The organism is Actinomyces sp. (assembly GCF_030530635.1).
Taxonomy (GTDB): domain Bacteria; phylum Actinomycetota; class Actinomycetes; order Actinomycetales; family Actinomycetaceae; genus Actinomyces.
This window is the reverse complement of sequence record NZ_JAUMUL010000005.1, coordinates 1-57,671: the sequence shown is the minus strand read 5'-3', so window position 1 is coordinate 57,671 and position 57,671 is coordinate 1. Positions and strand designations below refer to the sequence as shown.

At 68.6% G+C, this 57,671-nt stretch carries 46 protein-coding genes and 1 pseudogene (1 of these 47 running past the window's edge); 26 read left to right on the top strand and 21 right to left on the bottom strand.

The features are described from left to right. From murA to Q4A20_RS02685, 3 genes are all read left to right on the top strand, one after another. Positions 1-260, top strand: partial view of a UDP-N-acetylglucosamine 1-carboxyvinyltransferase gene (murA, locus tag Q4A20_RS02695; protein ID WP_303119973.1) — the 3' end only. 1,063 nt of this gene lie to the left of the window's left edge; 260 of the gene's 1,323 nt are visible here — the last part of the coding sequence; its start codon lies beyond the left edge, outside the window; its stop codon occupies positions 258-260. A 93-nt stretch (positions 261-353) separates the two neighbouring features. Next, positions 354-1,190: a 1-acyl-sn-glycerol-3-phosphate acyltransferase gene (locus Q4A20_RS02690; RefSeq protein WP_303120028.1), complete on the top strand. Its 837-nt coding sequence runs from the start codon at positions 354-356 to the stop codon at positions 1,188-1,190. Then, positions 1,187-2,251 carry an NAD(P)H-dependent glycerol-3-phosphate dehydrogenase gene (locus Q4A20_RS02685; RefSeq protein WP_303119970.1) on the top strand — a complete coding sequence of 355 codons (1,065 nt, stop codon included), beginning with the start codon at positions 1,187-1,189 and terminating at the stop codon, positions 2,249-2,251. Before Q4A20_RS02690 ends, Q4A20_RS02685 begins: the two co-directional genes overlap by 4 nt. Positions 2,252-2,739: 488 nt before the next feature. On the opposite strand, the gene Q4A20_RS02680 is transcribed toward Q4A20_RS02685, so the two are convergent. Further along, positions 2,740-3,471, bottom strand: coding sequence for a hypothetical protein (locus Q4A20_RS02680; RefSeq protein WP_303119968.1), 732 nt, complete (start codon positions 3,469-3,471; stop codon positions 2,740-2,742). A 150-nt stretch (positions 3,472-3,621) separates the two neighbouring features. Between Q4A20_RS02680 and Q4A20_RS02675 the strand changes: the two genes are divergently transcribed. Further along, positions 3,622-4,833 carry a D-alanine--D-alanine ligase family protein gene (locus Q4A20_RS02675; protein WP_303119966.1) on the top strand — a complete coding sequence of 404 codons (1,212 nt, stop codon included), beginning with the start codon at positions 3,622-3,624 and terminating at the stop codon, positions 4,831-4,833. Beyond that, positions 4,820-5,917: a thiamine-phosphate kinase gene (gene thiL, locus Q4A20_RS02670; protein ID WP_303119964.1), complete on the top strand. Its 1,098-nt coding sequence runs from the start codon at positions 4,820-4,822 to the stop codon at positions 5,915-5,917. The genes Q4A20_RS02675 and thiL overlap by 14 nt, the downstream gene beginning before the upstream one ends. A gap of 170 nt (positions 5,918-6,087) precedes the next feature. Here thiL and rpmB read toward each other — a convergent pair whose 3' ends face one another. After that, on the bottom strand, positions 6,088-6,279 hold the full coding sequence (rpmB, locus tag Q4A20_RS02665; RefSeq protein ID WP_073327266.1) for a 50S ribosomal protein L28: 192 nt from the start codon (positions 6,277-6,279) through the stop codon (positions 6,088-6,090). Positions 6,280-6,568: 289 nt separating this feature from the next. Between rpmB and Q4A20_RS02660 the strand changes: the two genes are divergently transcribed. Together Q4A20_RS02660 and Q4A20_RS02655 are read left to right on the top strand one after the other, a co-directional pair. Then, positions 6,569-8,401: a DAK2 domain-containing protein gene (locus Q4A20_RS02660; protein ID WP_303119955.1), complete on the top strand. Its 1,833-nt coding sequence runs from the start codon at positions 6,569-6,571 to the stop codon at positions 8,399-8,401. Positions 8,402-8,475: 74 nt separating this feature from the next. Further along, positions 8,476-10,725: an ATP-dependent DNA helicase RecG gene (locus tag Q4A20_RS02655; RefSeq protein WP_303120025.1), complete on the top strand. Its 2,250-nt coding sequence runs from the start codon at positions 8,476-8,478 to the stop codon at positions 10,723-10,725. 22 nt (positions 10,726-10,747) lie between these two features. Here Q4A20_RS02655 and rsmD read toward each other — a convergent pair whose 3' ends face one another. After that, the gene (gene rsmD / locus Q4A20_RS02650) at positions 10,748-11,350 is read right to left on the bottom strand and encodes a 16S rRNA (guanine(966)-N(2))-methyltransferase RsmD (protein WP_303119953.1); all 603 of its coding nucleotides are present in this window, start codon (positions 11,348-11,350) and stop codon (positions 10,748-10,750) included. Positions 11,351-11,515: 165 nt separating this feature from the next. Then, a pseudogene (locus Q4A20_RS02645) lies at positions 11,516-11,755 on the bottom strand (S-ribosylhomocysteine lyase); the annotation flags it as partial. Between the two features lie 387 nt (positions 11,756-12,142). On the opposite strand from Q4A20_RS02645, the gene Q4A20_RS02640 reads away from it, so the two are divergent. The 7 genes from Q4A20_RS02640 to Q4A20_RS02610 all read left to right on the top strand — a co-directional run bounded on the left by Q4A20_RS02640 (position 12,143) and on the right by Q4A20_RS02610 (position 20,056). Further along, positions 12,143-15,511, top strand: a complete 3,369-nt coding sequence (locus Q4A20_RS02640) for a glycoside hydrolase family 2 TIM barrel-domain containing protein (protein WP_303119951.1) — start codon at positions 12,143-12,145, stop codon at positions 15,509-15,511. Between the two features lie 131 nt (positions 15,512-15,642). After that, positions 15,643-16,212, top strand: coding sequence for a pantetheine-phosphate adenylyltransferase (gene coaD, locus Q4A20_RS02635; protein WP_303119948.1), 570 nt, complete (start codon positions 15,643-15,645; stop codon positions 16,210-16,212). Further along, a complete protein-coding gene (locus tag Q4A20_RS02630; protein WP_303119946.1) occupies positions 16,209-16,799 on the top strand; it encodes an ATPase in 591 nt (196 codons plus the stop codon). Before coaD ends, Q4A20_RS02630 begins: the two co-directional genes overlap by 4 nt. Before the next feature lie 61 nt (positions 16,800-16,860). After that, positions 16,861-17,463, top strand: coding sequence for a DUF177 domain-containing protein (locus Q4A20_RS02625; protein ID WP_303119943.1), 603 nt, complete (start codon positions 16,861-16,863; stop codon positions 17,461-17,463). Further along, positions 17,463-18,293, top strand: a complete 831-nt coding sequence (gene rnc / locus Q4A20_RS02620; RefSeq protein WP_303119942.1) for a ribonuclease III — start codon at positions 17,463-17,465, stop codon at positions 18,291-18,293. Before Q4A20_RS02625 ends, rnc begins: the two co-directional genes overlap by 1 nt. A gap of 6 nt (positions 18,294-18,299) precedes the next feature. Then, positions 18,300-19,349 carry a bifunctional DNA-formamidopyrimidine glycosylase/DNA-(apurinic or apyrimidinic site) lyase gene (gene mutM / locus Q4A20_RS02615; protein ID WP_303119940.1) on the top strand — a complete coding sequence of 350 codons (1,050 nt, stop codon included), beginning with the start codon at positions 18,300-18,302 and terminating at the stop codon, positions 19,347-19,349. A 53-nt stretch (positions 19,350-19,402) separates the two neighbouring features. Next, positions 19,403-20,056 carry a response regulator transcription factor gene (locus Q4A20_RS02610; RefSeq protein WP_303119939.1) on the top strand — a complete coding sequence of 218 codons (654 nt, stop codon included), beginning with the start codon at positions 19,403-19,405 and terminating at the stop codon, positions 20,054-20,056. 88 nt (positions 20,057-20,144) lie between these two features. Here the strand turns inward: Q4A20_RS02610 and Q4A20_RS02605 are convergent, their stop codons facing one another. The 5 genes from Q4A20_RS02605 to Q4A20_RS02585 form a co-directional block, all read right to left on the bottom strand. Continuing rightward, positions 20,145-21,965, bottom strand: coding sequence for a GAF domain-containing protein (locus Q4A20_RS02605; RefSeq protein ID WP_303119938.1), 1,821 nt, complete (start codon positions 21,963-21,965; stop codon positions 20,145-20,147). After that, the gene (gene cydC / locus Q4A20_RS02600) at positions 21,958-23,769 is read right to left on the bottom strand and encodes a thiol reductant ABC exporter subunit CydC (protein WP_303119935.1); all 1,812 of its coding nucleotides are present in this window, start codon (positions 23,767-23,769) and stop codon (positions 21,958-21,960) included. The genes Q4A20_RS02605 and cydC overlap by 8 nt, the downstream gene beginning before the upstream one ends. Then, positions 23,766-25,514, bottom strand: coding sequence for a thiol reductant ABC exporter subunit CydD (cydD, locus tag Q4A20_RS02595; RefSeq protein ID WP_303119933.1), 1,749 nt, complete (start codon positions 25,512-25,514; stop codon positions 23,766-23,768). The genes cydC and cydD overlap by 4 nt, the downstream gene beginning before the upstream one ends. A gap of 65 nt (positions 25,515-25,579) precedes the next feature. Next, positions 25,580-26,707, bottom strand: a complete 1,128-nt coding sequence (gene cydB, locus Q4A20_RS02590) for a cytochrome d ubiquinol oxidase subunit II (RefSeq protein ID WP_303119931.1) — start codon at positions 26,705-26,707, stop codon at positions 25,580-25,582. A gap of 95 nt (positions 26,708-26,802) precedes the next feature. Continuing rightward, on the bottom strand, positions 26,803-28,308 hold the full coding sequence (locus Q4A20_RS02585) for a cytochrome ubiquinol oxidase subunit I (protein WP_303119928.1): 1,506 nt from the start codon (positions 28,306-28,308) through the stop codon (positions 26,803-26,805). Positions 28,309-28,790: 482 nt separating this feature from the next. On the opposite strand from Q4A20_RS02585, the gene Q4A20_RS02580 reads away from it, so the two are divergent. The 5 genes from Q4A20_RS02580 (at position 28,791) to proB (ending at position 35,200) form a co-directional block, all read left to right on the top strand. After that, positions 28,791-31,505: an Rne/Rng family ribonuclease gene (locus tag Q4A20_RS02580; RefSeq protein ID WP_303119926.1), complete on the top strand. Its 2,715-nt coding sequence runs from the start codon at positions 28,791-28,793 to the stop codon at positions 31,503-31,505. Positions 31,506-31,692: 187 nt separating this feature from the next. Next, positions 31,693-32,013, top strand: coding sequence for a 50S ribosomal protein L21 (gene rplU / locus Q4A20_RS02575; protein ID WP_303119923.1), 321 nt, complete (start codon positions 31,693-31,695; stop codon positions 32,011-32,013). A gap of 58 nt (positions 32,014-32,071) precedes the next feature. Continuing rightward, positions 32,072-32,329, top strand: coding sequence for a 50S ribosomal protein L27 (gene rpmA / locus Q4A20_RS02570; RefSeq protein ID WP_303119920.1), 258 nt, complete (start codon positions 32,072-32,074; stop codon positions 32,327-32,329). 112 nt (positions 32,330-32,441) lie between these two features. After that, the gene (gene obgE, locus Q4A20_RS02565) at positions 32,442-34,013 is read left to right on the top strand and encodes a GTPase ObgE (protein WP_303119917.1); all 1,572 of its coding nucleotides are present in this window, start codon (positions 32,442-32,444) and stop codon (positions 34,011-34,013) included. Between the two features lie 35 nt (positions 34,014-34,048). Continuing rightward, a complete protein-coding gene (gene proB, locus Q4A20_RS02560) occupies positions 34,049-35,200 on the top strand; it encodes a glutamate 5-kinase (RefSeq protein ID WP_303120023.1) in 1,152 nt (383 codons plus the stop codon). Positions 35,201-36,055: 855 nt separating this feature from the next. Here the strand turns inward: proB and Q4A20_RS02555 are convergent. Next, the gene (locus tag Q4A20_RS02555; RefSeq protein ID WP_303119915.1) at positions 36,056-36,688 is read right to left on the bottom strand and encodes an HXXEE domain-containing protein; all 633 of its coding nucleotides are present in this window, start codon (positions 36,686-36,688) and stop codon (positions 36,056-36,058) included. A 132-nt stretch (positions 36,689-36,820) separates the two neighbouring features. Between Q4A20_RS02555 and Q4A20_RS02550 the strand changes: the two genes are divergently transcribed. Continuing rightward, positions 36,821-37,396 carry a TetR/AcrR family transcriptional regulator gene (locus Q4A20_RS02550; RefSeq protein ID WP_303119912.1) on the top strand — a complete coding sequence of 192 codons (576 nt, stop codon included), beginning with the start codon at positions 36,821-36,823 and terminating at the stop codon, positions 37,394-37,396. Positions 37,397-37,679: 283 nt separating this feature from the next. On the opposite strand, the gene Q4A20_RS02545 is transcribed toward Q4A20_RS02550, so the two are convergent. Then, positions 37,680-38,291 (bottom strand): hypothetical protein, encoded by a 612-nt coding sequence (locus tag Q4A20_RS02545; RefSeq protein ID WP_303119910.1) that lies wholly within the window; start codon positions 38,289-38,291, stop codon positions 37,680-37,682. Beyond that, a complete protein-coding gene (locus tag Q4A20_RS02540; protein ID WP_303119908.1) occupies positions 38,291-39,457 on the bottom strand; it encodes an AAA family ATPase in 1,167 nt (388 codons plus the stop codon). The genes Q4A20_RS02545 and Q4A20_RS02540 overlap by 1 nt, the downstream gene beginning before the upstream one ends. A gap of 227 nt (positions 39,458-39,684) precedes the next feature. Here Q4A20_RS02540 and Q4A20_RS02535 point away from each other — a divergent pair, with 227 nt between their 5' ends. Both Q4A20_RS02535 and Q4A20_RS02530 read left to right on the top strand, forming a co-directional pair. Then, the gene (locus Q4A20_RS02535) at positions 39,685-41,007 is read left to right on the top strand and encodes a glutamate-5-semialdehyde dehydrogenase (RefSeq protein ID WP_303119906.1); all 1,323 of its coding nucleotides are present in this window, start codon (positions 39,685-39,687) and stop codon (positions 41,005-41,007) included. Positions 41,008-41,065: 58 nt separating this feature from the next. Further along, on the top strand, positions 41,066-41,524 hold the full coding sequence (locus Q4A20_RS02530) for a hypothetical protein (RefSeq protein WP_303119903.1): 459 nt from the start codon (positions 41,066-41,068) through the stop codon (positions 41,522-41,524). Positions 41,525-42,270: 746 nt separating this feature from the next. On the opposite strand, the gene Q4A20_RS02525 is transcribed toward Q4A20_RS02530, so the two are convergent. The 9 genes from Q4A20_RS02525 to Q4A20_RS02485 all read right to left on the bottom strand — a co-directional run bounded on the left by Q4A20_RS02525 (position 42,271) and on the right by Q4A20_RS02485 (position 53,854). Next, positions 42,271-42,933: a response regulator transcription factor gene (locus Q4A20_RS02525; RefSeq protein WP_303119901.1), complete on the bottom strand. Its 663-nt coding sequence runs from the start codon at positions 42,931-42,933 to the stop codon at positions 42,271-42,273. Then, positions 42,930-44,495, bottom strand: a complete 1,566-nt coding sequence (locus tag Q4A20_RS02520; RefSeq protein ID WP_303119898.1) for a cell wall metabolism sensor histidine kinase WalK — start codon at positions 44,493-44,495, stop codon at positions 42,930-42,932. Before Q4A20_RS02520 ends, Q4A20_RS02525 begins: the two co-directional genes overlap by 4 nt. Beyond that, positions 44,496-45,587 carry a serine kinase gene (locus Q4A20_RS02515; RefSeq protein ID WP_303119896.1) on the bottom strand — a complete coding sequence of 364 codons (1,092 nt, stop codon included), beginning with the start codon at positions 45,585-45,587 and terminating at the stop codon, positions 44,496-44,498. After that, positions 45,584-46,786 carry a phosphotransferase family protein gene (locus tag Q4A20_RS02510; RefSeq protein ID WP_303119894.1) on the bottom strand — a complete coding sequence of 401 codons (1,203 nt, stop codon included), beginning with the start codon at positions 46,784-46,786 and terminating at the stop codon, positions 45,584-45,586. Before Q4A20_RS02510 ends, Q4A20_RS02515 begins: the two co-directional genes overlap by 4 nt. Next, the gene (locus Q4A20_RS02505; RefSeq protein WP_303119892.1) at positions 46,773-48,653 is read right to left on the bottom strand and encodes an ABC transporter ATP-binding protein; all 1,881 of its coding nucleotides are present in this window, start codon (positions 48,651-48,653) and stop codon (positions 46,773-46,775) included. Before Q4A20_RS02505 ends, Q4A20_RS02510 begins: the two co-directional genes overlap by 14 nt. Beyond that, positions 48,646-49,767 carry a glycosyltransferase family 4 protein gene (locus Q4A20_RS02500; RefSeq protein WP_303119889.1) on the bottom strand — a complete coding sequence of 374 codons (1,122 nt, stop codon included), beginning with the start codon at positions 49,765-49,767 and terminating at the stop codon, positions 48,646-48,648. The genes Q4A20_RS02505 and Q4A20_RS02500 overlap by 8 nt, the downstream gene beginning before the upstream one ends. Next, the gene (locus Q4A20_RS02495) at positions 49,767-50,984 is read right to left on the bottom strand and encodes a glycosyltransferase (protein WP_303119886.1); all 1,218 of its coding nucleotides are present in this window, start codon (positions 50,982-50,984) and stop codon (positions 49,767-49,769) included. The genes Q4A20_RS02500 and Q4A20_RS02495 overlap by 1 nt, the downstream gene beginning before the upstream one ends. Beyond that, positions 50,981-52,156, bottom strand: a complete 1,176-nt coding sequence (locus Q4A20_RS02490; protein ID WP_303119884.1) for a glycosyltransferase family protein — start codon at positions 52,154-52,156, stop codon at positions 50,981-50,983. The genes Q4A20_RS02495 and Q4A20_RS02490 overlap by 4 nt, the downstream gene beginning before the upstream one ends. Positions 52,157-52,543: 387 nt before the next feature. Beyond that, the gene (locus Q4A20_RS02485) at positions 52,544-53,854 is read right to left on the bottom strand and encodes an anaerobic C4-dicarboxylate transporter family protein (protein WP_303119881.1); all 1,311 of its coding nucleotides are present in this window, start codon (positions 53,852-53,854) and stop codon (positions 52,544-52,546) included. 354 nt (positions 53,855-54,208) lie between these two features. Between Q4A20_RS02485 and nadD the strand changes: the two genes are divergently transcribed. The 4 genes from nadD to Q4A20_RS02465 all read left to right on the top strand — a co-directional run bounded on the left by nadD (position 54,209) and on the right by Q4A20_RS02465 (position 57,503). Then, on the top strand, positions 54,209-54,892 hold the full coding sequence (nadD, locus tag Q4A20_RS02480) for a nicotinate-nucleotide adenylyltransferase (RefSeq protein WP_303119878.1): 684 nt from the start codon (positions 54,209-54,211) through the stop codon (positions 54,890-54,892). Then, positions 54,885-56,363 (top strand): hypothetical protein, encoded by a 1,479-nt coding sequence (locus Q4A20_RS02475; protein WP_303119874.1) that lies wholly within the window; start codon positions 54,885-54,887, stop codon positions 56,361-56,363. Before nadD ends, Q4A20_RS02475 begins: the two co-directional genes overlap by 8 nt. 117 nt (positions 56,364-56,480) lie before the next feature. After that, positions 56,481-56,861 (top strand): ribosome silencing factor, encoded by a 381-nt coding sequence (gene rsfS / locus Q4A20_RS02470; RefSeq protein WP_303119871.1) that lies wholly within the window; start codon positions 56,481-56,483, stop codon positions 56,859-56,861. Between the two features lie 27 nt (positions 56,862-56,888). Beyond that, positions 56,889-57,503 (top strand): histidine phosphatase family protein, encoded by a 615-nt coding sequence (locus Q4A20_RS02465; protein WP_303119868.1) that lies wholly within the window; start codon positions 56,889-56,891, stop codon positions 57,501-57,503. Positions 57,504-57,671: the final 168 nt, after the last annotated feature.

Below are 57,671 nucleotides of genomic sequence, written 5' to 3'. Positions count from 1 at the left end.
ACCGGGAGTGCCTGGGCGGCACCGCCTGCCGCTTCGGCCAGCGCAACTTCTACCACTCCGCCGTCGTCTCCGGCCCCACTCCGTTGCAGGGGACCGACATCGTCGTGCCCGACCTGCGCGGCGGATTTTCTCATCTGATTGCCGCGCTCGCCGCGGAGGGAACCAGCCGAGTGGAGGGTGTCAACCTCATCGACCGCGGCTACGAGCACTTCATGAACAAGCTCACCGCCCTCGACGCCGACGTCACTCGACTGGCCTGAGCCGATCACGGGCCGATCCACCCGGACCTTGGGAGACCGCCACCGGGCGGGCCTGATAGTGGGTAGAGTGCCGACGTGCCCACCACACGACGCATGACCCCCTTCTACCGCTTCGCTGCCCGGGGGGCGATCATCCCGTTCCTCAAGGCGGTATCCAAGCAGCATGTGACCGGTACGGAGAACATCCCCCGCGAGGGTGGCTTCATCGCCGTCGCCAATCACCTGTCCAACCTGGACCCGCTCACGGCCATGCGGGCGCTGGTGGATGAGGACGTGCCCATCTACTCGCTGGCCAAGTCGCAGCTGTTCGAGATCCCCGTCCTCGGCCACGTGTTCAGTGCGGGGGGCCAGATCCCCGTGTACCGGGATTCGGCCAATGCCGGCAACTCCCTGGCAGAGGCAGAACGGCGTCTGCTCGCCGGCGATCCGATCATGATCTTCCCCGAGGGCACCCTCTCACGCGACCCGCTGCAATGGCCCATGACCGGCAAGACCGGTGCGGCCCGCCTGGCCATGCGCACCGGTGCGCCGGTGCTGCCCATGGGCCAGTGGGGGGCTCAGCATGTGCTGGGCGCCTACGGCAGTGGCTTCCACCCCTTCCCCCGCAAGGACGTGGACGTCCGGATCGGTGAGCCCTTCGACCTGACCGGCTTCGGCTCGGACATTTCCGATCGCGACGCCGTGCGTGCCGCCACCGCCGAGATAATGCGCCGCATCACCGAGCTGGTTGAGCAGCTGCGAGGTGAGAAGGCCCCCCGTCCCTTCGACATCAAGTACGACGGCGATCCGGGTAAGGGCAACATCGGCGTGCGCCGCCCCGACCCGCCGACGCCACCGGCTGCGGATGCGGATGCGGGTGACGGCGGATCCGCGGACGGCCCGGATAGCCTTCCGGCGGCCAATAGTTCCGGTGAGGAGCACCAGTCATGAATTCCGCTGACTCCGCCGGTTCTGAGGGCTCCGTCAGCTCGGAGGTGCGTCGGGCCGCCGTCATTGGTGCCGGCGCCTGGGGTACGACCTTCGCCCGCCTGCTCGCACAGGCCGGTACTCCGACCGTCATTTGGGCGCGTCGGCCGGAGGTAGCAGCCGAGATCAACGCCGGGACCAATAACCGCTACCTGCCCGGTATCCGGTTGCCGGAGACCGTCAATGCCACCACGGATATCCGGGAGGCTATCACCGGGGCGGGGATCGTCGTCGTGGTGGTGCCCTCCCAGACGGCACGCAGTGTGCTCGCGCCACTGCGGGGTGCCCTGAACGATGGTGCCATCGTCGTGTCCCTGATGAAGGGGGTGGAGGCCGGTACAGGACTGCGCATGAGCCAGGTCATCGCGCAGGCACTCGACCTGTCTGCCTCTCGCATAGCCGTCGTCTCCGGGCCGAACCTGGCCGACGAGATCGCGGCTGGACAGCCGACCGCCACCGTGGTGGCGGCGCAGGATGAGGCCGTGGCCGTACGCGTGGCCGCCTTGTGTGCAACTGGCACCTTCCGGCCCTACACCAACACCGACGTGCTCGGCGTGGAGCTGTGCGGAGCGGTGAAGAACGTGATCGCCCTGGCCGTCGGCATCACTGCCGGGCGCGGCTTCGGCGACAACTCCAAGGCTACCGTCATCACCCGCGGGCTGGTGGAGATCACCCGCCTGGGGATGGCGCTCGGGGCCAAGCCCGAGACCTTTGCCGGGCTGGCCGGCATGGGAGATCTGGTGGCCACCTGCTCCTCACCGCTGTCGCGCAACCAAACCTTTGGGCGGCGTCTAGGTGAAGGGATGAGCGTGGATCAGGCCGCCGCTGCTTCGCGCGGGGTCGCCGAGGGCGCCAAGTCCGCGCGCGCCGTGCTCGACCTGGCGCGTGCGCACGGGGTGGACATGCCCATTACTGCGGGGGTGGTCGCCGTCGTCGAGGGCGCAGCCACCGTGGAGGAGATCAACGACGCCCTGCTGTCCCGCCCCCGCAAGGCCGAGGGCGTCAACGCCGCGCCGCTGACCTGACCCTTCATCGAGGTCGGTCGACGTTACCGTCGAGGTCGGTCGATATGACGGTGTAGGTCCCGCTGCCTTGGCGGCGGGTATCCACGTCCCCGGTGCCGTGCGCGGCTGCTACCGCCATGAACACGTGTTTGCGCCTCATACACGAGTTTTGGAGGTTTGCATGGGTTATACACGTGCAAACCGTTTAAAACTCGTGCTTCGGAGACGAACTCGTGTATGCGGGGCGAACTCGTGTGTTCGGCCGTGTGGTGGGCGCGAGTGCTTGGGCGGCTCGGCATGCGGGCCCGACGCTGCGGCGCCTACGACGACAATGCGGCGCCTACGACGACGCTGCAACCTTTGCTATGACGCTTCGTACATCGGCCTGACGGTTCGTACCTCTGGGAGCCGAAGCGCCGATGCCAAGTGCCGAATCGCCGCAGACCCACGCCCCGTCGACCGACCGGGTCCGCCGCTGGCGTCGTCGTAACCGGTATCAGTCGTCGGTGTCAGTCATCGGCCACGTCTATCACCAGACGAGTGGGGTTGGTGAGCGTGAAGATCCGGAAGGTCCGGGAGTCGGTGCCAAGAACCACCTGGAACTGATCCTCGAAGGCCAGGTCCAGGTAGGCCTCCTCAATGCCCTCATCGTGGTCGCGATCGACGGCGTCGAAGTCGAAGCGGACCGGCTCGGTGTAAGCCACGGCCCGCTGTTCCTCGCTGATGGGCATGGTGACCCCGGTGCCGGTGACCACCAGGGTGTAGTCGCCCCTGACAGTGATTGGGTCGCCCTTGCCCAGGGTGTGGGCCTGATTGGTCCACTGTGTGGTCCAGCCGGGAGTGCCGTCCCCGGAGAACTCGACTACGAAACGGGAGTAATCCTCGTCGTCGTGCGAACCGATGCGCACATCGGAGATGATCAGCGCGGAGCCGTCTGCCGCAGCCTGGCCGTCGGTGCCGGTACCCCAGGCGGGCGCGCCGGAGGGGCTGGTCTCCTCCTGGGTGAGGGAACCGGTGATGGTTGGTGCCTGGGAGACGGCGGGGGAGCCCGGGGCGGAGGCGTCATCTGTGGCGGTGGGAGCGGTGCTGTCGACCGTTTCGGCAGACGTGGCAGGTGTGGACGCGCCATCGCCGCCGGCACGGGAGCCGCAGGCGCCCAGTGCCAGGGTGCCTGCCAGCAGCAGGGCCAGGGCTGGGACCAGCGTGTGGCGAGACCGCCCGTGTGTGTTTGCAGTTGTCATGGCGTCTCCTGACCTCGGACGAACCGGATGTGATCTTAAGCATACGGAATAGATCTAGGTGATGTTAGCGACAAGCGGAGGTAGCTTGGCTGCGATTGATGCCACGGCAGCAAGTCGGTAGCTGCGGCCTTGTCGCGGTAGCGTTGCACCATGTCTGCCTCCCACCCAGTAAGCGCAGCCAGTTCCGGTGAAGGCCTGGATCCCGCGCCCTCCTCCCAATCGGCGCCGCCCAACGATCACCGGCGTAAGCCACGAGTCGCCGTCGTCTTCGGCGGGCGCAGCGGTGAGCACACCATCTCCTGTGCCACTGCTGCCGGTGTGCTGGACGCCATCGACCGGGACCGCTACGACGTGCTGCCCGTAGGCATCACGAAACAGGGCCAGTGGGTGCTCGTGGACGACGATCCGGACGCGCTGCGCCTGAGCGACGACCGTCCCCCGGTGGAAATCACCACCGGTGGACTCGGGCGCGCAGAGTTGGCCATGCGGTTGGGCGGGGGAGATATCGCCGCCATCACCCCCACCGGCCCCGAGGTGCTGGGTTCCGTTGACGTCGTGCTACCACTGCTGCACGGACCCTACGGTGAGGACGGCACCATCCAGGGCATGCTGGAGATGCTGGACCTGCCCTATGTGGGCTGCGGCGTGCTCGCCTCTGCGGCCGGCATGGACAAGCAGGTCACCAAGGTGCTGCTGCGCGCTGCCGGCATACCCACTGCCCCGCATGTACTCGTCCAACCGCACCGGTGGCGGCGGGAGAGGGCCACCATCCTCGCCGCCTGCGCGGAACTCTCGGGGCCTCTGTTCGTCAAGCCGGCCCGTGCCGGCTCCTCCCTGGGTATCACCCGGGTTGAGGACCTGTCCGGACTGGAGGCGGCGATCGAGGTCGCCCGCGAGGTCGACCCCAAGGTGTTGGTCGAGTCCGGCGTCGTCGGCCGCGAGATCGAGGTGGCCGTGCTTGCCGGACATGGTGATGACGCCCCCCGCGTGGCCGAGCCCGGCGAGATCGTCATGGACGCCGCCCAAGGCGCCGGCGAGTTCTACGACTACGAGACCAAGTACCTGGCCCACGACGCCGTCGCCATGGTCTGCCCCGCACGCATCGCCCCGGAGGCGCGCGAACTGCTCATGCGCCGGGCCGCCGAGGCCTTCATCGCCATCGGCGGGGAGGGGCTGACGCGGGTCGACTTCTTCCTCACCCCGGACGGGGAGGCGATCGTCAACGAGGTCAACACCATGCCCGGCTTCACCCCCTTCTCCATGTACCCATACATGTGGCAGGTATCCGGGCTGGCCTACCGCGACCTGGTCACCGAGCTGATCGAACTGGCGTTGGAGCGCTCCCGAGATGTCAACCGCTGAGGCGGCCGCGGGGGCCCGTGCAATCGCCGACCTGGGGGAGGAGGCGCTGCTGTCATCCTTCACACCACTGCTGCCTTCCACGTCGCAGGCAATCGTCCCCACCGGGGATGACTGCGCCGTCATCGGCGCCCCCGATGGCCGCTACTGCGTGAGCACCGATGTGCTTGTCCAAGACGAGCACTTCCGCACCGACTGGTCCACCGCCCGCGACGTCGGAGCGCGCGCCGCCGCCCAGAACCTGGCTGACATCGCCGCCATGGGCGCGGTGCCGACGGCGCTCGTGGTCAGTCTGGTGCTGCCCCGCACCACCCCCGTCGCCTGGGTTCAGGATCTGGCTCGTGGCTTCGCCGACGCCTGTCGCGGTACCGGGGCGGGTGTGGTCGGTGGCGACCTGAGCGTTGGGGACCGGGTGATCATCGCCGTCACCGTTCACGGAGACCTGGATGGCCGCCGCCCCGTACTGCGGTCGGGCGCTCGCCCCGGAGACCTGGTCGTGCATGCGGGCACGCTGGGGCGTTCCGCCGCCGGGCTCGCGCTGTTGCAAGCCGGTTTCGACGATCGTGCCGATGAGTGGGACGCGAAGAATGCTGCCGCCGGGATCGCCGCCCAGTGTCTTCGCATCTACCGGGCGCCGGAGCCTCCTCTCGCGGATGGACCCGCATTCGCCGACGCCGGAGCCACCGCCATGATGGACGTCTCCGACGGGCTGCTGCGCGACGCGGGCCGGATCGCCCGGGCCAGCGACGTCGTCGTGGATATTGCCGACCTGGACGGCGGTGGGGGAGCCGTGGACGCCCGGCGGGACGCATTGGGGCTGGCGGTCGATCTGGTCGTGCTGGAGCCGGTCGCCGGCCTGCTTCGGCACGATGCTGTGGCCGCACGGGAACTGGCGCGCCAATGGGTGCTGACCGGCGGAGAGGATCACGGCATGCTCGCCGCACTCCCGCCGTCGGCGGTCGGGCGGCTGCCGGAGGGAGCCCGGGTGATCGGCGTCGTGCGCGCCCGGGGCGCGGGCGAGTCGGCGGGCGTGCGGGTCGGTGGACGGGTGCCCGAGCGGTTCGGCTGGGACCACTTCCGCGCCTAGGTGTCCGGCCTGCCGCCATATCAACCGATCTGGGCGCGTGACTTCTACCGACCTCAGTACGTCACTTCTACCGATCTCGGCGAGGGGCGAGGAGGCCGAGCGAAAAGAGGGCCGCCGTCCGCGGGTGCGGGACGGCGGCCTCGGATGCCCTGCCGACGAGCCGGACGCGCTCAGATGTTGCGCGTCACCTTGCCGGCCTTGAGGCAGGACGTGCACACGTTGAGGCGCTTGGGGGTGCCGTTCACGAGAGCACGTACACGCTGAATGTTCGGGTTCCACCGGCGGCTGGTCCGCACATGGGAGTGCGAGACGCTCTTGCCGAAGACGGGGCCCTTGCCGCAGACGTCGCACACAGCAGCCACGGTTCCACTCCTGAATCTTCTTGGTGTAAGCGCGCGGGCTTTTTCCCGGCGCCGGGTCGACCGCCCGGCGACACGGGTCGCGGGCAACCCCAGCACTTTAACCGAAACGGTGCGCCGCCCCAAGCCGACGGGGTATGGGCTCGGGCACACGCCCGGTCGTGCCCTGAAGCGCGATCACACCTCACCCACTACTCTGATCCCAGTGGATCCACATCGGTTCAAGCACGATCCTGAAGCGGATGGTGCGTCGATGTAGGTCTTCGGCCCACTACCGCATGGGAGGACAGGCGTGGCAGAACGCTCGGGCACCGTTCACGCCGGCGCACGCGTCATCACCGCGCCGCTGCTGCACACCTGGCTCGACGCCGCCCGAACGGTGGCCGAGTCCACCCGCGACCTGGTCGACTCCCTGAACGTCTTTCCCGTGCCCGACGCCGACACCGGTACCAACGTACTGCTCACCGTCCGCTCCGCCTGCGACGCGCTGGCGATGCTGCCGCCCGGGGTCGACCTGGCCCAGGCGGCCCGCGCCGCCGCTGATGGCGCCATACGCGGCGCCCGTGGCAACTCCGGACTGCTGATCTCACAGGTGCTGGCGGCGCTGGCGGACGTGTGTGCCGAGGCGCCCGACCCCGCCGCGCTGCGCCCCGTTGAACTCCTCCACGCCTACGAGCGTATCGCCGCCACCACGTGGAGCGCGGTTTCGCGGCCTGTGGCCGGCACCCTGCTCACGGTCGCCAAGGACGCCGCCGAAGGTGCCCGCTCGGCCTTCAAGGAATCGACCGCCGCCACACCGGTGACGCTCTCCAACATCGCGGCCTCCGCGGCCTTCGGCGCCCAGGAGTCCGTGGTCGAGACGGCAGGCCTCGGGCACGGAGCGGTTGACGCCGGCGGGGCCGCCCTGATGCTTATGTACACCAGCCTTTCCGACGTCATCAATGGAGTCGATGCGGCCGATTCGCGCGCCGCCGACTCCACCGCGCTGCCCTATACGGATGTTGCCCGCCAGATGCTTGACGACCTGGTCGCCGGCGCCACCCACGGCGCCAGGGCCCGTGACGGCGAGGGGGCGTTCTCCACCGGTGAGTTCGAGGTCATGTACCTGCTGGAGGCCACCGCCGCCCAGGCTGCCGCCCTGCGCCAAGACCTGGAGGCCATAGGAGACTCCGTGGGCGTGGTCGGCACCCCCGACGCGCTCGGCGTGGGCATTTACCAGGTTCATGTCCACACCGACACTCCCCGCTCCGCCCTGCCCCGCCACGGCCGTGCCCGCCAGGTGTGCGTCCACCATCTGCACCCGACCGCCCTCGCCCTGGCTCCGGCCTGGGAGGCGGACGAGCCGCCCCTGCCCACCGCCACCCCTGCAGACGGGCGTGTGGTCTCATTCGAGCGCCTCGCCGCCCGCCGTGGCCCGCGGGCCGAACCCGAGGCCGGCCGGGAGGGCACGGGCGCCGAGTCGCGCGGTGCGCGGGGCGTCGGGGTGATCGCCTGCACCCGCGCCCCCGGCCTCATTGAGCAGTTCGCCCGCACCGGTGCCGTCGTGGTGCTGAACCCCGAACGCGACGGCATCGTCCGCGCCGCCGGCGACCTGGGCGCCGCCCAGACCATTGTCCTGCCCTGTGACCCACAGGCCGCCACGGATGCTCACGAGGCCGCCCGCTTCCTGGCCGCCCGCTCCGCCGTCTCCTCAGTTCGGGGCGCCGGTAGCGGCGAGACCACACGCATCGTCCCCGACGGCGTGCGCCTGCTGGTGTGCGACACCGACGATGAGGCCCGGGTCCTGGCGGCGGCCGTAGCCGTAGCCGGGCAGGGTGAACGCGCCGAACTTGGCGAGCTGGCCACCCGTGCCGGCGGCGTGGCCGCAGCCGTGCGCACTACGGCGCTTTCCGGCGCGGAGGCTGAAACCGATGCCGTTGCCGCCGTCCTGGCTGCGGCGCTGCGCCCGGATGACGAACTCGTCACCGTCATTCTGGGCCGCGATGCCCTGCCCGACGTCGGCGCAGTCGCCGCCGGAGCAGTCGCCCGCTACGCCGAGCGACAAATCGGCAGCGCCGACGCCATCGAGGTTGTCATACACGCCGGCGCCCAGGCGAGCCCCGACGTCCTAGTCGCCATCGGGTGAGACCCATGGCACCCACCACGACCAGCGCCTCCAGGCGCGCCCCCCGCGGCGCCGTCCCCCCGCTTGACCGCCCGCTGGACCGATTGATCGGCCGAGCCACCGCCAACCAGTTGGCCAAGCAAGGCGTGACCACAGCTCGCGGCCTGCTGCGCCTGTTCCCGCGCCGCTACGACACCTGGGGCGACCTGACCGACCTGCGCACCCTCAAGGACGGCGAGCAGGCCACCATCCAAGCGCAGGTGGTGCGCGCCGCCGCCCGACGCACCCGCGGCGGCCGTCCGCCGGCCCTGCTGGAGGCCACCGTCACCGATGGGGCGACCACCATGGATCTGGTCATGTTCGGCAACCCCGGCCAGATGCGGCACCGCGCCGAGCAGCTCGCCCCCGAAACCACCGTGCTTCTCAGTGGCAAGGTGGGGCTGCACCGTGGCCGGCGACAGCTGGCCGCCTCCCGCTTACAGGTCCTAGATGAACTCGACGAAGCCGAACGCGAGGCGCTCCTGGCCCGCCCCATGCCCATCTACCCGGCCACCGAGGCCATGCCCTCCTGGATGGTGGCCCGGGCCGTGCGCGCCGTCCTGGATCAGGTCGATCCGGGCGATGTTCCCGAACCACTGCCAGAGCAGGTGCGCATCGCCGAGGGGCTGGTCGACGCCCTGACCTCTTACCGGTGGGTGCACACACCCGAGGAGGCCTCCCAATGGCGGGTGGCCCGTCGTCGTCTGCGTCATGAGGAGGCTTTCGTGCTGCAGGCGGCTCTGGTGCAGCGGCGCATCCAGCATGCCTCCGAGCACACCGCCGTCGCCTGGCCGATACCCGGGTCGGACTCGCTATTGTCCGATCTGGACGCCGCCCTGCCGTACACGCTCACCGCCGGGCAGACGCGCGTCGGCGCACAGATCTCCGATGCCCTTAACTCCACCGCACCCATGCAGCTGCTGCTCCAGGGGGACGTCGGAAGCGGTAAGACTCTCGTCGCCCTGCGCGCCATGCTGCAAGTGGTCGGGGGCGGCGGCCAGGCCGCCCTGTTGGCTCCCACCGAGATCCTGGCCGCCCAACACCGCGCCTCCCTGGAGGCCCTGCTCGGTCCGCTCGCGCGCGCGGGCATGCTCGACGGGGCACAGCGCGCCACCCGCGTCCGCCTGCTGACCGGCTCCACTCCGCCCGCGCAGCGCCGCGAACTGTTGGCGGAACTGGCGGGCGGGGAACCGACCATCGTGGTGGGCACCCACGCCCTGCTGTCCCAGACCGTGCAAATCCCCTTCCTGGGGCTCATAGTCGTCGACGAGCAGCACCGTTTCGGCGTCGCCCAGCGTGACGCGCTGCGCGAGCGTGGCGGCGTCACCGACCCGACCACCGGCGCCCAGCGCACCCCCCACCTGCTGGTAATGACCGCCACTCCCATCCCGCGGACCATTGCCATGACCATCTTCGGGGACCTGGACACCGCCGTGCTCGATGAGCTGCCCGGTGGACGCAGCCCGATTGCCACCAGCCTGGTGCCCTGGGAGCGGGAGCCCTGGGTCGAGCGCATCTGGACGCGTGCCGCGGAGGAGGTGGCCGCGGGCGGACGCGTGTATGTGGTTTGCCCGCGCATCGACGTCGACGACTCCGAGGATGCCGGAGCCGACCAGGAGGAGCCGGAACCGCCGTCGGTGGCACTCCTGGACGAGGCGGGTGAGCCGTTTGAGCAGACCGCCCCGGCGCGGCCGCTTGCCGCTGTCGTCGACTGGGTGCAGCGCCTGACCGACGAGCCGGCGCTCGCGGGCGTGGGAATTGGGGTGTTGACCGGCCGGATGACCGCTGCGGAGAAGGATGCCGCCATGGAGGACTTCGCCTCCGGGCGCACCCCTGTGCTGGTCAGCACCACTGTGGTGGAGGTCGGCGTGGATGTGCCGGAGGCCTCCATGATGGTGATCCTGGATGCGGACCGCTTCGGGCTGTCCCAGCTGCACCAGTTGCGTGGGCGCGTTGGGCGCGGCGAGCGCGAGTCCGTGTGCGTGGCGGTGACGGGCGTGGAGGTGGGGTCTCCCGCCTACCATCGGCTCAAGGCCTTCGGGGACATCGGCGACGGCTTCCGCCTGGCGGAGGCTGACCTGGAATTGCGTCGCGAGGGCAATGTGCTCGGTGCTGCCCAGTCGGGGCGGCGCAGCGACCTGGATCTGCTGCGCGTGAGCCGCGACGGCGCGCTGATCGCCCGGGCGCGGGCGCAGGCGGAGGATGTCCTCGCGGCCGACCCGACGTTGGCCGAGCACCGTGACCTGGCGGCCGCCATCGCCGACCGCCTGGACGAGGAGGCGGGCGCCTACCTGGAGCGGTCCTAAGCGGGCGGGGCGGAGTCGGTGTTCAGTGCGCGGTGGGCTCCGCGGCACCGGTTTCAGTGGCGTCGTCGTCGGGCTCGGCGAACCAGAGCGTGGTCTCCCCGTACTTGCGGGTGGAGAAGCGGCGCAGGCCCGCGGGCCACTTCGGCTCGGGGGAGCGCGAGGAGCGCTCTACTACCACCACCGCGCCCGGCGCCAGCCACGGGTCCTGGTGGCGGGGCAGCGCCGTCAGCATCGCGGCCAGGGTGGCCTCGTCGACGTCGTAGGGCGGATCGAGCACGACCAGGTCCACCGGTGCCCCGGCGGCCCCGGCGAGGAAGGCCTCCACTTTGGCCGTGGCGCTGCGCACGCCGTGCAGGCCGAGAGCGCGGGCGTTGGCGTCACACACGCGGGTGGCGCGGCGCGAGGCGTCCACCAGGGTTACGTCGGTGGCGCCGCGGCTGGCGGCCTCCAGGCCGAGTGCGCCGGAGCCGGCACACAGGTCCAGCACGCGCGCGCCGTCGATGACGCCGTAGTGCTCGAGTCGGCCGAACAGGGCCTCGCGCACCCGCTCGGAGGTGGGGCGGGTGCCGCCCACGGGCACGTCGATCCGACGTCCGCCCGCGCTCCCGGCCACGATCCTGGTCATGGGGCGAGCCTACAGTGGCGAGGAATGTCCATCGGTGACCACTTTGGCGGAAAGGAGCTGTTAGCAACTAAAGGAAATTGCCTCAAAGCCTTGCAACTACGCCAACTCCGATTCGGACAATACGCCGGTGGAGGTCAAAGTGGTCACCGATGGACACTTCTCCACTCAAATCTGGCCGGCGAACACGGTTTCCCACTCCCGGGCCGAGGAGCTTCCGGACTGCTTGCCGGGCGGTCTCAAGTGAGTGGTGGGAGCCCCGCACTGGACTGCGTCGGCAGCCGGTACCTCGGTCGTCTGAAGGATGTCGTGGCGTGGCGCCTCCAGCAGCGGCAGGAACTCTTCTGGCTCAAGCCCTAGCGTGAGTGCGTAGAAGCCGGTCTGGCAGCCGACCGGTCCCCAGTCGATCTGGTGTGGTCGCGGTTGAGAGACTCCATGTCCAGAATCAGCACCAACAGACCTGCCGTGCCCAGACGAGTCCCGACGATCGTTGGCATCATACGGTTGTGCTGCCGGGCCGGGGCGCTCCGGCGTTTATGTTGATTCCGGACATGTGTCGAACCAGCTTGGCATGCGTGGCGACGACCGATCTCGATGGTCATTGCGACCGACCTCGGTGAGGGGCGGCGCGCGGCTACGCCACTGCATGTCGCTGCCAGTAGGCTTGGCGCTACGCCAGGGAGCAACGAGTGACCGGCGGGGCGGTACCGCTGCCGCTAGCCGAGGTCGGGAGGGACACACATGCCTAACATGTCAGCGACCTCTGACGGGACGCCAGGAGCGCAATCAGACGCTGTGGCGGATTCACGTCCGGATGGAGTGCCTCGCAGCCCACTGCCCGACTCCAACCCCGCGCGGATTCGGCAGCCGAGCAGTACGCACGAACCCTCCTACGACTGGATGCTCCCCACCGTGCCCGGGCCGGGGCGCGGGCGCCACCTGCCACCGCGCGCCTGGGTCGCCCCCGAAAACACCAGCGCCCCCAGCCTGAGCCTGAATGGCACCTGGGCCTTCCGGCTACACCAGCGCTCGCATCCCGAAGGCCTGGACGAGCACGGCGAGCCCCTCGTGCCGGTCTTCGACACGGCTGACGCCTCCCTGGGCCCCTGGGGCGAGATCGACCTGCCCGCCCACTGGGTGCTCACCGGCGCCGGTGAGCGCGGCCTGCCCTGGTACACCAACGTCCAGTACCCGATCCCCGTAGACCCGCCGCACGTGCCCGACGAGAACCCCACCGCGGACCACCTGCGCACCTTCACCCTCCCCGCCGACTGGCCCCTGGAACAGGCGGGTGCGCGGCAGGTGCTGCGCCTGGACGGGGTGGAGTCCTTCGCCTCCGTGTGGATCAACGACACCTGGATCGGCACCACCCAGGGCTCGCGCCTGCCCTCCGAGCTGGACGTCACCGGCCTGCTGCGCCCAGGGGAGAACACCGTCGCCATACGCGTGTCCCAGTGGTCGCCCGGTACCTATGTGGAGGACCAGGACCAGTGGTGGTTGCCCGGCATCTTCCGCGACGTCACCCTGCTGCACCGGCCCGCCGGAAGGGTCGACGACGTCTTCGCCCGTACCGACTTCGCCCCCGCCACGGGTGCCGGCACCCTTGAGGTCGACGTGGCGGCCCCACCCGGCGCCTTCCCCGTGCAGGTACAGGTCCCCGAATTGGACCTCGCCGCCGAGTTGGATGCACCCGGGACGGCCCGCCTGGCCGCGCCCGCGGTCGAGCCCTGGAGTGCGGAGGTGCCGCGCTTGTACGAACTCGTGGTCACCGCCAGGGAGGAGACCGTGCGCCTGCGCACCGGCTTCCGCCGCCTGGAGGTGGTCGGCGGTCAGGTGCGCGTCAACGGCGCCCGCCTGATCATCGCCGGCGTCAACCGCCACGAGGTCAATGCCCACCGCGGCCGCGTATTCGACGCGGACTGGGCCCGCGCCGACCTGGCCGCCATGAAGGCACACAACGTGGGTGCCATCCGCACCTCCCACTACCCGCCCCACCCGCGCCTGCTGGACCTGGCCGACGAGATCGGCCTGTGGGTCATGGACGAGTGCGACCTGGAGACCCATGGCTTCGAGGCCTACGACTGGCGGGGCAACCCCGCCGACGAGCCCGCCTGGCGCGACGCCCTGGTGGATCGCGCCCGCCGCATGGTCGAGCGCGACAAGAACCACCCGGCGATCCTCTTCTGGTCACTGGGCAACGAGTCCGGCACTGGCCGTAACCTGGCCGCCATGAGCCAGTGGATTAAGCGCCGTGACCCCGGCCGCCTGATCCACTACGAGGCCGACTTCGCCGGCGCCTACACCGACGTCCACTCCCGCATGTACCCGACCCTGGAGGAGGTCGAGGCCGTCGTCGGGCGCGGCGCGGAGGTTGCCGTCGACGGCGCTGCCGTTACGGCTCCCGCTAGCACGCCGGTGGCCGTGGCAGGGCACGCCGCCGCCCGGCTCACCCCCGCCCAAAACGTCCACGTGCGCACCCTGCCGTTCATCATGTGCGAGTACCTGCACGCCATGGGCACCGGTCCCGGCGGCATCGAGGACTACACCGCGCAGGTCGAGCCCAATCGCCGTCACCTGGGCGGATTCGTATGGGAGTGGCGCGACCACGCCCTTATCGACCCCCGCCCCGGCTCCGGTGGCGCCCTGCGCTACGGCGGTGACTTCGGCGAGAGCGTGCACGACGGCAACTTCGTATGCGATGGGCTCGTGTCCGCCGACACCACCCCCAGCGCCGGCACCACCGCCTGGGCCAACGCGGTCGCCCCGGTCCTGGCCACCTGGGCCGATGAAGCCGGCCGCGCCGGTTCCGGCGCCGGCACCGTCCGAGTGCGCAACCGCTTCCACACTCGTGCCACCGCCGGGCTCACGCTCGCCTGGCAGGTGACCGTGGACGTTTCCGACGCCGTCCCCGCATCCGCCACGGTTCCAACCCTCGGTGCCGTGACCACAGGTGAGCTTCCGCTGCCGCAGATCGCCGCCGGGCAGGAGGAGCATCTGGAAGTGCCGGCGCTGGTCGACGCCGTGGCCCGCGCCCGCGCCACCGGCCGCCCCGTCCACGTGCTCACCGCCGTGCTGGACCCGCTTATCTCCGGCGTCGATGACGTCGAGCCCCGGCAGATCGACCCGTCTACCGCCGAGTCGCTACTGGCCCAGGTGGCCTGTGCCGACGGCTTCGGCCGCCGCGTCATGTCCACCCGGGAGGTGACGCTTCCGGCCTCGGCTCCTTCGGTCCGACCCGTCCGGAGCGCTTCAGACGTATGCGGCGAGGTCCCGGTCCTAGTGCGGGGCGGCATCGACCTCGGCCCCGCCCGGCTGGATGAGCGGGGCCGGCTCCTGGAGCTGGGGGGCATTGGCGTCGTCGGCCCGTTGACCACGATCTGGCGTGCCCCCACAGACAACGACGAGGGGCACGGACCCATCGACTACTGGCACGTGCCGCCGAACCCCGCCAACCGAGGCGCCGGTGCCGGACGCCCAGGCCCCTCCTCGGCCGACCGCTGGCGCGAGGCCCGCCTGCACCTGATGAGTGAACGCCATGTGGCCACCGCCATCACGGGTGATGCCGTTGTTGTGCGCACCCATTGTGGCGCACCTGCGATGGCCTGGGCCCTGGAGACCACCACCACGCTCACCGCCGAGTCCGGCGGACTGCGGCTGCGCACCGAAATCATCCCCATCGGGGATCTGCCCGCCGTCCTGCCCCGCCTGGGTGTCCGGCTGGGACTGCCAACGTGGTTGACTCGCGCGGTCTGGGCCGGACTCGGTCCCGGGCCGGTGTACCCCGATCTCGCCGGTGCTGCCCGCCATGGCGTCTTCAGCGGCTATGTGGATGCGCTGTGGCAGCAGCCGGTCCGCCCCCAGGAGGGCGGCACTCGCGCCGGGCTGCGCCGTCTGCTGCTCGGCGGCGAGGACGCCGGACGGCTGAGCGTAATCGTTCCGCACACGGCGCCGGTGGCCTTCTCAATCAGCCCCTGGTCCTTGGAGAACCTCACCGCAGCCGCCCACGTGGAGGAACTGCGGCCGGACACGCACCTGTGGTTGCATCTGGACGCGCTCCACCACGGCATCGGTTCGCGCTCCTGCGGCCCCGACGTGCGTCCGGATGCGGCTGCCTCACCCAGTCCGGTCGTGATCGAGGCCTGGCTGGGTGCAGATGTGAACTGATGGTGCCGAGGGCACTCGAGGCGGGCACACCTGCTTCGCCGCGCCCGCTCCGCCGCATCGCAGTCTCGCTCCACTCGCCGATTCCGGCGCGCGTCCCCCGCCCGTCGTAGTCGATCCGTTAGCCTCGCGGCGTGACACTTGCCGTGTATCCCGGAACCTTCGACCCCATAACCCTCGGGCATGTGGATGTAGTCCGTCGCGCCGGTACCCTGTTCGATCGTGTCATTCTCGGTGTCGCCCATAACGCGGCCAAGGACGCATCCCGCCTGTTCAGTATTGAGCAGCGCGTCGAACTCGCCCGGATCGCTCTGGCCGACCTGCCCGGTGTGGAGGTCGCCGTCATCCCGGGCCTGTTGGCGGAGTTCTGTGCGCACCGGGGTGCTGACGCCATCGTCAAGGGCCTGCGCAACGGCTCCGACTTCGACGCCGAGATCCCCATGGCGCTGGTCAACCGTGAGCTGGGCGCCCCCGAGACCCTCTTCTTAGCCGCCGCACCCACCCACGCCCACGTGTCTTCCTCCCTGGTTAAGGACGTCGCCCGCCACGGCGGGGACGTCTCGGGCCTTGTGCCTGTCGGTGTCGCCGCCGCCCTGACCCGGGCCCTGACCGACCGGGCTCAGAACGTGGTGGGAGAACCCCCGCCCGGAGATCGCCTCCAATGCCGCCCCGAACCCCCTGCAGAACTAAAGGATGAACCGTGACCACTCGCGCCGATGCCGGAGACGACCTACTACGCATTCTCGACGAACTCGATGAACTCGTCTCCTCCGCCCGTTCGCTGCCGATGAGTACTTCCGCTATCGTCCCGCGTGAGGACGCCCGCGAGTTGATCGATCGCGCCCGTCAGGCAGTCCCCACCGCGGTACGTCGGGCTGAGGAGATCGTGGCTGATGCCGATGCCGTCCTCGCCCAGGGGCGTGAGGAATCTCAACGGATCCTGACCCACGCCCAGGAGCAGGCAGAACGACTGGTGGCCGGCGAAAACATCGTGCGCATGGCCAACGACCGCGCCGACGCGATCATCTCCACCGCCGAGGAACGCGCTGAGCGGCTGCGCCACGGTGCCGATGACTACTCCGACCGCTCCCTGGCCGCTCTGCAAACCGAGATAGACAGGCTCGCCGAACAGGTACGGGCCGGCCGTGAGGCCCTTGCGGAACGCCTGAAGGCCGGCGCGGCTGAAGACAACCTCGACGCCGAACGTGAGCGTCAGGAGGCCGCCCGTCACTTTGCCGGATGGTCCGTGGATCCGGCTACCACCCGCAACTGGAATCGGGGCGGCCGCTAGGCTGATCCCTCAACGCGCGGGTACATTACACGTCCGCAGCACACCATTCAGGAGGAATACCATGGCCACTGCGGCCGGACTCGTCGTCGACATCGTTGATCTGCCACAGCAGATCGGGGCGATCAAGAACGTCTATCTGGAGATCACCGCCCCCGCCGATCTCGGCGCCGAAATGATCGGCGCCCGCGAGGGCAGTCCCCTCGTGGTGGATGCCGAACTGACCAGCCTGGACAACGGGGTGTTGGTGCGTGGGCGTGCCAACGTCCATTTGAGCGGCCAGTGTGTGCGCTGTCTACGTGACCTGGAAGACGATACGATCGTCTCCTTCGATGAGCTCTACTTCACGGCGGAAGCGGCTCGTGCCCAGGCCGCCGAGGGGGATGAGGAGGCCGATGAGCTGTTTGTGGTTGGTGACGCCTCATTGGACCTCGAGCCAGCCCTGCGCGATGCCCTAGTGCTCGCCCTGCCCTTCCAGCCGCTGTGCCGCGAGGACTGCGGCGGGTTGTGCCCGCAGTGCGGCCAGCGCCTGGACGATCTTCCCGCCGATCACCACCATGAGCAGCTGGACCCCCGCTGGTCCGCGTTGGCGGCGCTGCTGCCCGAGGTGACTGAGACCGCGGACGAGGAGCGCGCGGCGGTGACCGACGACGAGGACGACCGCTGATGGCGTCGCGTCGCAAGAAGCGAAGCACACCCGTGGCGCGCGCGGATGTGGAGACACTCGTCTTCCGCTGGGGTGAGCGCATTGAAGCGGACTTGCTCGACCTGGCCCTGACCCACCGCTCCTGGGCGCACGAGCATGGGGGACTGCCCACCAACGAGCGGCTGGAGTTCCTGGGTGACTCGGTGCTTGGCATCATCGTCACCGAGAATCTGTACCGCACCCACCCGGACTTGCCTGAGGGCCAGTTGGCCAAGATGCGGGCCGCGACCGTTTCCGAGCCGGCGCTGGCCGCTGTCGCCCGAGATCTGGGCCTGGGTGAGTTCATCAAGCTCGGTCGTGGGGAGACGCTGTCCGGCGGCCGTGATAAGGACTCCATCCTGTCCGACACCGTCGAGGCGCTTATCGGCGCGACCTACCTGACTGCCGGGCTGGAACCGGTGCGAGCCGTCGTCGAGCGCCTGGTGGCCCGCTTCCTCAACGACGCCTCCATGCGTGGGGCGGGTTTGGACTGGAAGACCAGCCTGCAGGAGCTCACCGCCGTCCATGGTCTGGGCAACCCCACCTATGCGGCGACCAGCACCGGCCCGGACCACAGGCGTGTGTTCACCGCCCGTGCACTCGTAGATGGTCGGGTGTGTGGCGAAGGGGCCGGCAGTTCCAAGAAGGCAGCCGAACATTCCGCCGCCGAGGCCGCCTATGCCACCATCCTGGCCGCCCACGGTGATGGAGGCCTGAACCTTCCCGGAGTCAACGAAGCCTTGCGTGCCGACCTGGCCGCGGGTACCGCCGGCGCGGAGTCGGAGGTTGACGGACCGGACTCGCGCCGCTGAATCCCGATGCCGGAACTTCCTGAGGTTGAGACCGTCCGCGCCGGATTGGCCCGCCACTTGACGGGCCGGGCCGTGGCGCGTGTGGAGGTTTTCGATCCCCGTCCGCTGCGGCGTCAAGAGGGAGGGGCGGATGCCTTCGTGCGGCGGCTGACCGGCCGTACCTTCAGTGCAGTGGTACGCCGCGGCAAGTATCTGTGGCTGCCGCTCGACGACGGAGCCGCACTGGTCGCCCACCTGGGCATGAGCGGGCAGCTGCTTGTGCGCGGTACCGCCGCCGGCCGGGACTCTGACGTAGATGATGCCGGCGCATTCCTGGGCAATGCCGATGCGCCCCGCGTGGACCTGACCGCCACGCGCGCCCCGCATGCCGCCGCCGCACCGCCGACGGCGGACCTATCCGGTATACGACCGCGTCACCTGCGCGTGCGCCTGCACCTGAGCACCATCCCCGGTGACGCCCCTGGAGGCGCCGCCCTCGACCTGGTGGATCAGCGCATGTTCGGCGGCCTGCGCGTGGCCGCCATGGTGCCCACCGCGGACGGGGCGCCGGGCGGCGCGGGCAGTCCCGACCCACTGATACCGGCCGATGTCACCCACATCGCCCGCGACCTGCTCGACCCGCACCTGGACCGTCCCGCCTCCGTGGCTAAATTGCGCCGGTCCAACCGGGCCGTCAAGACTCTGCTTCTCGACCAGGGTATCGTCTCCGGCATCGGCAACATCTACGCCGACGAGGGATTGTGGGCCGCCCGCGTGCACGGCCTGCGTCCGGGCAAGGCGCTCGGACCGCGGGTGACCGCCCGCCTGCTGGAGGCCACCGGCGAGGTCATGGAGCGGGCGCTGGCCGTGGGCGGCACCAGCTTCGACGCCCTGTACGTGGACGCCGACGGCGCCGCCGGCTTCTTCGCCCGCTCCCTGGCCGTCTACGGGCGAGCCGGACAGGAGTGCCGACGCTGCGGCGCGCTCCTGCGCGCCGAGACGATCGGGGGCCGCAGCCACGTGTTCTGCCCTCGCTGCCAGACCCGGCCGCGCCATCCGCTGCGGGCCGGTTCCTGAACAATAGGTATCTGACTGTGACGTAGGTCCCCGCTGCTGATAGTCTCCGGTCTATGCAGAGTGCTCCCGCGCCCGAAACGGTCCGCGTCATGATCGTGGACGACCATGAGATCGTCCGTCGCGGTATCGCCGAGATCATTGAGCGCGCCGACGGGCTCGATGTGGTAGCCGAGGCCGGCTCCAAGGCGGAGGCCATCCGCCGGGCAGAACTCATGCGCCCCGACGTGGTACTCGTAGATCTGCAGTTGCCCGACGGCACCGGTATCGAGTTCATGCAGGCCCTGCGCGAGTCCGTGCCCGAGGCACTGCCGATTGTGCTGACCTCCTTTGACGACGACGAGGCACTGGCCGAGTCCCTCGACGCCGGCGCCAGGGCATACCTGCTCAAGACGGTCCACGGCGCCGAGATCAGCGACGTGGTGCGGGCGGTCGCCTCCGGGCGGGTGCTGCTGGACGAGCGCACCGTCACACGCCGTCGCGCGGATCACGACGATCCCACCGCAGACCTGACCAATGCCGAGCGCAAGGTACTCGAACTCATCGGCGACGGTCTGTCCAACCGGGAGATCGGCGAGCGGCTCGGGGTCGCTGAGAAGACCGTCAAGAACCACATCACCTCCCTGCTGGCCAAGATGGGCCTGCAGCGGCGCACCCAGGTCGCCGCCTGGGTGGCCGGGCAGCGCGCCTCCGGCTGGCGGCGCAAGTAGCGGGTGCCTGCGGGCCGCTCATGGGCAGGCCCTGCCAGATCGACCGATCTCGGCACGTAACTTCTACCGATCTCGGCGATTTGGGTGGTCAGGCGCCCAGGCTCAGGTCAAGCCCGGGCACGGTCCGCGGCTCCTCCAGCGGCACCCGCCAGGTGAAGCAGGTTCCCCGCCGTTCGCCGTCGGAGCGGGCCCGCGGGCCGATCACGAAACTACCGCCGTGGCGGCGGGCCCGTTCGGCCATATTGGCTGTCCCCGAGCGGCGCGTGACCGTCGGATCCACGCCCACGCCGTCGTCCCGGCACACGACCTCCACCACGGGTTGACCTCGGAAGGGTTCGGCATCCCCGGAGGCGGCGCCGTCCTGACCGGCCGGCGGCTGGGAGGTGAGCAGACCCTCCACCTTCACATCCACCGTCACCGAGGAGGCGCGGGCGTGGCGGGCCACATTCGACAGTCCCTCCCGCACCACGGCGACGATGTCGTCAGCGGTGTCCGGTGCGACTGCGGCGTCGATGACGCCGATGAGCTCATCCTCTCGATCCCGTTCTGCCTGGGCCAGGCCGTGCCCATCGACGGTGAGTATCAGGGAGGGGGCGAAGCCCAGCGAGGTGCGGGCCAGTGAGGCCTCCCGTCGCAGCCGCTCCACCACGCTGACGTCCTCGTCGCGATCTCGCAGGGAGCGCACGATCGAGCGGATCTGCCGGACTGATTCGTCCACCGCCGCCAGGGAGGCATCCAGTGCTCGGCAGGCGACCGACATGTCGGTGCCGGACGCCGCACCCTCCGCCTGCAACCGGTCGCGTGCCGCCGAGAGCTGCATACCGGTGGCGAACAGCTGTTGGATCGCCAGATCGTGCAGATCGCGGCCGATCCGGGCCCGCTCATCTAGGAGCGTGGCCATCTCCTCGGCGTGCTGGGCGTCCGCCAGTTCGAAGGCCATGGTCGCCTGCCCGGCCACCAGTTCGGCGATCTCCAGGTCCTGCCGGGTGAAGCGTTCGGCGCCCTGCTCACGCAGCAGCAGCATCACACCCACACCGCGGCCCCGGTGGATCATGGGTGCGTACAGGGCCGGGCCGAACTGGGACAGCTCCTCGACCAGCAGGTCCGAGGCCCCCCAGGCGTCCGCCAGGGAGTCCTCGATCAGTCCGGTTCGGCGTGCCAGCGTCTTCAGAGCGCGACCCTCCGGGGGGAAGAAGGTGCCCACCAGCTCCTCGGCGTGCTCCCCGTCCGCGATCTCGCAGATCCAGGTGTTGCCAACACTGGGCAGCACCAGGGCGGAGGTATCGGCGTGGGCCACCTCCCGTACACGGTGGGCGATCAGGGTCAGGGCGTCTCCCTCATCGGCCCCTGACAGCAGCAGGGTGGTCAGTTCCTGGGATACCGCCATCCACTGCTCCCGGTCACGGGCCTCCCGGTACAGACGGGCGTTCTCCAGCGCCACGGCCGCGGCTTCGGCGAGTGTGAGCACCGCGGTGACATCCGCGTCGGTGAATCCGCCGTGCTTGTCGCACAGGAACAGGCGCCCATACACCTGTCCGCGCACCCGTAGTGGGGCGGACAGGATGGCGCCGCAGCGTTCGCCGTCATGGGAAGGAGTGTTGCGGACGACGACGCCGGACTCCTCCGGACCGGCGCCGGGCGCGCCTACCAGCATGGTGGCCAGCTCGTCCGTAGAGGCGGTGGCGGTGCCGGTGGTCAATGCGGAGGCGGTGGCAGGATCGGCGGGCCCGGGGACGGCGATGGTCCCCCAGGCGGCGCCGGTGAGCGCACAGGCGGAGTCCACCAGCCGGTTCAGGGCCTCCGGGACCTTCAGCGAACTCGTCAGTCGCAGCGCGGCGCGGAACAGGCCTACGGTTCCACCCGTCGGCGCGGCGCCGGGGCTGCTGGGGTAGGAAGGCGTATCAGACATGAGTCTCCTGCTCCTGCTCGAGGGACCAGCAGTATTCGGGGTCGACGGCGGCCAGATGCCCGTGCGAGCCGCGCCGGGTGACGGTGGCGGGTGCGTCGATAATGGGGCGGTCGGGGCGGCCCAGGACCAGTACCTCATCGGCCTCGCCGAGGGCTGACAGGCGGTGGGTGATCAGCAGGACGCCGCGGGCTTCGGCCAGGCCGGGCGCGCCGGCACGCAGGAGGTCCCCCACCAGGCGGTCGGCGGTGGCGGCATCCAGATGCTCTCCGGGCTCGTCCAGCAGCATCAATGGGGCCGGCGCGGCCAGGGCTCTGGCCAGCAGCAGGCGGCGGCGCTCCCCACCGGAGACGGTCGTCGCATCCGAGCCCAGGCGCGTGTCCAGGCCATCGGGCAGGTGCGTCAGCCAGTCTCCAAGTCCGGCGCGGCGCAGAAGGTCCTCCGCCCGCTCGGGGGTGAGCGAGCCGTCGGCCACACGCAGGTTCTCCAGGACCGTGGTATCGAAGATGTGCGCGTCCTCTGCGGTCAGGCTGACGCGTCCGGCCGCCTCGGCCCGTTCGGCACTCCAGGGCGGGGCGCCGTCCAGGGTCAGCTCGCCTCCCCGCGGTTCCAACAGTCCCGCGAGGGTGAGCAGCAGGGTGGTCTTACCGATTCCGGACGGGCCCACGACCGCCAGGCGGCGGCCCGGGGCCAGGTCCAAGTCCACGTCGTCAACGAGAATCGGTCCGTCCGGCCAGCCCACCGCCAGGCCGCGGGCCCGTAGACGCGGCCCGTGCGGGCTTACAGCGGGCAGCGGCCGCGGGATGGGCGTGGCGGCGGCTGAGGACTCGGCATCCTCAATCAGTGCCACGACACGCACCGCCGCACCGGCGGAGGTGACCAGCTGCACGCAGGCCGGCCCCAGTGCGGCGGAGGCCTCGAAGGCGCTCAGCGGCACCAGCGCGATCACCGCCAGCAACACCGGTGCCAGGCGGCCGTCGGTGACTGCCCGAGTGCCCACCAGCACATTGCCCAGAACCGCCATACCCATGGCGGCGGTGTCGATGACGGCGGCGAGCGCCGCCGGCCGGGCGCCCAGGTCACGGGTTCGTGCCAGCCGCGTCTCCAGCTCGGCCAGTGCGTCCATCGAGCCGGGCATACGACCGCTAACCCGCAACTCGTCGGCTTCGTCCAAGACGTGCATCACGGTGGCGGACAGGTCGGTGGTCTGCTCCTGGCGGGCCATTTCGGCGGCACGGGCGGCTCGGATCGTCGCCAATGGGCCGGCCACGCCCGAGACCAGCAGGCAGACCCCCAGGATCGCCCCGGCCGGGGGATACACGAGTCCCACTCCCACGCTGGTGGCCGCTCCCAGCGCGGCGGCGACCGTGATCGGCAGCAGGGAGCGCACCACCAGATCTCCGACGGCATCCACATCGGCCCCCACCCGGGCCAAGACGTCTCCGCGGCGCAGACCGGCGATCGTGTCGGTGCGGGCGGAGGCCAGAATCTCGTACAGGCGGGTACGCAGAGCACTCATGCCGCGCAACGCCGTGTCGTGAGACAGCAGACGCTCGCCATAGCGCAGTACCGAGCGGGAGATACCGAACAGACGCACCGCCACCGGGGCGACCCCGAGTGCCACCACCTCCGATGCAGTGGCGGCGCGGGCGATCATCCATGCGGCTACCGCCGACAGAGCGACGGCACTGGCAAGTCCAAGCACGCCAACGGCCACCGATGCGGTGAACCGGGCGCCATCCAGGTCGAGCAGAGTGACGGCGCGCCGCAGGGCGCGGCGTTCGGCCCGGGTCAGGACGGCAGTCATCGATCGCCTCCGGCGAATACGAGCGTCTCGGTGGTGGCTCCCGAGCCGGATTCTTCCGGCTCCAACCCGGGGGAGGAGCGGGAGACGACCGCGAACACGTCATCGGCCATGGCCACCAGCGCGCGCCGATGCGCGATCACCACAACAGTGCGGCCGGCCGCGCGCAGGGCGGCCACGGCGTCGAGCACCTGGGCCTGGCCGGCTGCATCCAAATGGGCGGTGGGCTCGTCCAGCAGCACTAAAGGAGCGTCAAGGGCCAGCGCCCGGGTCAGGGCCAGGCGTTGGCGCTGCCCCACCGACAGGCCGACTCCGCCCTGCCCCACACGCGTATACCACCCCTCGGGCAGAGAGGCGAGAACCTGATCGAAGCCGGTGGCCGCGGCTGCGGCATCCAGGGCGGGTGGGATCCGAGCGGGTGCCCCGGAGCGGGTGTCGGGCTCCCGGCCGAGCACATTGCCCAGGACGGTTCCGGGGACGATTGCAGGGCGCTGCGGCACCCAGGCGATCTGTTCCCACCAGGAGGCGGGATCGACGTCGGCCAGGTCCACCGCCTCGCCGTCGGCCGCGATGACCCGGATTGTGCCCCGGTCGGGGGCTAACAGACCCAGCAGCAGCTGGGCTGCGGTGGTCTTGCCGGCCCCGGAGGCGCCGGTGAGCGCCACCACCCGCGCGGGCCGGATCTCGACAGTCAAATCGGCGGGTGCCCAGGCGCCCCTGGCGGCCACTGACACCTGCTCCAGCACGATCCGGGCCATACGCAGGTCGGGCGCGGGCGTCGTACCCGGCTTCGGCACCGCCCTGTCCAGCACAGTGAAGACCGCCTCGACGGCCGCCACACCATTGGCGGAGGCGTGGAACTGGAAACCCACCTGGCGCAGGGGCTGGTAGACCTCCGGGGTGATCATGATGACCAGCAGCCCGGTGGCCAGATCCATGCGCCCATACAGCAGCCGAAAACCGACCTCGACGGCGACGATCGCCACGGACAAGGTGGTGATGAACTCCAGCACCGCCCCCGACAGGAAGGCCACCCGCAGCGTGGACATGGTGGTGGCGTTGTAGGCGCGGCCCAGTTCGCGTACCCGCCGGGCGGGGCCGGCCTGCCGTCCCAGCGCCTTGAGGGTGGGTAGGCCCGACAATAGGTCCAGCAGCTGACTGCCCAACCGCTCCATGGTGCGCAACCGCGCGTCGGAGTGCGCTTGGGTGAGGCGGCCGATGAGAATCATGAACACCGGGATCAGGGGGATCGTGCAGGCCACCGCGATCGCGGAGGGCGGGTCCTGCGTGAGCAGCACCAGGCCGGTGGCCGGAGTTACGGTAGCGGCCAGCAGCAGTTGTGGCAGGTACCGGGTGAAGTACGGCTCCAGGTCGTCCAGGCCGCGCGTCAGCAGGGTGGCGGTGTCGGCGCCGTGGACCGCGCGCCAGCGCGGCCCCAGAACGGCGGCACGATCCAGCACCTGCCGACGCAGGTCTACGGTCACGTCCATGGCAGCCCGGTGGGCCCGCGACTCCTGCACGTACAGCATTACTGCGCGGGCGATCACCACCCCGGTCAGTGCAGCCGCCGTACCCCGCACCTCCGACGCAGTCGCGGCCCCGGTTATGACGGGAGAGATGGCATGGGAGATCAGCCAGGCCTGGGCGACGACGAGCAGTGCGGTGAGGGCGCCGGTGATCGCCGTCGTGGCGATATAGCGCCGGGCAGCGGCCGCGTAGCGCATGAGGCGGGGATCCAACGGCTTCACCCCAACAGGATAATGCCAGAGTGGGACCGTAGTCCTGGAAAAGGGCCGTTAGTGGTAAGTGGGCCTCAGTGATCGCCGGGTGCGGGCTGGTCGTTGTCACGCACTCGGGTGGGGTGCAGACCGCCGGCGGCGGGGTCGATCCTCTCTGCGTTGATGCGGGCGGAGAAGGTCCGGTAGCCCCAGATCGTGTAGAAGAGCACGAGCGGCAGGAACACCACGGCTACCACCGTCATGATCAGCAGCGTGGTATCGGCGGAGGCCGCCTGTACGATCGTGAGTGAGTAGGCGGGGTCGATCGACGAACGCATCACGTCGGGCGCCATGGCGGTGAAGATGAAGACGGCCACGCCGGCGATGGCGACGAAGTGCAGGCCGAAGGCCAGGCCCTGCCTGCCGCGGAAGGAGCTGATCAAGGATCCCGTGAGTGCCCCGGCGGCAACCCCCAGTGGTAGCCAGGCCCAGACGGTGGCCGAGTAGCCGGCCGCCCACACTCCCCAGACGGCGGCGACGAGAGTGGAGACCACCCCGCAGCGGCGGGCCAGGGCGGCCGCGCGGGCGGACAGGTCGCCGGTCGTCTTCAGGGCGGTGAACAGGGCCCCGTGGGTGAGGAACAGCAGGCAGGTGGCGGCCCCGCCCAGCAGCGTGAATGGCGTGAGCAGGCTGAAGAAGCCGCCGGTGATCTGGTGCGAGGCCCCGGCAATCAGTGTGTCGGTGGGCACCTCGTCGGCCGGAACGACCCCGCCGCTGGCGGTATCGACCACCTCGATCGGCATGCCCTGCACCAGGTTCGCGAAGGCGGCGCCCCATAGGATCGAGGGCAGCCAGGCGGCCACGGTGTGCGCCCAGTCCCAGCGGTCGCGCCAGGACTGGTCGTTGATCCGGCCGCGCCACTCGATGGCGCACACGCGCACGATCAGGCACAGCAGGATGACGAACAGCACCAGGTAGGCACCGGAGAAGAGTGTGCCGTACCACTCGGGGAAGGCCGCGAAGGTGGCGCCGCCGGCGGTCAGCAGCCAGACTTCGTTGCCGTCCCAGTGGGGGCCGATGGTACGCACCATGGCGCGGCGCTCGCGCTCATCGCGACCGAGGATCCTCAACAGCATGCCGACTCCGAAGTCGAATCCCTCCAGCGTCAGATAACCGACCCAGAGGATCGTGATGAGGATGAACCAGAGGACTGACAGTGTCATGGCGGGCTCCAGGCTTGTCGGGGCGGACGGCTGTGTGATCAGCGTGATGCGGGCAACGTGCGTATGGATGGGACGGACTCCGAACCGGGCCCGTATCAGTACTGGAAGGACAGCAGGGACTCGGCCCTGTCGTCGGAATGGTCCGGGGTCGTCTCGTCGAGGTTCCGCGCCGGGTCGAGCTGCGTGTGCACGCCCTCGCGTACGTAGCGGCGCAGCAGCAGGAACCAGACGACTCCGAGTGCCGCGTACAGGAGCGTGAAACCGATCAGTGAGACCAGCACGGTGCCGGATGTGACTGTGGGGGATACGCCGTCGGCGGTGAGCATGTACACCTGGGAGACGGGATCGGCGAGGTTGGGGACCACCACCCATGGCTGTCGGCCCATCTCGGTCATGATCCAGCCGAATGTTGCGGCGACGAAGGGCAGCCACATGCTCCACAGTGCGATCCTGCCCAGTAGCGGGGAGTCGACCAGGCGGCCCCGACGCGTGAGCCACAGGGCGGCGGCGCCAATGGCGATGGCAAGCGTGCCCAGACCGATCATGAGCCGGAAGGACCAGAAAGTGACCATCTCGTTGGGGGTGTAGTCCACGCCGTCGCCGTAACGCTCGGCGTACATCGCCTGGGCGTCGTTCAGTCCCATGACCTCGGCGTGCGGATCATTGGTGGCCATGAAGGAGTACACGTAGGGGATGGTGACCAGGTGGGTGGCGGTGCCGTCGGTGCAACTGCCGAAGGCGGCCACGGTGAAACCAGCACCGGACTCGGTCTCGCACAGCATCTCGGCGGCCGCCATCTTGGCCGGCTGCTCCGCGGCCACGAGCTGTCCCTGCATGTGGCCCGAGCCCAGGGTGACGGCGCCGGCCACGAGCATGGTGACCGCGCCGAAGCGGGTCAGGCGACGCCACAGCGCGCGGGCCTCGAAGTCCTGATCCGCGCGGGCCGCCTTGACCATCCACCAGGCGGACACCCCGAGGATGAGGGTACCCGCAACCAGGAAGGCGGAGGAGACCACGTGCGCCACGGTGACCCACAGGATCTCGTTGCCGAGCACCTCAAAGAACCCGACGATGCCGTCCAGTTCGGCCCGACCGGTGTTCGGGTTGACGACGGCGCCAACCGGGTGCTGCATCCAGGAGTTGGCGGCGAGAATGAAGAAGGCGGACAGGTTCGTGCCCAGGGCAACCATCCAGATGCAAAGGTTGTGCAGCACGGGGGACAGACGGTCCCGACCGAAGATCCACAGGCCCAGGAAGGTGGACTCCATGAAGAAGGCCAGCAGTGCCTCGAAGGCCAGTGGTGCTCCGAAGATGTTGCCGACGAACCGGGAGTACTCCGACCAGTTCATGCCGAACTGGAACTCCTGGACGATGCCGGTGGCCACGCCCAGGGCGAAGTTGATCAGCAGGATGTTGCCGAAGAACCTCGAGGCCGTCCGCCACTGCTCACTGCCGGTGCGCAGGTGGAGAGTCTCCATCAGTGCCACCAGTGGGGACAGGCCGATCGTCAGCGGCACCAGGATGAAGTGATAGACGGTGGTAATGCCGAACTGCCATCGAGCCGCGTCGAGGGAGTCGAGCGCCATCGGTGCCAGGCTCATCTGCGCCGCCTTTCGCGAAGAAGCACGAGAAATATAAGTATATCCTTGGTGGAAACCCTGAGGAGATAAGTTCAGTATAGGGGCTGCCTGACGGGTAGTCGTGAAAGATGCATGACTCGTTATCAGGTTCGTTCGGCTTGGAGTGAAGGGGAGGGTGAGTGCGGCGGCCGCGGGGCTGTCCGCCGTGGCCGAGATAACGGGGCGCCGAGGCCATGTGCTGCTTGGCGGACGTCCTGCCTGTGCGATAATGCCCAGCGGCATCGGTTGCCTCGTACCGGTAACCGGTGTCCGAACCTCGGCCGAGACCGCCCGGAAGACTTGCGCCGCTCAGAGCGCCGCCGCACTTCCGTGAGTGCGAGTTCCGCCGCAGTCCGGCGCCGCAAGGCGCACACGTAGGCTTTTGGCTCCCCACCGGGGAGCATGACCGCGCCTGGCTCCGCGGGTACGGCGGGGTCGGGGCGCCCGAAAGTGCAGATACACCCATGTCTTCCTCGTCATCGCGTTCAACCGACTCGTCCTCGCGGGACGCCGAGGAAACCAATGAGACGAGTTCGCCCAAGCGCTCCACGCGGCGGCACCGCCGGGTCACGACCGCGTCAACCGCACCTCTCTTAGAGCAGACTCCTCCTGATGGCGTAGACGACGCCGCGGAAGTGCAACTCGCGGCTCAAACGCCGACCGATCCGGACGCCGACGACGTTACTCCGGTCCCGGCGGATGAACCGCCCGTCACAGACGCCGAGAGCGCCGATGCGGACGAGTTCGCCGAGGACGCGCCGGAGGAGCATGACGATGCTCCGCAGACAGATGCCTCCCCGATCACCCCGGCGGAAGAGCGCCCAGAGCCGGAGGAGCGGCAGTTGCCGGCCGCCTCACTGCTGTTCCAGGCGCCCGACCCGGCGCTCGCCCGGCGTCGGCGCCGCAAGGTAAAAGTCGCCGCCACCGCCCCCGCCCAGGCCGAGCCGGCCAGATCCGGCACCAACACCGCCCCACAGCGGGACACGGTCTCAGAAGAGCGTGCCGATGCTACCGTGGACCAAGGCTCCGACACCTCGGTCGAAGGGGCGCAGGCGCGGCCGGGCGTGGCCCGCCGCCGGCGCCGTCGGGCCACTGCCGCCACCACGGCCCCCGCCCACGTGGAGGAGGCCGCGCCCTCCGGGCGTCGCGGCCGCCTCGCCCCCGACGACTCTGGAGACGTCGAGGCTTCCGCCGACGTCGAGGGTGGCGCCGAGGACATCGCCATAGCCGAGGGGGACGAAGACACCAAAGAAACTGGCGCCGGTCGACGTAAGCGTCGCCGCGGTGGACGCGGACGGCGTGCCCGCTCCCGTTCCGAGGCGGCCGAGGAGAACCCCGAGGAGTCCGGCGAGGTCGCGGATACTACTGCCGACGCGCAGGGTGATGTGGACTCCGAGCAGGCGCCCGTCCCGGCCCCGGAGGGGAGTGTCGGTTCGCGTCGTCGTAGGCGTCGCTCCCGCAGCCGCTCCGATGCGTCCCGTGACGAGATCACTGCGCTCAAGGGTTCCACTCGGCTGGAGGCCAAGCGGCAGCGGCGCCGTGAGGGACGCGCCGCCGGTCGCCGTCGTCCCATCATCACCGAGGCCGAATTCCTCGCCCGCCGCGAGAGCGTCGACCGGCAGATGGTGGTACGCGAACAGGACGGGCTGAACCAGATCGCCGTTCTGGAGGACGGGTTGCTGGTGGAGCATTACGTGGCCCGGCACACCCAGACATCGTTGGTCGGCAATGTGTATGTCGGCCGCGTACAGAACGTGCTGCCTTCGATGGAGGCGGCCTTCGTGGACATCGGCAAGGGCCGCAACGCCGTGCTGTACGCGGGCGAGGTCAACTGGGACGCGGCCGGTATGGAGGGTAAGCCGCGCCGCATCGAGGATGCGCTGAAGGCGGGCGACACCGTCCTGGTGCAGGTCACCAAAGACCCGATCGGCCATAAGGGTGCCCGCCTGACCAGCCAGATCACTCTGGCCGGCCGCTACCTGGTGCTGGTGCCCGGCGGCACCATGACCGGCATCTCCCGCAAGCTTCCCGATACCGAGCGCAACCGCCTGAAGAAGATCCTCAAACGGATCGTCCCAGACGACGCCGGAGTGATCGTGCGCACTGCCGCCGAGGGCGCCGGAGAGCAGCAACTCGCCGACGACGTCAAACGACTCGTGACCCAGTGGGAGGCCATCGATAAGAAGTCCTCCCAGGTGCTCAGGGGCTCCGGGAAGGCGCCCGTGCTGCTTAAGGAGGAGCCCGAGTTGGCCGTGCGTGTGGTGCGTGACGTCTTCAACGAGGACTTCCGTAAGCTCATCGTTCAGGGGCCCGACGCCTGGAAAACCATCTCCACCTACGTAGGTGACCTCAGCCCCGAGCTGACTGACCGGCTGGAGCACTGGGTCGACAAAGAGGACGTGTTTACGGCGCACCGCATTGACGAGCAGCTCGCCAAGGGCTTCGACCGGAAGGTGTGGCTGCCCAGCGGCGGCACACTCGTCATCGACCGCACCGAGGCGATGACCGTCATCGACGTCAACACCGGACGTTTCACCGGCGGGGCGGAAGGCACTCTGGAGGAGACGATTACCCGCAACAACCTCGAGGCCGCGGAGGAGATTGTCCGCCAGCTGCGATTGCGCGACATCGGGGGCATGGTGGTGATCGACTTCGTGGACATGGTGCTGGAGTCCAACCGGGACCTGGTGCTGCGCCGCCTGGTGGAGTGCCTGGGGCGTGACCGCACCCGGCATCAGGTCACGGAGGTCACCTCGTTGGGCCTGGTGCAGATGACCCGCAAACGCGTCGGCCAGGGGCTGGTGGAGGCCTTCTCCACGCCCTGCGAGTGCTGCGGGGGGCGCGGATTCATCGTGCATGACACCCCGGTGGAGAACCAGGCGGTCGACATGTCCGTCTCCGCGAGTCGCGGCGCGGGCTCCGGGCGGGGGCGGCGCGGCCGGGAGGACGCCGGCGCCCCGGCCAAGTCCTCCTCGAAGGGGAGCGGCAAATCCGGCAAGTCCTCCGGTCGCGGCAAGTCCTCCAGTCGGTCCGAGGCTCCGGGACAGGATGAGGCCACTCGATCGGTGGTCCGTGGTGCTCTCGCCCAGATCGCGGCGGCCTCCGAACATGCCCATGAGCACGCCCATGAGCGCGCTCAGAAGGACAAGGAGGCGGCAGCCGCTCCGCAGTCATCCTGAGCGGCGGGGACATATGCGGGCGCAGGGGTGCGGAAGAACACAGGTCCTGCGGACGTCTGCGGGTTGGTGTCGCCCGCCGGATCGCATAAAGTAGTCCGGCGGTGCGTTCCGCACCATTGCCAAGGTAGTTGCCCGTGAGCGGTGGAGCAGTGCTCCCGGGAGCGGGTGGCTAGAAGAAACGACAGAGATGAGCAGTCAAGTGGTCTACGCGATCGTCAAGGCCGGCGGCCGTCAGGAGAAGGTCTCCGTCGGTGACGTCGTGGTTGTCGACAGGCTTGCCGGCGAGGTCGGCGACGAGGTCTCCCTCGCCCCCGTAATGCTGGTGGATGGAGACAAGGTGACCGCTTCCGCCGCGGACTTGGCCGACACCACCGTCAAGGCTGAGATCGTCGGGGATGAGAAGGGCCCCAAGATCAACATCCTGAAGTTCAAGAACAAGACGGGTTACCGCAAGCGCCAGGGGCACCGCGCCAAGCTCACCGCCATCAAGGTCACCGCGATCGGCTGAGTGGGCGCACCGCCCGCAGTATCCCAAAGGCACCAGCGAAACAGAAAGAAGCCCCGACATGGCACACAAGAAGGGTCTTGGTTCCTCCCGCAACGGCCGCGACTCCAACGCCCAGCGCCTCGGCGTCAAGCGCTTCGGCGGCCAGTTCGTAAAGGCCGGCGAGATCATCGTCCGCCAGCGCGGCACCCACTTCCACCCCGGTAACAACGTCGGTCGCGGCAAGGACGACACCCTGTTCGCCCTGACCGCCGGCAATGTGGACTTCGGTACTCGTCGCGACCGCAGGGTCGTCAACGTCGTCGCCTCCGAAGGCTGACGCAGCCTCCAAACACCATGACGGCATCCGCGAGGGCGGGCGGCTTCGGCCGTCCGCCCTCGCGCCGTGCCGGCCCCGGGGACAACGTCCCACCCAGCCCGAGGAGACGCCCATGCCCAGCTTCATCGATCGCGTAGTACTGCATGTCGCCGGCGGCGACGGCGGCCACGGCTGCACCTCGATCCACCGGGAGAAGTACCCGCCGCTGGCCGGCGCCGCCGGCGGCGACGGCGGCCACGGCGGCGACGTCGTCCTGGCAGCCGATCCGCGGGTGACCACCCTGCTGAGCTACCATCGCTCACCCCACCGCAGGGCCGCCTCCGGCACCCCCGGTCAGGGCGGTTGGCGTCGTGGAGCCGATGGCGAGGACCTGGTGCTGCCGGTGCCGCTGGGCACCGTCGTCAAGGACCCAGACGGAGCCGTCCTGGCGGACCTGACCCAAGCCGGCGAGCGCGTCGTCGTCGCTGCGGGCGGAAGCGGCGGCCGCGGCAACTTCTCCCTGGCCTCCCCCAAGCGCAAGGCCCCCGGCTTCCACCTGCTGGGCGAGCCCGGGCAGGCGGGTGATGTCACCCTGGAACTGAAGACAATCGCCGACGTGGCTCTGGTCGGCTATCCCAGCGCCGGCAAGTCATCCCTGATTGCCGCCATGAGTGCTGCCCGCCCCAAGATCGCGGACTACCCCTTCACCACGCTCACCCCGAATCTGGGTGTGGTGGAGGCCGGCGAGGTCCGCTACACCATGGCGGACGTGCCCGGACTGATCCCGGGGGCCAGTCAGGGCCGGGGGCTGGGGCTGGAGTTCCTGCGCCATATCGAGCGTTGCGCGGTGGTGGTGCACGTGCTGGACTGCGCCACGCTGGAACCGGGGCGCGACCCGGTCAGTGACTTCGACACCATTGAGGCGGAGCTGGCCGACTATGCCGAGCGGCTTGGAGCGGACGAGGCGGATCCGGCACTTACCGGGCTGCCCCCGCTGATGGAGCGTCCGCGCGTGGCGGTGCTGGGCAAGGTCGATGTTCCCGAGGCCGCCGAGCTGGCCGAACTGGTTGAGGCGGACCTTAAGGTGCGCGGTCTGCCCACGTTCACGGTGTCCGCGGTCTCTCATGAGGGTCTGAACGGCCTGTCCTTCGCCTTGGCTGAACTGGTTGCACGGGCCCGTGCGCAGGCACCCGCCGCGGCCGGGCAGGCCCGTCCCGTGATCCGCCCGGAGCCCGTAGGCCGCCGGGGTGGGCGGGCGGACGTCACCGTGGAGGTCATCCAACATCCGGCCGAGGGTACGGTTTACCAGGTACGCGGAGACAAGCCCGAGCGGTGGGTGCGACAGACCGACTTCTCCAACGATGAGGCCGTTGGCTACTTGGCCGACCGGCTGGCCGCCGGCGGGGTCGAGGATGAACTGGCCCGAGCCGGTGCCCACGCAGGCGATACCGTCCTGATCGGCGCCGTCGAGGGCGGCATCATCTTCACCTGGGAGCCGGCCATGACCACCGGTGCCGAGCTGCTCGGCGCGCGTGGTACCGACGCCCGTCTGGAGGATCGTCATCGTCGTACCAACGCCGAGCGGCGCGCGCAATATCACGACTGGATGGATGCCAAGGAGGCGGCCCGCCGGCAGCTGCGCGACGAGGCCGCCGAGGGCCTGTGGACAGACGCCTCCGACGGCGTGTGGGAGGAGGAGTCGTGAAAGCCGGCCGCCTGAGCCCCACGGACACCACCCGTATGCCTGAGGTCGGGGCCGAGACGCGGCCGGTGGCGCTGCCTGAAGGTGCACGCGTCGTCCTCAAGGTCGGCTCCTCCTCGCTGACCCGCCCCGACGGTGGACTGGACCTGAATCGCATCGACATTCTGGCCGGCCTGCTGGCCGGCATGCGGCGGCGGGGGCACGACGTGGTCCTGGTCTCCTCCGGGGCGGTGGCGGCCGGCCTGGTCCCGCTCGGACTGGAGTCTCGACCCGGCGAGTTGCGCCTACTGCAGGCGGCGGCATCCGTGGGTCAGGGGCACCTGGTCTCCCGCTGGCAGACGGCGCTGAGCGCCTACGGGGTGGTGACGGCGCAGGTGCTGCTGACAGCGCAGGACGTGGCGGTGCGCAGCCACTACCGGACTGTGCGCGCTACCTTCGACGCCCTGCTTTCCATGGGGGCGGTGCCGGTGGTCAACGAGAACGACGCGGTGGCCACCGCCGAGTTCAACCTGGGGGACAACGATCATCTGGCGGCCCTGGTGTCGCACTTGGTGACCGCCGACGTGCTGATCCTGTTCACGGATGTGGACGGCATGTGGACCGCCCGTCCGGGTACCCCCGGCGCCCGCCCCGTGCGCTATGTGGGCGGCAGTGGTGAGTTGGCGGGGGTGCGGGTGGATGGTGATGCCGGCGCCCTGGGGACCGGCGGCATGGCCACCAAGGTGCAGGCGGCCACCATCTCCTGCGCCTCCGGCACTGCCACGATCATCGCCAATGCCGACGACGCGCCCCGGCTGCTCGGGGGACGATCCATCCCGACCGACCTGGGGACGTGGTTCGCCCCCACCGGGCCGCACCGCCCCAGTCGGCGCCTGTGGATGGCGCACGCCTCGATGCCCGAGGGGCGCCTGCTCGTGGACGCCGGGGCGGCCCGGGCCGTCACCGTGGGCAAGAAGTCTCTGCTGCTGCCCGGCGTAGTCGGGGTGGACGGGGACTTCGAGTCCGGTGCCGTAGTGGAGATCGTGGGGCCGCAGCGGGTACTGGCACGCGGTATCTGCCGCTATGCGGCCGCCGAGATTGAGGAGGTGCTCGACGCCCGGAGACGCCGTGCGCCTGCCCCGGGCGACCACGTGGCCCCGGTGGTGCACCGCGACGACCTGGCCGAGCTGCCCCGCACTGCCGGCGCATGATCTTCCGGTTTGGTCGGCCGTCGCACTGAGGCCACCAGTAGGCCATGCTCGATACGTCGGTGCCAGATCGGTGAGCGGCCTGCGAACGCCGACGTCGTCGCCCCGGGACGCCGCCGCGCCATGGTCTGCGCGCCGGCACCCATCCCGGGGGCGCATTCACCATCTGGACCGGCACGCGTCCGGGACTCACTCGGCAGCCAGACCGGCCCGCACCTGGTGAGGCCTGGCAAGAGGGCCGCGATGTCGATTCACGACCTCGGGGTACGACTCACGACCACCCCGGGGTCGTAAACCACACCCCAAGGTCGTTAACCGGCTCTTCCGATTTGGGGTGTGACGGCGGGCGTTGGAGGGGTGATCTCGGGATGGGGGCTTGTCTGGGTGGCCTGTCGTTGACGCGAAGTGGTGTGGGTGGTGGCCCGAAGTGTCCAAATTGATGACAAACGCCGCTCAAGCCGCTGTCCGTGCGGCGCGAAACGTTGCTATTCCAACGATTCACGAACCGGTTCCGGGACGCTGACGGGGCGTTTGTCATCGATTTGGACACTTGCGCCCCCGGGAAGGCCGCCCGGGTGCACACCACCCACCAGCACCCAACCCACCAGGTAGACACCGCCCAACACCGGCACACCCTCAATCCGGAAGAGCCCGTTAACCAGCAATTCACACCTAAAGACGGCGCCGACCCACGGACCTCAACGGCGATGCGCAGGCCGCCCGCGGTATGGCTGGCCCGCCGAACACAACTTCACACTCCCCAAACCCTCCACAGTCGGCAGGGCTTCGCGCCAAGCAGAACAACCTCGGGGCGTCCAGAATGCACCACCAGCCACACCCCAAGCACGTAGAGCCCCTTTACTTCACTGCCGCGATGCCGTAGGCGCTCTGATCAGTCAGCGCGAAGCCCAGTTTTCGCCCCAGGCCCCAGTAGATCGGCGAGCGGAAGCACAACCAGAACGCGGCTACGAGCCAGGCGACGGCGATCGCCCAGTCGTAGCACTCGAACAACGTCGGGTCGAAGATCCGTGTGAAGTAGATGATCGTGATTGGGGTAAGGCCCAGCACCGCCGTAACTATGCCGGGGTTATAGACAGTGCGCAGTCTTACATTGAACACCACGAGGTGCATGATGATCTCGGCAATGTTGAAGAGCATGGCCGCCAGTACGAGCGGACGCGGGCCGGGGAGGATTATTGGCGTAATATAGACTAGTAGCAGGAAGCCCCAGTTGCCGTACATAGAGCTGAGGTTGTTGCAATCCCATTTGGATGAGTCCATCTCCTCACTGCCCATGAGCACCTTAATGCCCATCAGGGGAAAGCCGCCGGGGAATCCAAACTCCTCAAAAAAATGCAAAAGCAGCACCATCGCCGACGCCAGCTGCAGTTTCAACAGCAAGTCGCCCGGCAGGAGGATGGCTGCGAGTGCCACACCTCCCGCCAGGAACACTGATACGTAGTGCCAGTAGTTCACGATCGCCTTGCCCATGGCGTCACCTTCCACTTGAGGATTTGTCCGTTGGTGCCGTTATACGGCGCCCAGCGACGCACCTCAATGGACAGAATGATCAGATGGTACAATATTGAACTGTCGGTCTAGAACTGTCTAGCTGGGAGCGCCGTGAACGAGGAAGATCTGCGCGTGGTGAAGACGCGCGAGAACATTGAGAATACGTTCATGCGACTTCTGGAGGGGAAGGACTTCTCGCAGATGACTGTGACCGAGATCATTCGCGAGTGTCGTATATCGAAGGGTACGTTCTACTATCACTACCGCGACAAATTCGATCTGGCGGAGAGGCTGCTGCAACGGCAGTTCGAGGCATACGGGGCTGTGGTAGACGAAAGTGAGGCCGCCATAGAGGCCGGTGAGGCGGAAGTTGGGCGCCTGGTGGCGGCCCTCATGCAGATGGTCGCTGTTTTCGGTCGTCTGAGTTCCATCCGCACGCCCGAGCTGGACTCGAGAAAAGAACTCACGCGCTTCCTTCAGCGCAAGTTCGTGGCCTACATTGATCAGCGCCCCGAACTCGGAATTCGGGACCCTGAACAGGTCGCCGTGTTCCTGGCCGCCATCGTTGTCGCCGAGGTTGAGATGATCGACGCAGGCAGAGCCGAGCCCAGCCCCACTTTCTTCAGGACGCTGCATGATCTGGCCAGGCTCATCGAGACGCTACCGCACTCTTCAGTGCAGCTGTGATGGTCGCTGCAGGAGTAGGAAGTCCTCTCAACCGTGCTGCCTCTGGTTCGGGTAGGACCGGAGTTGAGATGGGCGGCGAGTTCGTTGTGCGGTGCCATGGCGACATCCCAGCTAGATGCCGCCGTCTTCGTTAACGATGCCGAAGCCCTGGTCGCCGCCACTGCCGGCTCCGCCCGTCGGGCTCAGCGCGTACTGGCGGGGGTCAATCGTGAGCGCAAGGATGCTGCGCTGCTGGCCATGGCGTTGCATCCGCACCGGGGCGGTTTGGGGACCTTGTGGGCTGTCAGCGTGGAGACCTCGCCAGGAGTTCGTTCCGCAAGGCTGCCAGCCGGGTGACCGAACGGGCCAGGCTGGGGCTGCGGACGCAAGCCTGTTTCACGTCCCAATGCCTACTCGCGAACTCGTTTATCCGTTGGACGTACAGGGGGCCAGTAGTGCCGTCGGGACGGACCATATCGCCCCGGATGGAACGGGGCGAGTGCCGTTGGCACAACACCAGCAGTTCCCGCTTGGCGTGCGGAAGGTCGTCCGGTGCCTGCGGCAGCCTGATCATGGGAACCTTGAAATATGCGGAGAACCCCCGCACATCCGCCAGGAGCCAGGCCTCTGTCATGGTACAGGCGAGGCGGAGTTCGAAACCGTCGCCGTGGCTCCTGGACCCCACCAGTTGCTCGCGCAGATGGACAGGACATTTGCCATCGGAGTCGCGAAAGACGATCCACGGATTGTGGATGGTGGTTCGTGCCAATCCGGGGATCAACTTGTCCAGGTTCGCCGCCCCTCGTTTGACCAGGCAGCGGGCACGTGACAGCCCCACGTGGGCAAGCAGGGCGTTAGCCATGCCGACGTCGGATTCACCCTCGACAGCTACCGATACCGGCGCAGTGGTGGTCATCAGCGGTTCCTGGTGGTTTTGGCGGCCTTGAGCAGCCCCCCAAGATCGTCAGGCGCGATGAGCCCATCAATGACCTCGGACTTGGTCAGTCCCAAGTCGAGGTTGGCCAGCGCATCTGGAAGTGAGGACAGCAGGGTGGCCTGCGATCCGTCCCGCGTTACGGTCAGAACCAGCACCTCGTCCGGGCTTATCCCCTCATCGTTGAGGAGTTCGGGCGCGTGGGTGGACAGCAGGATCTGCAAATCCGAGGAACGCCGTACTTGAGCGAGCAACGTGGGCAGCAGTCTTACGATGGCGCTGTTCAAGGACAGCTCGGGCTCCTCCAGCAGAAGTACCCCCGGATTGGCCGGGGCCTTGACAATGGACCACAGCAGGCCGATGAGGCGGAGCGTACCGTCGGAGAAGTCGGCCTCGTTCTGCCGCGACGGCGTCGAGCGCCAGTTCCTGTAACCGGCGATCAGATGCGGCTTCCCCGCTGCGTCGGTCTCGATGGTCAGGGACTCGAATCCCGGAACCGCGGCGCGTAGTGCCTCCTGCATGCGTCGCAGCCATGCGCTGCGGGTGATCGCCGGTGTTCCATTCATCTGTGCGATGAAGTCCGAGCCGTATGGGTCGTTCTGCGTAGGCGCCAACCGGGCCGGATCTCGAATGATCTGTGGAACCAGATGGAAGTACTGGACCCGCTGTAGGTGGGTGGCGATGCCGCGGAAGGCATGATTCGCGGAGATCTGCTCCAGGTGTGTCTGCGTGAGCCGTTCGGGATCTTTACGATCCTGAACGTCCGGGCGAGACAGGATGCATTTGCCGTCCTTCTCGACCCGCTCGTCATCCACTATCGGCCGGTTGTGCCCGCCCGCTTCGCCGCGTACCGCCAGTCGGTACTTCCAGGTCGTGTCCTTGTCTTGCAGGGTGACGTTGACAATGAGTCGCCCTTTGGCATGGTTGCGGGCGTACAGGCTCCGAACCTTGCTCAGTCCGCCGCGGCGCTCGATGGCTGCTGCCAGCCCGCCGCCCGGACTGGCGACGTCGGACAGGAAACGGAAGATGTCCAGCAGGTTGGACTTGCCTGACGCGTTCGGCCCCACTACGAACAGGCGATCGCCGATGTCGAACTCGACGGTCTTGAAGTTCCTCCAGTTACTCGCCGCGAGGTGAGTGATTCTCATGAGCTACCACCGTCCGATGCTGCCAGTCACCTAATCGTAGATGATCGAATCCATTCGGTTGGGGGCTCTTCGCGTTTGGGTGTGTGGCCGGTGGTGGGTTCTGGTCGGGCCGAGGGCAGCCCACGTGTCGTTGTTCCGTTGCACATCCAGGGGCCCTCGGCGGTATCGGCGGATGGTGGGAGGCGCACACCTACCGGCCCGGCCCGAGGGCGACTAGAGTCGGTATTATGACGACCTCCCAACCAGATGCCGCCGTCTCCGTTAACGATGCCGAAGCCCTGGTCGCCGCCACTGCCGGCGCCGCCCGTCGGGCTCAGCGTGTTCTGGCGGGTGTCAATCGTGAGCGCAAGGATGCTGCGCTGCTGGCCATGGCGGACGCGCTAGTCGCCCGCAGCGAGCCGGTTCTCGCCGCTAATGCCCGGGATCTGGCGCGCGCCCGGGAGGTCGGTATGAAGCCCGGGCTCGTGGACCGCCTCGCCCTGAACGCCGAGCGCATCGCCGCCATTGCCGACGCCCTGCGTGAGATCGCCGCCCTGCCCGACCCGGTTGGTGAGGTGGTAGACGGTCAAACCCTGCCCAATGGTCTGCGGGTACGGCGCGTGCGCGTCCCTCTGGGCGTGGTCGGCATGATCTACGAGGCCCGTCCCAACGTCACCGTGGATGTTGCCGCCCTGACCCTCAAGTCCGGGAACGCGGTAGTTCTGCGCGGGGGCAGTGCGGCCGCAGACACCAATGCGGCCATTATCACCGTGCTGCGCGACGCCCTGGAGGAAGCGGGCCTGCCCCCCGATCTGGTGACGACCGTCGATCCGGCGGGCCGCGCAGGCGCCACTGCCCTCATGCAGGCACGTGGCCTGATCGATGTGCTCGTGCCCCGTGGTGGTGCGGGCCTGATCCGTGCGGTCGTCGAGGAGTCGAGCGTGCCCGTGATCGAGACCGGCTCGGGCAACTGCCACGTATACGTTGACGCTGCTGCCGACCTGACCGGAGCCGTCGACATCATCGTCAACGCCAAGACTCAGCGGGTGGGGGTGTGCAATGCCGCCGAGACGCTGCTCGTACACCGCGCGGTCGCCTCCACCTATCTGCCCGCTGCTGCGGACGCGTTGTGGGAGTGCGGCGTGACCCTGCATGCCGACACCTCCGCGCACGCCCAGCTGGAGGAGCATGCTGCCGCACGGGGGTACGGCGACCTACTCGTAGACGCCACCGAGGCGGATTGGGAGACGGAATACGGTAGCCTGGACCTGGCCGTGCGCGTGGTCGACGCCATCGACGACGCCATTGCTCATATCGCCGCATACTCAACCGGACACACCGAGGCGATCCTGACGCAGGACGTGAAAGCCATGAACCAGTTCGTCGGCCGGGTCGACTCCGCCGCCGTCATGGTCAACGCATCCACCCGCTTCACTGACGGCGGGCAGTTGGGGCTGGGTGCCGAGCTCGGTATCTCCACCCAGAAGCTGCACGCCCGCGGCCCCATGGGGCTGGCGGCGCTGACCACTACCAAGTGGGTCGTCGAGGGGGAGGGGCACATACGCCCCTGACTCGGAGGCCCGTCCCGGCGCTCTCCGGCGCCGGGGTAACCCACCAGGAGGTATAGCCATGAACCCTGACCGAGGCAGACCGCTGGCAGTACTAGTCGCGGCTGCGGCCACCGTCCTGCTCGTTTGCGTCGCGATCCTGATTCTGCGCCGTCCCGACGGCCTCGATGACGAACCCGGCATTGCCATGACTTCGGCTGCAACCGCGACTGTGCAGGCCGGCCGCAGCGCAGGGCCCCTGATGACGCCCTCCGCGTCACCCTCCGCCTCGCCCGCGCCGCAATCCAATGGCGGTGCCACCACCGGTGAAGCTGCCGTCTCAGTACCCGAGGTGGTGCAGCAAGCACCGCCGCAGGATGTATCGCCTCAGGGCGGCTACGGGTCGGGTTACGGCGGCAACACGAGCAATAACGGTGCTGGCACCACTAACAGTGGCGGCACCGGGGTCGACTACGACGACGATTATGACGACAAGGACGATGACAGGGACGACGATGACGATGACGATGACGACAACTGACCGGTAGACGACGAGTGGGCGCCCCTGTATCCCGCTCTTCCGGTTTGTGGGTGTGGTGATTGCGACGTGGTGGCTTAGGCCCGGGCTGCGGTGTGGGGGTTGTGTTCGGGGGCGGATGAGGTCGATGTCGGTCCGGCGGGGTCGTGTTCGGTGGGTGCTGGTTTGCCGAGAACGTCCTTGTGCGCCCCAAACCCTCCACGTTCGGTAGGGTTTCGGGCTCATGAGGTCGTGTTCGACCAGGACAGGACGTTCTCGGGCGGGCAAGGACTCGTCGGGCCGCGTCGGCGGCGGCTAACCGGCGTCGTCGAACAACCCCACCGACCCGCCCAGACCGGCTCTTGGTGTTGGTGAGTGTGGTGGCCGGAGTGTTGCGAGGTGAAGGATGCGATGAATCGCGCTGGTTCAACCGTGCCGGACTTGGCTGCACTTGGCTGCCGGCATCCCCGGCGCCTGGGAGTGGGTCCATCTGCCACGCCACTTGGCGGTCTGCTACGCCACTTCGGGGTTAACAGCGCCGGTTAACCGTCTGCTGAAGGGCCCGCAGGTATGCAGCAGAACGTTAAGTGGCGTTGTTAACGTCCAACCGGCCAAGCAGACGCCCCGGCCCGTGTCATGTCTCAGGGCATCGGCGACACTTCTGCCGCAGCCCCGCCACAACCACACCACACCCCCAAACCGGAAGAGCCCCGTATCCAGAAGGCCGGGGGCGCCCACTCGTCGTCGGTCGACGCGGGGCAGTGCGGGACTTAGATGAGCCGGTAGCCGACGCCGCGGACGGTTTCCAGCCGGTCCTTGCCGAACTTGCTTCGCAGGTAGGAGACGTACACGTCCACCACGTTCGAGCCGGGGTCGAAATCCAGTCCCCACACATTCGCCAGCAGTTGCTCGCGGCTGAGCACCTGCCTGGGATGCCGAATGAACATCTCGGCGAGCGCGAACTCCCGGGCCGACAGGTCCACCCACCGCCCGTCCACGCGTACTCGGCGCGTGTGGATGTCCAGTGCGAGCCCCTTGTGCTCCACAATGCCCGGCTCGGTCGGAGCCGCATCCTGGTTGCGCAGCCGCAATCGTATCCGGGCGACGAGTTCGTCGAAGGAGAAGGGCTTGGGCAGGTAGTCGTCGGCGCCGCCCTCGAGCCCGGCCACCCGATCGGCCACCGAGGAACGGGCGGTGAGCATGATGACCGGCGTGGTCACTCCCTGCCCGCGCAGCCGCTCGAGTACTTCGAAGCCGTCAATGTCCGGCAGACCCACATCCAGCAGGATGATGTCGGCATCTCCGAGCAGGGCCATCTCTACGGCATCCGCGCCGTTGTCGACGACCTTGGGCACGAAACCGGCGGCCTTGAGCCCTTTGGTCAGGAATGAGGTGATGCGCTGCTCATCTTCCACTATGAGTACGGTGGTCATTGTTCGTCCGATTCCTTCTGCTGCACCGACCGTGTCTGGTCAACGGTCTTCAGGGGGATGCACAGCGTGAACACCGATCCTCTACCAACCTCGGAGGATATTGCGAGTCGGCCACTGTGTGCCTCAGTGATAGTCTCCACGATACTCAGGCCGAGGCCGGCTCCGGCGGCGTGGCGAGTGGCCTCAGCAGTACGGGCGAATCTGAGCCGGATGCGTTCCACATCCTCCGGCGCGATGCCGATGCCCTCGTCCTCGACCCAGAGGAACAGTTCGGCCCCGTTGATCTCGGAGCCGAGCGCAACCCGGGAGTCCGCATCGGAGTACTTCACGGCGTTCGCGGCGAGCTGCAGCCAGGCCTGGGTGATGCGCGCCGGATCGAGTGCGGTCGTCCCGTTGGCGCAGCTTCCCAACTGCCAGTCCCGGTCCCCCAGGGCACAGGCCTTGTCGAACACCTGCAAGGTCAGCGCTTCGATGTCAGTGGGCTCGGGGGTGACGAAGTCGCTCTGAGAGCTGCGGGCAAGATCCAGCAGATCGCCCACGAGTGTGCTCATCCGGTCCAGCTCATCCAGGGCCAGTTCGGAGGTCTGCCGCACGTCGTCGGGGTCGTCGGGATCTACGAGCTCCAGGTGCCCGCGCACCACCGTGATCGGGGTGCGCAGCTCGTGCCCGACGTCGTCGAGCAGTTCTCGCTGGGCCTCCACCGCCCGCTGCACCCGGTCCAACATGCGATTGACCGCTGCCGCCAGCGCGGACAGGTCGTCGCGGCCGCGGACCCGCACCCGGGTGGTCAGGTCGCGCTCATCAATGGACTCGGTGGCGTTGCGCAGCTCCCAGATGGGGCGCAGCAGCCGTCCGATGCCGAGCCACGCCAGTGCCGCCACCAGCATCACGGTCACAGTGGCAGCAGATGCGTACATGCGCATGGTGCGCCACACGACGGCCTCGGCGGCGTCCAGATCGACCACCTGCGCCAGGGCCGTCGTCGTGGTCCCGTCCGTAACCGGCACGGTCAGCACCCGGTAGCGGCCGCGGTTGGTGTCAATAGTGATGATTGTGGAGATGCGCGCATCCGCCGTGGCCAGCAGCCGCTCCACCAGTTGGGGATCGTTCTCCGGATGCAGGCCGATTCCTTCGGCCGACACCCACTGCACGGCGCCGTCGACGATGCCGAGCTGCCCCTCCCCGGATCCCAGGACGGAACGCTCCATGTACACGCGCAGCGTCTGGGCCGGGTCGGTCAACGGCTCCCCGGTGGCCGGATCGATGCCGACATCCGCCAGGCGCCGCAATTCCTGACGGGTGAGCACGAGCCGATCGTCGATGTCGGCGTGGGTGGAGCGCAGGTCCAGCATCCATACGGCGGCGCCGGAGGTCGCCAGAGCTACCAAGGCGACCAGGATGATCGTCCAGATGATCCGGGTGCGGATGGTCGCCCGGGAGAACGGGTTGGTGACCTTCACGCGGCCATTGTGCCCGTCGCGGCCTTGTTCTTGCTCCCGGTTCGGGTCCCACTCGCGTTCCGCGCCGGGGGCGCGTCCGGTGCCGGGGGATGACGCATACATTTATTCTCCCAAGGTGCGTGATTGCCAGGCCCGCCCGGGTGCGGCCGCCAGCTGCATGGACTCGCGGGTCCAGTCGGGCAGCCATGCCGGTGCGCCGGGGCGGAAGGCGTGCACGAAGCTGAGTCGCAGCCGGGACGCCAGGTAGTAGACCGACAGGCGGTGCTCAGACGCGAGTTCCTGGCTCAACTCGTCCAGGAGCTGAGCGATGTGCGTGTGTGCCGTCGAAGCGAGCCGCCCCTGGGTGTGCATGAGGTCCACGTGGGCGGCCAGGTTACCCAGGTCGAGTGCTGGTTCGGCCAGCGCGGCGGTGTCCAGGTCAAGCAGTGACAGGGTCGCACCGTCCCACAGCAGTTGGCCGTCGTGCAGGTCCCGGTGCGCCGCGGCCAGTGGGTCGCCAGGTTCCCGCAGCAGACCGGCAACCACGTCTACGGCCGTGCCGAGTCCCTCCGGCGTTCCGAGTACGTCGCTCATGCCCAGGTCAAGCGCTCGGCGGTGCCAGCGCAGCAGCACCGCCGCCTCATCGGCTCCGGTGTGCTCCGGCAGCGATTCGGGTCGGACGACTCCGGGCCACAACTGCGCGAACCGTTCCCAGCCGGGTAGTCCCGCATCCCCCAGATCATGCAGGGACTGGCCGGGCAGCAGCTCCAGATCCACTCTTGCGGAGGAGCGGTCCAGAACCTCGGCGGTGCGCAGGCCCGCCCGCAGGAACGGGTGCGACACCCGCAGGTCGGCCAGTTTCGCGGCTCGGCCGGCACGTACCAGTTTGTGCACTCGGTCCGTTCCGATGACGACGGCTCTGCGTCCTGCCCGGTGGACCACCAGCTCCCCCTCCGCCTGTGGGCTCACCAATCGCGGGGATAGTTCGGGCAGAGCCGGATCCTGGGCGTAGGCGAGTATCTGTACTTCTCCGGCGGCGTCGATCCTCCCGGCCCGCAGCTGCCCGGAGGAGTCCCTGCGCTCGAAGACCAGGCCCCGGTCCTTGTCCGGCCAGGCGCGTACCCACCCGGTCGCCTCCTGGAGGGCGGCCACCGCGGGCGTCGGGCTCTCGGGAGGTGTCGTGGTGCGGGGGTGTTGTGCATCGTTGTTGTTCATGACGCCTCCCGTGACTGTAAGCAGCCGCAGCTTCCTATGGACTGCAGTCTGACACGCCCGGACGGCGCGTCCAGCAGGGCCTCGATAAGGTCGATGTCGGCGGCAATTCGACGACGCCAATGGGGATCGCCGTGACGCAGCGGCTCCTGGAGACGTTCCAGCCGGGACCGGGCGACCGCCTGCCGCAGCTGCTGGTCGGTCGGAACCCGGCCGCCGGCCCCGGCGTAGCCCTCCAACAGGGCGGGGGCGGCGTCAGGGCCGGACGCGGCCAGGTAGGAGCCCAGATCGACGGCGCTGGGCGCCAGCCGGGCCCGGTCGAAGTCGGTCCACCAGATCTCGCCGGTACGCCGGTCGACCAGTACCTGGTCGGGGGAGGCATCCCCGTGGATGAGTACCGGTTCTCCTTCAGTCGCAAGCGGCATGAGTTCACCGAGCCGGAAAACCCGAGCGGCGAGCATCGGGTCCAGGTGGTTGAGTATGCGGGTGTGAGCCAAGGCCGGGTTCTCTCCGCCCGACACGGTGTGCTCCAGGTTCTCACGCAGTCTGCGGGGCAGTTCAGCGGCGGCGGCGTGCAGGGCCGCCAGGGCGGCGCCGGCGCGGGCGGTGGCTGTCGGATCGTGGTGGCGGTTCAGGTCGCTGTCGCCGACGAAACGCTGGATGCTGACGTGCTCGGTGTCCGCCGCATCCGGGACTTCCAGTTGCGGCGGCACTGGCACGTACCCGGAGGCGAAGTCCTGCAGGGCTAGGATCCTCTGCTGGTCGGCCGTGGTGACGCGCACCACACCTTCGGAGGTGCGGGCCACCAGGCGGCGCAGCGGGTTGTACCGCAGCAGATTCCCCTCCAGGGCTCCCAGGAGATCGGCGTCGCGGGCGCTGGCGATGCGCTTGATGAGTGTCGGATCGGTGGCCACCTCGCCGGTCTGGACCAGCAGGCCATCGCTGGTGTCCCTTTCGTGGGTGCGTAGTCCCAGAGCTGCGGCTCGGCGGGCGGCCTTGGCGGCTTTCTTGCGGCTGACCGGCCACAGCAGCCTGGCCCAGCCGGCGCTGCGTCCGGTGTCGGCCCGAAGCAGGGATACCGTTATCGACACTCCCGGTTTGATGCGCAGCCGTGCCGCCCGTACCGGCGCCTCCACGAGCTCACTTAGCCGGTCGGGTGCGAGAATCGCATCGACGGCGCTGCGTGTGCTAGTGACGTACATGAGTATTCCTGTTCGTGTCATCGGGGTTGTTGCCGGCCCGGTGGTTGTTCTCCGGGGCGGGTTCCCGCTTGGTGGTGGTCATTAGCTTGCGCTGGGCGGCGCCGGCGGCGGCCCAGGTCTGGAACAGGGGTGACTCCTCAAGCAGCTGCTGTGGGGACCCGTCCAGTTGGACACGGCCGTCCTCGATCCATACCACCCGGTCTGAGCGCAGGGCGACTTCGGAGTCGTGGGTGACCGCCAGCAGGGTGCGGCCGCGCGAGAGCCGTTCGACGGCGTCCAGGACCAGGTTCGATGATGTCGGGTCCAATCCGGTGGTCGCCTCGTCCAGGATGACGACGGGCGCATCGCGCAGCAGCGCCCGCACGATGGCCACGCGTTGGCGCTGGCCGCCGGAGAGCGTGCCGCCGCGTTCACCGACGATCGTGTCGTAGCCGTCAGGAAGGGCGGAGATGAACTCGTGCGCTCCGGCTGCCAGCGCGGCGGCCTCCACCTCGGCGTCGGTCGCCTCGGGCCGGCCCATACGGATGTTGTCACGCACTGATGCGGCGAACAGGACCGCCTCCTGGTGCAGAACTGATATATGCGAGCGCAGTTCGGTCAGATCCAGGCTGGTGAGGTTGTTGCCGTCCAGACACACTCTGCCGTCAACCGGGTCGATTGCGCGCACCAACAGCGAGGTCAGGGTGGATTTGCCCGATCCGGAGGGGCCGATGATGGCCACATGCTCACCGGCCCTGATCTGCAGATTCACGCCGTGCAGGATCTCGTGGCCATCGTATTCGGTGACCACATTCTCGAAGGTCAAGGAGCCGCGCACGTGCCCGAGTGGTACGGGATCGACGGGGGAGACGATGTCGGGGCGCACATCCATGAGGTTGGCCACCCGCTCCCCGGAGGCGGCCGCCCGGGCGATGCGGCCGGTGTACTTGGCCATGTCGCGCAGCGGCTTCATGGTGGTGCGCAGGTAGGTGTTGAACAGGACCAGGTCGCCGGGCGTCATCCCGCCGGCCAGTACCCGCAGGCCCCCGCCCACCAGCACTACCGCCGAGGCCAGGCCTACGATCACGTCCGTGGTGCGTTCCAGCCGCGCCGCCAGGCGCAGGGAGCGCACACCGGCGTGCAGCGAGGTCTGGTTGGCGTTGACGAAGCGGTCTTCGACGATCGGCTCCAGCCCGTATGCCTGCACCACCTTGATGGTGCTGAGTGCCTCCTGGGCCGTGTTGGCCAGTTTCCCCTCGGACTTGCGGGTGCGGCGCGCGGCGGAGGTGATCTGCTTGGAACTTCCCGAGGAGGTCAGGAAGAACAGCACGATCGCCGCGACCACCACCAGTGACAACAACGGGTCCAGCCAAACCATCACCCCGAGCATGACCGTCAGGGTGAGCACGTTGGCCGCCAGCGGGAGCCCGGCGGTCACCGCGACGTCCTGCATGCGGGCGACGTCCGAGACGAGCCGCTGCACCGTGTCGGCACTGCGGTTGTGGGAGTGGAACTGCTGGGAGAGCGTCTGCACATGGTGGAAGGCGCGGCGGCGCAGTGAGATGGCGGTGCGGGAGCCCGCCAGGGCGAAGGAGACAGTGGCCAGGTAGTTGCACAGCGCTCGCATGGCGACGATCACGACGAGCGCCGCCCCCAGCCCGAGCAGTCGCATCAGACTGGCGGGCGCATAACCGGTGTTGGCGCCCAGGGATGACAGCACCGAGTCGATGACGATCTTCATGGGCCACGGTTCGACGACTCGGAAGACCACCTCGGCCAGCAGGGCGAACGTGCCTCCGGCAACCAGCTTGGCCTGCGGGCGCAGGTCGGGGGCGACCAGCCGCAGGGTGCGACTCAGCGCGGAACGACTCATCCGGGGCTCAGACATGCTGCACCTCCGCCTGGTTGAGGATCTGGGCGACGACGGCGTCCCACCCGTGATGCTTCTCCGCCCGGCGGCGCCCCAGCGCGCCGCGGCGGGCGCGCAGCTGCGGAGTTACAGAGAGGGCGTCCAGGGCGCTGGCCAGGGCGGCCGGGTCGGATGGGGGCACCAGCACCCCGATACCGTCGAGCAGCCGGGGCAATTGGCCGACGGCGGAGGCAACCACCGGTAGTCCGGCCGCCAGATACTCCAGCACCTTCAACGGTGAGAAGTACTGCTCCTCCTCTCCGCCAAGGTCCGGGTAAGGGGCCACGCCGATGGCGCTTCCCGCCAGCGCTCCCGGCACCTCCTGCGGGGCCAGTGCTCCGCGGAAGTCCACGTTCAGGCCGAGTTCATCGGCCTGGCGGTGCAGAGCGTCCCGCTCCGGTCCGTCCCCAATGATGCGCAGGCTCCAGTTCTCCCGGGCCAGGGCGGCGGCCTGCAGCAGATCCGCCACGCCGTGCCAGGGCTTGAGCGTGCCCACGAAGGTGACGATGACGCCGTCGGGATCCTCCGGGAAGGGGGTGAGGCGGTGGAGGTTGACGCCGTTGGGGATGGTGACGGCGCGGGGCGCTTCGACGTGACTGCACACCCAGCGGCGCACCGGCTCGGACACGCACACGGTGGTGCGGGCAGCCCGCACCTGGGCACGCAGAGCCGCCAGTGCCCGCGCCTCATCGACAAGGCTGCGGTGGCGGCGCTGCTCGTCGATCAGTGGGGAGTTGACCTCCAACACCCCGGGGATGCCGGCTTCGGCCAGGGTGGCCAGGGCGGTCGAGAACAGCGAGTAGCGCTCGTAGATCAGGTCGGCGCCGGCCTCTGCCACCAAGGCCGCCAGGGCGGCGGCGGCCTCCGCCTGGGCGCGCTCGCGGGAGGCGGTGTCGGTAGCCTCGACCCGGACGATGCTGACGGGCAGGTCGGTCAGATCCGGTGGCACCAGGCTGCCGCGACGCACGGCGTATACGGTCACCTCGTGGCCGGCGTGGCGCAGTGCACGCACCACCTCTTGAACGTGAACGGATGCGCCTTTGGAGCCGAAGACCGGCACACCCGGATCGGCGCAGATGTAGGCGATACGCATCAGCGAACCTCCTCAAGCTCGGGGTCGGACTGCCAGGCGGACAGGGCCGCCGCCTGGGTGCGGGAGTCGAAGTCCCGCTCGATCAGGGCGCGGGCGTTACGGGCCAACGGCGCCGGGTCGACGGTTCCCTCCGCCAGCTCCCGCAGGGCGCGGGCAAGTGCCTGCGGGTCGCTGTGCGGCAGTAGGATTCCGGTATCGCCGTCGCGAACCACCTCCGGCAGCCCGGATACCTCGGTGGCGATCACGGGGGTGCCGCAGGCCATGGACTCCAGGACCACGGTGGGCAGGCCGTCGATATTGCCGTCCTCAGCGGGCTTGCAGGGGGCGGCGAACACCTGGGCGTGGCCCAGCAGCGCGCGGACCTCCTCCTGTGTGAGCGGGCCCAGCAGGTTGACGCGGTCACCCAGGCCCAGGGCGGTGATGCGCCCGGCCAGGTTGTCGCGCTCCTCGCCCTCACCGGCGATGTCCAACACGACCGGCACCCCGGCCTCGGTCAGAATGCCGACGGCGTCGATCAGGTCGTCGAATCCCTTCTTGACCACCAGGCGACCCACGGCCGCAATGTGCAGGGGGCCGGTGGCCGGTGCGGGTGGACGGAACGGGAAGCGGTCGAGTTCGAGGGCGTTGTAGCGCAATTCGACGCGTGCGCCGGTACCGGCCAACAGCGAGTGCAGGTTGCGTTCGTTGTAGCGGCTGATGGCTATCACGCGGTCGGCGTCGGCGCAGATGCGGCGCAGCCACAGCTGGTCGACGGACTCGTGGTAGATGTCCTTGGCGTGGGTGGTGACGGTGTAGGGGATGCCACTCAGGCGGGAGGCGATCCAGGCGGTGCGGCCCGCCAGGGAGGCGAAGTGGGCGTGCAAGTGGGTTATGCCCGCTTCACGGGCGCTGTATGCCAGAGCCGCCCCCTGGGCGACCTCATCGCCGGGCAGATCGGCCACGGCGGGCAGGATCTCCGCCAGATTGGCACGCATGTCCGGCTCCTTGAGGGAACCGGCCAGCAGCCCCCACATGTCGATGGCGCGGCGCGGCCGCGGCACCCAGTTCACCTGCGCCCTGATGCGGGCGATCTCCGGGTGGAAGCGGGAGTCGGTGGTGGGGCGCAGAGCGTAGATGGTCAGGTCGTCGCCCAGCGCCTCGCGGGCGAGCATCTCGGTGACCACGAAGGTCTCCGAGAAGCGGGGGTAGACCTTGAGAATGTAGCCGATGCGAGTCATGAGGCCATCTCCTTGAGGGCAGGTACTGAATCGAGTTGGTCGTGTAGCAGGGCGGCGGCCTGGCGGGCGGCCTCGGGCAGGCCGTCGGTGTTCAGCCCGGTGCGGGGCATGCGCCGGCCCACCGCGTGAGCGGTCCAGTCGGACAGGATTCCGGGCGTGAGCTCGTCGGCCCGCACGTAGTCGACGGCGCCGACGGCTTGAAGGGCCCGGGCCCGGATGAGTTGTTCGCGGCGCGGCTGCTCACGGGGGACGATCAGGGCGGGAGTGGGGGTGGCCAGGATCTCGCAGGCGGTGTTGTAGCCGCCCATGGCCACCACTGCCGAGGCCCGTTCGATCCACCGGCTCAGCCCGGGCAGCGAGCGGTGCACCTCGGTGTTCGGTCCGGCTGCCGCCACTACCGCGTCGTAGCCGGTCTCGTCCAGTTGCGGTCCGGTTACCAGTACGTGCTTGTGGCCGGGGGGCGGAGTCATGCGGGAGGCGCTGCGCAGGAGTTCGAAGCCGTCGGAGCCGCCGCCGGCGGTGGTAAGGACGAACGGTTCGGCAATCTCGCAGCGGCCGCGGTCCAGCATGCTGCGGCCATTGGCCAGGTAGCCGGTGAACACGGCGCGGTCGCGCAGCGACGCGGGTACCTCGCCGGTGGCGACTGGATCGTGGACGGCGGGGTCACCGTAGACCCAGACCTCGTCAATGATGTTGCGCAGATTGTTCGGGGTGTCCAGGTTGTTCCATTCGGCGGTGGCCACCTCCGGCGCGTCCAGCACTTCACGCAGCCCGAGGACGATACGAGTGTTGGGGTAGACCGCACGCAGGTGCCGCAGCGGGGCCCGCAGTTCCTTGCGTACGCCGTAGATATGGCGGTCGACGATCACCAGGTGGGGCGCGAAGCGCTGCAGTGCGGAGGCGACCAGCCCGGAGCGCAGTGTCGCCAGTGAGTTGGGGGTGCCGCGCAGGCCGCGGGGTCGGTAACCGCCGGGTGCCTTGGTGAAGCCCGGCAGCACCAGCCAGTCGAAGCCCGCGGGCAGGGAGAATCCGGGTGAGGGGGATACACCGGCTACCAAAAGACCGGTGACCGAAGCGCCTGTCAGCGCGGGTAGTTCAGCGGCGATTCGGTGCGCGAGCGCCAGATTGCGCCGCAGGTGTCCGAGCCCCTGGGAATCATGGCTGTAGAACACGACTCGTAGAGAACGCGGGGAGGCGGGCCGCGCCAGAGCCTGTGTGGGGGCCGACGTCGAGGCCGGCGCCAGGGCGGGCGCCGTAGGGAGCGGCGTCGGTGCGGGACCCAGTCCTAGATCTGTCGGGGCCGGTTCGGATCCGGGGCGTGGCAGGTCCAGGGTCTGTGACAAGGGATGTAAGCGAATCATGAGGCGTCTTCTTTCCGGTCGCCGGGTGGCGACTTCCCTATCAGACTCCTGCATGGCTGAAAGGTGGCGATGAGACGACGATGAGAGTTTTCTAAGACGCGGGAGGGCGCCCGAGTCCATGCTCAGACGCCCTCCCGGATTCCCACCGGTGACTGCTCTCCGCCCGGTGCGGGCCGGGCGGAGAGCCGCCTGCGGTGGTCAGATGATGAACGGGGCAATGAGGAATCCCAGTGCCACGCACACGATGATGGCGACGGTGCCGGGCACCACGAAGGGGTGGTTGAGCACCATCTTGCCCACCCGGGTGGAGCCGGTGTCGTCCATCTCCATGGCCGCAACTGTGGTGGGGTAGTTGGGCAGCAGGTAGTAGTTCGCCACGGCCGGGTAGGAGGCAACCAGCGCGGTGCCCGGTAGGCCCAGGGCCACCATGAGCGGCATGAATGCGCGCGTGGTGGCGGCGTGGGAGAACATCAGCGGTGCGGCGAAGTAGAAGAAGACCGCCACCAGCCAGGGCGCGGCCTGGAACGGGCCGGACAGGGCGCTGGAGATGGTCTCCTCGTAGTGGTCGACGAAGGCGTTGCCGAGCCAGGCCAGGCCGAGGATGCATACGGCGGCGGTCATGCCGGCGCGGAAGGTGTCCTGGACGGCGATCTGCGAGGTCGGCTTTTTCGCCACGGCGCAGATCACGGCCGCCGTGGCCAGCATGATGGTCATGATCGCCGGGGTCGATCCCATCGGCGGGTCGGACATGATCTTCAGCTCGGGGGAGGACACGGTGGCATAGGTGACCACCAGGATGAGGGCGATCAGGAAGATGATGAGGCTCGGCACGGCGCTGGGAGCCGCCTGGTAGTCGGCGGCGGTAGCGGCGGAGGGCTTGACCAGGCCCTTGGCCTTACGCTCGATGTATACCGGGTCGTCCTTGAGTTCGGAGCCCTGGAAGTAGGCGACTGCGGCGCCGACCATGCAGCCGATGAAGGTGGTGGGGATGACAATGGCCAGGCACTGCAGATAGCCGATGCTCAGCGGTTCCACGGCGACGACCAGGGCCACCATGGCCGCGGAGATGGGGGAGGCGGCCACACCGACCTGTGAGGACACCACGGCGATGGACAGTGGACGCGAGGGGCGGATGCCGTGCCCCTTGGCGACGTCCACGATGACGGGGATGACGGAGTAGGCGGTGTGTCCGGTGCCGCACAGCAGCGACATCAGATAGGTGACGATCGGCGCGAGGAACACGATCTGCTTGGGGTGGCGGCGTAGTAGCACCTCGGTCAGGTGGACCAGGTGGTCCATGGCTCCGGCGAGTTGCAGAGCCGCCACCGTGCAGATCACCGACATGATGATGCCGATGACCTCCCAGGGTGCGGCTTCGGCGGAGGTGTGTACGCCAGTCAGTACCAGCACCAGGATGCCGGCGCCGCCGGCGAGGCCGATACCGACACCTCCCATGCGGGCACCGATGATTATGAACAGCAAGACGACGGCCAGGTGGAACCAGATCATCGTCGATCTCCTTTCGGGATGGAGGCCGGCGCTACCGTCGACCCGTATCCCCGGGCTGTTCCTGACCTGTGGCCCGCCGGCCGGGGTAGGGACTGCGGACAGGACGTCTCTCGGGTAGGAAGGAAGACGACAGTCTGTTGTGATCGTAGCCATAATTTGCCTTTGTCGGGGCGTTTTTCGGGTATCCGGATGACCTGACTTTTGATCGTCGGTGACGCTTCGACCTCGCTGTGCAGCGTGTGAAAGTCGGTTTCGGCGGCTGGGGCGTGGCAGTATGGACACGCCCGTGCGCAAGCGGCGCGCGGAACGAACCGGAGGAGTGCGCGTGGATAGCGACAACGTGGAGGGGCGCCTGTGACCGACAGCAGTGCGCGTCCCCTGCGCATCGGGATCATGGGTGGCACCTTTGATCCGATCCACCACGGCCACCTCGTGGCCGCCTCCGAGGTGCAGCACGTCTTCAAGCTTGACGAGGTCATCTTCGTACCCACCTGGGCGCAGCCCTTCAAGAAGGATCGTCGGGTCTCGCCGGCCGAGCACCGCTACCTCATGACGGTGATCGCGACAGCCTCCAATCCGCGCTTCACGGTGTCCCGGGTGGATATCGATCGGGGTGGCACGACCTTCACGATTGATACGCTCCATGACATCATGGCGGAGTATCCCGGTGCTGAGCTGTACTTCATCACGGGTGCCGATGCGCTCGCTCAGATCCTCACCTGGAAGGACAACCAGGAGATCCTGGCCTTGGCGCATATGGTTGGTGTGACCCGTCCGGGTCATGTACTCACGGATACGGGCCTGCCCGCGGAGAAGATCTCGCTGGTGGAGGTGCCTGCCATGGCGATCTCCTCCACCGATTGCCGCGACCGGGTCGGCCGGGGTGGTCCCGTCTGGTACCTCGTCCCCGACGGGGTGGTCCAGTACATCCGTAAATACGGTCTTTACCGCGTGCCCGAGCGTTCGGCGTCGACGACGTCGATGACCGCGCATGTCGCGCGTGAGCAGTCCCTGAGGAAGGAGAGCGACGGTGAGTGAGAACACCGACGTAAACCAGCCCGACTCCGGTTCGGCGGATGGCGGATCGCGCCGCAGCCGTCGAGCCATGCGGGAGGCGGAGCGCGCCGCAGAGCGCGAAGCCATCCTGACCGGGCAGCAACCGCTGCTCACCCGCAGGGAGATGCGGCGTCTGCGTGAGGAGGCCGAGGCGCTGCAGCGGGCGCTGGAGGCAGGGGAGATCACCGCGGAGCAGGCCCGCGCCCTTCAGGATCCGCTTGCCGACCAGCCCGTCATCGACGCGCCCGCGCCTGAGGCCACCGGTCATCACGCCGCCGAGACCCCGTCGTCCGGCGTGTCCACCGAGCAGACGACGGCGGCGCCTCCGGCCACCGTCGCGAGTCCGGCGGAACCGGCTGCTGACTCTCCGGTCTCGGCGCCTGCTGATGAAGCTCCGGCGGAACCGGCCGCTGACTCTCCTGACTCGGCGCCCGCTGATGAAGTTCCGGCGGAACCGGCCGCGGCGCCTGTGCCCATTGGTACAGGTGCTTCCTCCCCGGGGACAGCGCCCGAATTCGCCTCTTCACAGGCTGCGGGTACTGGGCTGACTGATGCGCAGAAGGAGGAGATCTCCAGTCTGCCCACGGGTGTGCTGGAAGCCGTGGATGCCCCGATTGTGGACTCGACTCCGGTAGCGCCGAGTTCGGCCCCGAGGCGTCGTTCTCTCAGGGATCGGCTCGCCGCTGATGAGGAGGTGCAGTCTCCTGCCGAGGGCGCTGTGGGACAGCGTTCCGGACTGTCGCATGTGGAGACCGCCTCCGCCCACACCGATCCCACCGCCAGTGGTGAGACCTACATGGATGAGACCTCCACTTTGGAGGCGGCCGTGTCCGCCCACTCGCCTCAGGAGCCGGAGCAGGCCGCTTCGACGCCGCCGGCGCGCCGCCCGATCGTGCGCATCCCCGCGGCCGCTCAGGGAGTGCGCACGGTAGACATCGACACCGGTGAATTGAGTTCTGTTCAGCCCGTGATCCAGCCGGATGCCACGCTGCAGGTCTCCCAGGCGCAGTCGGTCGCGGACGAAGTGGAGGAGTCGGATACGGTCGATGCCGAGGCGGAGGACGCGGTCGAGCGGACGGATACCGCTGCCGAGGCCACGGAGGCCACGGAGGCGGATGCCGAGGTCTACGACGGAATCGACAATCCCCAGTGGCGCGCTCTGACCGGGGCGGACTCCGCCGAGACCGATACGGCCGGTCAGGCGGACCAGGATTCAGCCGGGAGGGCCGTTGCCGGCTCGCTGAGTTCGTACCGGGATGCGGCAGGAAGTGAGCCGGCCCAGACGGTTCCCGCCTCTAAGGGTGGTTCGCGCGTGGGCCGTACTCTGTTGATCATCCTGCTGGCCGTTGTCCTGGCGCTGGTTGTGCTCGCCGTGGTGTGGTTCTTGATGAAGAACGGCATTATCGGTTCCTTGCCGCAGGCCTTCGACAACTGGACGCCGTTGCGGGTCTAGTCCATCCGATCCGGTGGTTACGTAGGCTTGGCCACACTCGGTCGCATGTGTGTTCAGGGCCGCAGGTCGGCACGTAGAGTTGCTGGTCGATGCCGATGCACCAACAGGAGGAGCGCTGTGCCCGCTACTGAACACGCCGTCGACTTGGCCGCTGTCGCGGCTGGCGCTGCCATCGAGAAGCAGGCGGATAACGCCATCGCGGTCGACGTGTCTGAGCGCCTGCCCTTCGCGGACGTCTTCCTGATCGTCTCAGCTGCCAGTGAGCGCCGAGCCCGCGCGGTCGTGGAGGCCGTCGAGGAGGCGATGTTCAAGGCGGGCGCCAAAGCACGGTCCCGGGAGGGTCTTGAGGAGGCTCGCTGGGTACTTCTGGATTTCGGCGACGTGGTGGTGCACGTGTTCCAGGCGGAGGACCGGGAGTACTACGGACTCGAGCGCCTTTGGAAGGACTGCCCGCTGGTGGAGCTTCCCGCCATTGAGCCGGTCGGCACCCAGGGTTGAGACCGGCCGAGGAACTGGGGCGCTGAAATGGCTTCCAGACTGGTCCTGTGGCGGCATGGCCAGACCGACTACAACGCCGGGATGCGAGTGCAGGGGCGCATCGACATCCCCTTGAACGCCGCAGGCCGCGAGCAGGCCCGCTCCGCCGCCTCGGGGCTCGCCCGCCTGGAGCCGGTGCGGATCGTCTCCTCGCCGCTGTCGCGGGCCCGGGAGACCGCGCGCGCACTGGCCGAGTTGACCGGCGTCGACGTAGAGCTTGACGAGGGCCTGCTTGAGCGGTCCTTCGGAAGGTGGGAGGGGCTGTCCCGAAAGGATATGGAGAGCGGTTGGCCCGATGCCTATGCCGCTTGGCGTCGAGGGGAGGAGCCGGCCGACGTCGGCGTGGAGACGCGGCGGGCGACCTCGCTGCGTGTCGGCGGTACGCTTCGGCGCATGGTGGAGGAAACGGTGCCGTCTGCCGCGGACGGGGCCGTGGTTGTCGTCTCCCATGGCTCTGCGATCACGCTTGGCGTGATGCACCTGTTGGGACTGGAGCCTTCCGCCTGGTTTGGTATACGCGGTCTGGACAACTGTCACCACGGGGTGCTGATGCCGGGCGAGCGGGGACCCGGTTGGATGCTCACCGAATGGAACGTTCCGTGAGCGGGTGCCCGACGGGAGGGCTCCGGGTGAGGCACTGCACGTCGTTTTGATTTGCCCGAGACACGGCTGACTTCGTAGAGTTTGGTCGTTGCCCGCAGGGGTGACGCCCACGAGGGGCTATGGCGCAGTTGGTAGCGCGCTTCCATGGCATGGAAGAGGTCGGGGGTT

Excerpts from the sequence above, each read along its gene's own strand:
- Q4A20_RS02690 (WP_303120028.1), top strand. The coding sequence starts at position 354 with ATGACCCCCTTCTACCGCTTCGCTGCCCGGGGGGCGATCATCCCGTTC.
- Q4A20_RS02685 (WP_303119970.1), top strand. The coding sequence starts at position 1,187 with ATGAATTCCGCTGACTCCGCCGGTTCTGAGGGCTCCGTCAGCTCGGAG.
- Q4A20_RS02680 (WP_303119968.1), bottom strand. The coding sequence starts at position 3,471 with ATGACAACTGCAAACACACACGGGCGGTCTCGCCACACGCTGGTCCCA.
- Q4A20_RS02675 (WP_303119966.1), top strand. The coding sequence starts at position 3,622 with ATGTCTGCCTCCCACCCAGTAAGCGCAGCCAGTTCCGGTGAAGGCCTG.
- thiL (WP_303119964.1), top strand. The coding sequence starts at position 4,820 with ATGTCAACCGCTGAGGCGGCCGCGGGGGCCCGTGCAATCGCCGACCTG.
- rsmD (WP_303119953.1), bottom strand. The coding sequence starts at position 11,350 with ATGACCAGGATCGTGGCCGGGAGCGCGGGCGGACGTCGGATCGACGTG.
- Q4A20_RS02625 (WP_303119943.1), top strand. The coding sequence starts at position 16,861 with ATGGCCACTGCGGCCGGACTCGTCGTCGACATCGTTGATCTGCCACAG.
- rnc (WP_303119942.1), top strand. The coding sequence starts at position 17,463 with ATGGCGTCGCGTCGCAAGAAGCGAAGCACACCCGTGGCGCGCGCGGAT.
- mutM (WP_303119940.1), top strand. The coding sequence starts at position 18,300 with ATGCCGGAACTTCCTGAGGTTGAGACCGTCCGCGCCGGATTGGCCCGC.
- Q4A20_RS02610 (WP_303119939.1), top strand. The coding sequence starts at position 19,403 with ATGCAGAGTGCTCCCGCGCCCGAAACGGTCCGCGTCATGATCGTGGAC.
- Q4A20_RS02605 (WP_303119938.1), bottom strand. The coding sequence starts at position 21,965 with ATGTCTGATACGCCTTCCTACCCCAGCAGCCCCGGCGCCGCGCCGACG.
- cydC (WP_303119935.1), bottom strand. The coding sequence starts at position 23,769 with ATGACTGCCGTCCTGACCCGGGCCGAACGCCGCGCCCTGCGGCGCGCC.
- cydB (WP_303119931.1), bottom strand. The coding sequence starts at position 26,707 with ATGACACTGTCAGTCCTCTGGTTCATCCTCATCACGATCCTCTGGGTC.
- Q4A20_RS02585 (WP_303119928.1), bottom strand. The coding sequence starts at position 28,308 with ATGAGCCTGGCACCGATGGCGCTCGACTCCCTCGACGCGGCTCGATGG.
- Q4A20_RS02580 (WP_303119926.1), top strand. The coding sequence starts at position 28,791 with ATGTCTTCCTCGTCATCGCGTTCAACCGACTCGTCCTCGCGGGACGCC.
- rplU (WP_303119923.1), top strand. The coding sequence starts at position 31,693 with ATGAGCAGTCAAGTGGTCTACGCGATCGTCAAGGCCGGCGGCCGTCAG.
- rpmA (WP_303119920.1), top strand. The coding sequence starts at position 32,072 with ATGGCACACAAGAAGGGTCTTGGTTCCTCCCGCAACGGCCGCGACTCC.
- obgE (WP_303119917.1), top strand. The coding sequence starts at position 32,442 with ATGCCCAGCTTCATCGATCGCGTAGTACTGCATGTCGCCGGCGGCGAC.
- proB (WP_303120023.1), top strand. The coding sequence starts at position 34,049 with ATGCCTGAGGTCGGGGCCGAGACGCGGCCGGTGGCGCTGCCTGAAGGT.
- Q4A20_RS02555 (WP_303119915.1), bottom strand. The coding sequence starts at position 36,688 with ATGGGCAAGGCGATCGTGAACTACTGGCACTACGTATCAGTGTTCCTG.
- Q4A20_RS02545 (WP_303119910.1), bottom strand. The coding sequence starts at position 38,291 with ATGACCACCACTGCGCCGGTATCGGTAGCTGTCGAGGGTGAATCCGAC.
- Q4A20_RS02540 (WP_303119908.1), bottom strand. The coding sequence starts at position 39,457 with ATGAGAATCACTCACCTCGCGGCGAGTAACTGGAGGAACTTCAAGACC.
- Q4A20_RS02535 (WP_303119906.1), top strand. The coding sequence starts at position 39,685 with ATGACGACCTCCCAACCAGATGCCGCCGTCTCCGTTAACGATGCCGAA.
- Q4A20_RS02530 (WP_303119903.1), top strand. The coding sequence starts at position 41,066 with ATGAACCCTGACCGAGGCAGACCGCTGGCAGTACTAGTCGCGGCTGCG.
- Q4A20_RS02525 (WP_303119901.1), bottom strand. The coding sequence starts at position 42,933 with ATGACCACCGTACTCATAGTGGAAGATGAGCAGCGCATCACCTCATTC.
- Q4A20_RS02520 (WP_303119898.1), bottom strand. The coding sequence starts at position 44,495 with ATGTATGCGTCATCCCCCGGCACCGGACGCGCCCCCGGCGCGGAACGC.
- Q4A20_RS02515 (WP_303119896.1), bottom strand. The coding sequence starts at position 45,587 with ATGAACAACAACGATGCACAACACCCCCGCACCACGACACCTCCCGAG.
- Q4A20_RS02510 (WP_303119894.1), bottom strand. The coding sequence starts at position 46,786 with ATGTACGTCACTAGCACACGCAGCGCCGTCGATGCGATTCTCGCACCC.
- Q4A20_RS02505 (WP_303119892.1), bottom strand. The coding sequence starts at position 48,653 with ATGTCTGAGCCCCGGATGAGTCGTTCCGCGCTGAGTCGCACCCTGCGG.
- Q4A20_RS02500 (WP_303119889.1), bottom strand. The coding sequence starts at position 49,767 with ATGCGTATCGCCTACATCTGCGCCGATCCGGGTGTGCCGGTCTTCGGC.
- Q4A20_RS02495 (WP_303119886.1), bottom strand. The coding sequence starts at position 50,984 with ATGACTCGCATCGGCTACATTCTCAAGGTCTACCCCCGCTTCTCGGAG.
- Q4A20_RS02485 (WP_303119881.1), bottom strand. The coding sequence starts at position 53,854 with ATGATCTGGTTCCACCTGGCCGTCGTCTTGCTGTTCATAATCATCGGT.
- Q4A20_RS02465 (WP_303119868.1), top strand. The coding sequence starts at position 56,889 with ATGGCTTCCAGACTGGTCCTGTGGCGGCATGGCCAGACCGACTACAAC.